This window comes from Pseudomonas sp. HP_14, from assembly GCF_055283875.1.
The window spans coordinates 1-57,671 of the sequence record NZ_JBTOQI010000002.1 but is presented as its reverse complement, the minus strand read 5'-3'; the positions used below and the strand labels follow the sequence as shown (position 1 = coordinate 57,671).

Genomic DNA, 57,671 nt, shown 5'->3' with positions numbered 1-57,671 from the left:
GTTGCTCTACATATCTGCCAGGCGAGATACAGCGTGTAGAAACCGCCTACCAAAGAAATGTAGGGCAACGCAGCCTGAGAAATAAGCGCCTCACCGGTGTAACCCAGCAGCACAAAGAGCAGCAACAACGCGCCCGCGACCCCGACAAAAAAACCTGAAGAATGCCGTGCTCGTCCAGAAAGCCCCGCGTCCAGCCCGATGAAGTTCACCGGTCCAGGGCTGTACATCACACTGAAAGCGTAGAGAAAAATTTCCATGGCTGGCCTGCATAAACCGAAAGACCGGACGCCTCGCCTGTCGCTTGCACAATGCCGTCCGGTTGAGTTTTTTCAAAGTCTACGCAGCCGGTAAACGTCTGGATTGTACGTTTGTGGGTGGATGAGCGGCGTGCGGACTGTCCCCTTCTGGTTGACAGTAAAACGCTTTCCAGCCGATTTATCCTTTATTCGAAGACCTTTAATCTGGCCTCAAGTTGAACGACGCCACTTAACACCACTACTTAATTACCTACTTCGATAAAGGATTCCACCATGACTAACGCCACTTACAACCGCCTGAACAAAGACGACGCCGTAGTTCTGCTGGTTGACCACCAGACTGGTTTGATCTCGCTGGTACAGGACTTCACCCCGAACGAGTTCAAGAACAACGTGCTGGCGCTGGCTGATGTGGCCAAGTTCTTCGAACTGCCAACCATCCTGACCACCAGCTTCGAACAAGGTCCTAACGGCCCGTTGGTACCAGAGCTGAAAGAAATGTTCCCGGACGCGCCGTACATCGCTCGCCCTGGTCAGATCAACGCTTGGGACAACGAAGATTTCGTCAAAGCGATCAAGGCCACTGGCCGCAAGCAACTGATCATTGCCGGTGTGGTGACGGATGTGTGCGTGGCCTTCCCGACGTTGTCGGCACTGGCTGAAGGGTTTGATGTGTTCGTGGTGACTGACTCGTCCGGCACCTTCAACACTGCGGTGCAGCAAGCTGCCTGGAACCGTATGACCCAAGCGGGCGCGCAGATGATGAACTGGTTCTCGGTGGCCTGTGAGCTGCAACGCGACTGGCGCAACGATATCGAAGGCTTGGGCAACCTGTTGTCCCAGCGTATCCCGAACTACCGCAACCTGATGAACAGCTACTCGGCGCTGACCGCTCGTTGATTTGAGTTGTAGTGACTGGAAAACAAAGCCCGCTTGTTAGAGCGGGCTTTTTTTGTGGCTGATTTTCCGACCGTACGCCTTTTCCCTAACACAGTGCTGTCGCGCAGCAAACATAGGACCTGTAGGAGTGAGCTTGCTCGCGATTTCGGCCTATCAGTCGGTGAATATATTGCCTGTTTTGACGTAATCGCGAGGAATGTGGGCCCGGTCACTTCTACAGAAAAATCATTTAAATTCAGTTAGTTATTCATGTTTTATGAGAGATGCCGCAGGCTGTGAAAGCAATTTCCCAGCCCCTCCGCCATCGCAGCCTGCGGCAGCTCCTACAGAGACCACGTCTGGCGCAGCAACACCTGCATTTGTACATGCAATGGGTGATACGGCGCGCGATTACCCTCGCCATCCGCATAGCCGAATACACCAGCGGGACAGTATCGACCGTCGTCCCAGCCGGGATAATCCAGAAATGGATACCAACACAGCGCCTCAACCACGACGCCCCTCTGTTGCGCGAGGGTAATCTGCTCGCTGATGTAGCTCAGCCATGGCACGCGCTCGTCACTCTCCGCGCCGGTTTCTGAAATCAGCAGCGGCCTTTGATAGCGTTGCTGTAGTTCCTTGAGCATGCCCGCCAGCGGACGAAAATGACGATCGCCCCGCAGGATCTTCGCGCCATTCAGGAACCATTGGTTATGCGGGTAGAAATTGGCGCCGATGATATCCAGATACTCTTCACGCCCGCCCAGCCCAGGCCATTGACGCCCCGCCAACATATCCCAGGTTTCGAACTGCGAAAGCCGATGACGCTCTGCGTTGTTGACCTCATCGGTCCGACTTGAAGCAGCCATGACGTTGATCAACGGCTCGCATTGCACAAACCGCGCTGCTGGCACCTGCTCACGAATGGCCACGGTAGCCGCAATACTTGCGCGCACGAGTTGATGCTTGAGCTCCTGACCTCGCCCACACATGCCTGGGTTGAAATAGCCGACCTCGCCACCCGCCCAGCTCCAGAAGGACACTTCGTTAAGGGGCGAAAAAAATGGAGCATCCACCCCTTCCTCTTTCATCAACCTGGCAACGGCACCCGCGAACCGGGCAAAACGCTCGACGAACTCCGGACGCCAGATATCCAGACCGTCGGGATAGCCGTAATGACAAAGGTCCCAAACCACCTGAATGTGATGATCCCGGGCAGCCCGCAACATCGGCAAAAAACTGCCCCAGTCGTAGTAGTACGCCTGCATTTCAATCAGATGCCAGCGCAGCCCGTCTCGTGCGCAGCCAATGCCAAGCCCCGCGAGCTGTGAATAATCTTTATCGACCCATCGGGCATGTCCCGTCGTGGCGAGCAAGTCCAGCCTCAAACCGTCCTTTCGACGCTGAGTCGCACACTCATAACCTGCCATCAGAAATGAACTGAAAAGGCGCTTGTTTTTCATCTTGCGCCCCCTGACGACAGGGCCGTCAGGCGACGCATCATCCGGCCTCCACCGCAGACGCAGACCGCCGTGTTTGCTGCTCGATACGCTGGTACAACGCCAATGCCTGGCCCACCACCTGATCCATGTTGTAGTACTTGTAAGTACCCAGCCGACCGAGGAAGGTCACGCCCGGTGTGTCGTCGGCCAACGCGCTGTAACGCTTGTACAGCTCCGCATTCTCCTGCCGCGGAATCGGGTAATACGGGTCACCTTGCGCACAGGGAAATTCATAACTGATGCTGGTCAGAGGATGCGCCTGGCCCGTCAAATGTTTGTATTCGGTAATCCGGGTATAGGGCACGCTCTGATCCGGATAATTGATCACGGCGACAGTCTGAAACTGCCTGGTCGGCAAGGTCTCGTGCTTGAACTGCAGACACCGATACGGCAATCGCCCGAAGCAGTAATCGAAATACTCATCAACGGGGCCGCAGTAGATCAACTGCTTGTAGTTGACCCGCTCACGCACCGCTGCGAAATCGGTCTCAAGCAACAGATCGATACACGGGTGATCAAGCATGTGCTCGAACATTTGCGTATAGCCGTGCAGCGGCATCCTCTGAAAAGAGTCAGTGAAGTAACGGTCATCTTTATCGGTGCGTGTGGGGATGCGCGACGTGACCGACTTGTCGAGTTCCGATGGGTCCAGTCCCCATTGCTTGCGGGTATAGCCACGGAAAAACTTTTCATAAAGCTCGCGACCAATCTGATTGATTACCACGTCTTCAGAGGTGCGAATATCGGCAACAGGCTCGGCACGATCCGCGAGAAAAACCTCTGCTTCATGTTCATCCATAGACCGGCCGTAGAGGGTGTTCAACGTCGTCAGGTTGATCGGAATCGGCAGTAGATGTTCATCGACGCGGGCAAGCACGCGATGTTCGTAAGCCCGCCACTCGGTGAACCGTGACAGGTAATCGACGATACGCTGCGCGTTGGTGTGGAAGATATGTGGCCCGTAGCGATGCACCATGACTCCGGCAGCATCGAGATGGTCATAGGCATTACCGCCAATGTGCTCGCGGCGATCGATCAACAGCACGTTTTGGCCAAGCCCCTCAGCCAGACGCTCGGCAATCACCGAACCGGCAAACCCCGCGCCGACGATCAGGTAGTCATATGCACGCTTGTTACTCGCCTGTGAAGGTCCTTTGCAGGCGCTCTCAATCGTTACCTTAGGCATTCGATGTGCTCCTTCATGACTGCGCAGGTTTTATCCCACGACATACCATCAAGCACCGCGTCAGCGCGCTCAGGGAAAGAGGCGTCTGCCCTGGATAGCAGGGCCGCGTTTATGGCGACAATAAAAGCCTGCGCTGAGTCCGCAATCGATACCACGCCTGAATCGCCATAACCGTTGACCACATCGCGAATCGCCGTCGATACCACAGGACAGCCGCCCGCCAGGTATTCAGGTGTTTTGGTAGGACTAATGAAACGTGTCGATTCGTTGATCGCAAACGGCATCAATGCCACGTCCCATCCGGACAAATAAACTGGTAACTCGTCGTAATGCTTGGCGCCCAGATAGTGAATATTGGGCTGACGCGGCAGCGTATCGGGGTCAATTTTCACCACAGGGCCGATCAATACGATCTGCCAGTCAGGCCGGAGTGTCGCCAGTTCGCTGACGAGATCAATATCAAAGCGCTCGTCAATGACGCCGAAGAAACCTAATCGCGGACGACCGATATCAGCTTGATCGGCAGGCTCGGGCAACCTGTCGCGAGCGGCCGCGAAATGTGCAATGTCGACGCTGCTGGGGACTGCATGAGCGTTTTGATGCTGACGGCGCTTGGCTTCCCAAAGGCTATGACCGCCCGTGAATACCACGTCGGCCGTGGCCATCAATTGCCGCTCCTTGACGATAAGATCTGGCGGTGCGCCCTTGAACGCCGACAGCTCATCCATGCAATCAAAGATCGTCACCTGAGCCTTGAGGTGCTCAGTAAACGCAAGGCTCATGGGCGTCAGGTACCACAACAGCAATTCACGGGAAGCCTGCCCGGCCAACCAGGCATCGAGCAACTGTCGTTGGGCATCCGTAATCTGTTGCGAATCCATACCCCACGGAAGGCGCGGAACCATGAGCGTAATCCCGCTGACCGGCCGGGATAACTCCAACTCAGGCTGATGAACGTCAGCGAAAATCGGTTCTTCGAAAAATACCACGTCGTAGTCCTTCGCCAGGCGAGACATGACGTGTTGCGGGCGCTGATAGACGAAACCCCAACGCAAATGAGAGAGGCACAACAGTAAGGGCCTCGCCAGCGCAGTTGCGGTGGAGCGGGCATCAATCCGGGCGGGTAAAAGATGATCAGGCGGCTCTAGAAGATTCATCGCGAATTCCTTTTTAAAATCGGAATCGAGACTGAAGCCCATGAGTCCTCTGGCTTCGACCGCACTCGGTTGCATTACCAAATGCGGCGGATGATCAGGTCACCCTTTTGCGCACTTCTAAAACTTGGAGGGGTGCAGTTCATCCAGCGTTCAACGGCGTTGCATGTAAAGCCGATGAACTGCACTGACCGGTCAGCAACACGCCTGGAACTCCTGCGCAATGGGAGCGCCCATACCTTCACATGCTTCGAAGTCGCCGCGCAGGCCAGAAGACGAACAAGGACATGTCCGGCAGGTTGAAGTCGCCGCTCACAGGTGATGGAACGAGGACAGCACATGATCTTGGTAACCGGCGGTGCAGGCTATATCGGCGCTCACGTGGTGCTTGAGTTAATGGATCACGGCGAAGACGTGGTGATTCTCGATAACCTCTGTAACAGCGCTCGCTCAGTGCTGAAACGGATCGCCCGAGTCAGTGGTCGACGTCCAGGCTTTGTTCTGGGCGACATCAGAAACAGTAGCGTGCTTGCCGCTCTGTTCGACGACTACGCGATTGATGCCGTCATTCATTGCGCCGGTCTCAAGGCCGTAGGTGAAAGCGTGCGTGAGCCGTTGCGCTATTACGACACCAATGTTGGCGGCAGTGTGACCCTGTGCCAGGCGATGGCCAACGCCGGTGTATTCACGCTGGTATTCAGCTCCTCGGCAACCGTCTATGGCGACTGCGCGGTGATGCCCATTGATGAATCCTGCAAGACTGGGCCGCCCTCGAATCCTTACGGGCAATCCAAATTGATGACGGAAAACATCATGAAAAGCCTGGTGATCTCCGACAGCCGCTGGTCAGTAGGCTTACTCAGGTACTTCAATCCGATTGGTGCCCATGACTCCGGGGAGTTAGGCGAAGCCCCAACCGACATCCCCAATAACCTGCTGCCCTATCTGCTGCAAGTCGCCAGCGGGCAACGTCCGGCATTGAGTATCTACGGCAACGACTATCCCACGCCTGATGGCACAGGAGTGCGTGATTACGTGCATGTCATGGACCTGGCTGAAGGGCATGTCAAAGCCCTTGAAGTACTGCGTTTGAAGCCTGGCGTTCAGATCTGGAATTTTGGCACCGGCCAGGGATATTCCGTGCTGGAAGTCGTCAAGGCGTTCGAGCGGGTCAGTGGGGTGAGCGTGCCGCTGATTTACGAACCGCGCCGCCCAGGCGATATCGCCCGCTGCTGGGCGGCCCCTGACAAGGCCTCGCTGGAGCTCGGCTGGAGCGCTAAACGCTCACTCGATTGCATGCTGACCGATGCCTGGCGCTGGCAGTGCCGCAGTCAGCCAGCGTCGATTACGACGCTGGCCAGTTAAGCAAGCGTTGCTGCACGGTTTAAACAAACACCATTGATTACAGGTCAATGCACTGGCAGGGTATGCCACTGACCAGACGCGACGTGCCCATTGCACTCGCGTTATCGCTTCGAACAATCAAGAGGTTCGTCCATGAGCAAAACACCTTATGTTCCGCCCAAGGTATGGAAAAACGAAGCGTCCGGCGGCCAGTTCGCAAGCATCAACCGGCCTGTCGCCGGGCCGACCCACGACAAGACGCTGCCCAAAGGCAAGCACCCGTTGCAGCTCTATTCGCTGGCTACGCCCAACGGCATCAAGGTCACCGTCTTGCTGGAAGAGCTACTGGCACTGGGGCACACCGACGCTGAATACGATGCCTGGCTTATCCGCATCAATGAAGGTGATCAGTTCTCCAGCGGCTTCGTCGACGTCAACCCCAACTCGAAGATTCCGGCATTGGTCGACTACAGCGCAGAACCGGCCATTCGCGTATTCGAGTCGGGTTCGATCCTGCTTTATCTCGCCGAAAAATTCGGCCGTTTCCTGCCCACCGATCCGGCTGGCCGCACTGAAACCCTGAATTGGCTGTTCTGGCAAATGGGCGCCGCGCCTTACCTTGGCGGTGGCTTCGGACACTTTTACGCCTACGCGCCAGAGAAGCTCGAATACCCGATCAACCGTTTCGCCATGGAAGCCAAACGTCAGCTGGACGTGCTGGATCGCCGCCTCAGTGAAAGCGCCTATCTGGCGGGCGACGAATACACGATTGCCGATATTGCAGTCTGGTCGTGGTACGGCCAACTGATACTGGGTGGCCTGTATTCAGCGGCTGAGTTTCTGGCGGTGCATGAGTACACCCATGTACAGCGCTGGGCGCATGAGATCGCCAAACGGCCCGCCGTCATCCGTGGCACCCGGGTCAACCGCACCTGGGGCGATGAAGCGACCCGCGTACCGGAGCGGCACGACGCTGCGGATCTGGATTGAGGAACCTGTGGGAGCAGAGCTTGCTCGCGATGCAGGCGCTGCAGTCCATCAGGCAGATCACATTGTCGTTATCGCGAGCAAGCTCTGCTCCCACAGTTGATCACCGCCCGCAGATATCGAGCAGACGACACAAATGCTGCTAATGCACCGGCCCTTTCGCGAATGAATTCGCTCCCACAGGTTTTGCGCCCGGTTCAAGCTCATGATGCTCCTGCGGGACTGTCGGGTTGGCGCTGCATGTAAACCTGTGGGAGCAGAGCTTGCTCGCGATGCAGGCGCTACAGTCCATCAGGCAGATCGCGTTGTCGTTTATCGCGAGCAAGCTCTGCTCCCACAGTTGATCACCGCCCGCAGGCATCGAGCAGACGACACAAATGCTGCTAATGCACCGGCCCTTTCGCGAATGAATTCGCTCCCACAAGATTTGTGGTTTACAGGCAGATATGGAGTCGCCCATATGAATCGTTTTTCATTTCAGGCGACTCACATCACTGCGTTTTACCTCAACCTTTCGCCGCCATCGCCGTCACTTCCACGCGCATGCCTTCAACGGCCAACGCGGCGACACCCACGGCGGCGCGCACCGGCCAGGGCTTGGCGAAGAAGCGCTTGTAGACTTCGTTGAAAGCGGCGCGATCAGCCATGTCGGTAAGGTAAATAGTCAGGTGCAAGACCCGATCCATTGAGCTGCCGGCTTTTTCCAGCGCTACTTTCAGCGCTTGCAGCGTGCACTCGCTCTGTAGCGTGATATCGCCCAATTCCAGACTGCCGTCAGCGTGAGTCGGAATCTGCGTCGAAACCAGCAGCCCGCCAAAACCAGCGACGTCAGAAGAGATGGAGTCCGAATCAGGATCAGGGATGAAAGTGATGTCGTGATTTGCCATGAGGGTCTCTTGTCGGAAGTAAAAAGGTCACTTGCGAAGCGACGTCTTTTTTTGCGAGACCAGTTTACAGGCGGCTTGAGGTAAAACGCAGCCATGAAAAAACCCGCCGAAGCGGGTCATTTTTCATCAATACCATTCCAACATCCTGTCAGTAGCCGTCCCGGCAATGGTGGTCTTCCTTTACCTCCGAAGCGCTTCCTGCGTTTCGGTTGATGGGTTTAGATTGCGCTTACCGCGGCGCTGCGTAAATGGACAATCGCCATTACGCTTTGTAAGCCTTTCGCCATTAGTGGCGGAATCAGATGACTTACACACGTCAGCCTTTGATGGAGGCTCCCCTAAGAATCCACCCGATCCCAGTAAGGCGGTGTGCCGATGGCATTTAAAAAGTAATCCCACACCACCCTGACTTTCTGAGAGCGCAGCCGATTCTCGGGCGATATCAGGTGAATCTGGCTCGGCGACGGCTCGACGCCCCCCTCCCAGTCCGGCAACAGCTGGATGAGCTGTTGTGTTTTGAAGTGCGCCTGATTGAATAGCCAAGACGGGAAAAATACGATCCCCCTGCCCGCCAGTGCTGCTTCCATCAACACCTGACCGTTATTGCTCCGCAGCGGGCCATCGACATCAATAGTCTCTACGGCGTCGTGCCCTGGACGACGAAAGTGCCAGCGCTGTATGCCGCTCACGCCTTTATAGACGAGGCAGGAATGATTGCGCAGGTCCTGCGGCGAAACAGGCTCTCCGTGTTTTTCCACATAATCGGTACTGGCGCAAAGCAGGTAGCGCTGGTCGCAGATCTTTCGCCCGATCAAACCCGAGTCCTGCAACTGCCCGACCCGGAAAATGATATCGGTGCCCTCCAGCACAGGGTCGATAAACGCATCGGTGACGTTCAACTCGACGCTCAGCCTGGGGTATTTTTCGTAGAGGCCGTTCAGGAGCTTCACGATGTGTAACTGGCCGAACGCAACCGGCGCATTGATTCGCACCAGGCCGTGGATATCACCCACCTTGCCGGTCACTTCTTCGTCAGCCGCGTCGAGCAAATCCAGTACCTCGCGAACCTGCGCGTAGTAACGCTCGCCCGCATCGGTGAGTTTCACGGCGCGAGTATTTCGATACAGCAGTTGCTGCCCCAGCTCTTTTTCCAGCGCCGCAATGAAGCGCGACACTGAAGAGGCAGGCACCTGAAAGTGCCGCGCTGTTGCGGAGAAGCTACCCGTGACGGCAACCATGGCGAAGAATCTGTGGGACTTGAGGTGCATGGAAGCCTGCTCTGATCAAAACGTAATGATGAACCGGGATGAGATCTATTGCGGGAGCGTCACCCAAAAACTACTCAGTGCCGACCTCCGCATTTAAACCACCAATTGCTAAAACAGCAATAGTCTTTTGCTTTTAGCCTCAATTGTGGCTGCTACAGCAACAACCTACCATGACGGTCACTTTCATCCGCCGAGAAAGCCCTGCGCTTGCGGGCCTCTCCTCGGGACCTGATTCCCGTCCATGGAGACTTAAATTTATGATCGACCTCTTTGACACTTACGACCTGAGCGGCCTGACGTTGAGCAACCGATTCGTCATGGCGCCAATGACCCGTTCCCGCGCGCCAAACGACATTGCCAACGAGCAGATTGCGCTGCATTACACCCAGCGCGGCACCGCTGGCCTTATCGTTTCCGAAGGCACGCCGATTTCCCGCGAAGGCCAAGGCTACCTGTTCAATCCCGGTATTTTCACCGACGAGCAAATTCAGGGATGGAAGCTTGTGACTGACTCTGTGCACAGCGTTGGCGGCAAAATGTTTGCTCAGCTCTGGCACGTTGGCCGAGTGTCCCACACCTCGATTCAGATCGATGGCAAAGCCCCGGTCAGCTCCACCAACAAGCCTGCTCAAGGTGGCAAAGCATTCGCCTACACCGAGAATGGTGAGCCAGGCTTTGTCGACACCTCCATCCCTCGGCCGCTGACCACTGATGAAGTCGGTCGAGTCGTTGAAGACTTTGCACAGGCAGCCGCAAATGCCATTGCTGCCGGTTTTGACGGTGTGGAAATCCACGGCGCAAATGGCTACTTGCTTGAGCAGTTCCTGAACCCGCTGGTTAACGATCGCACGGATCGCTACGGCGCCAGGAACCTTGATGATCGCCTGCGATTCGTGTTTGAAGTGGTCGATGCGGTAAGCGCCCGAATTGGCAAGAATCGAGTAGGCATTCGCATCTCGCCTTACGGCCAACTGTTCGATATGCCGATCTATCCCGAGATCGACGACACCTACGCAGCGCTGTGCTCAGGCATGGACGAGCGCGGTATTGCCTACGTGCACGTCATGGATCAGACGCACTTCTTCATGGCTGGTGAAAGCTCCGCCGCACAGGAAAAAGCGCTGCGTGAACTGCTTAAGGAGTGCAAAGCCAGACTGGCCAACACCGCCCTGATCATCGCCGGAGACATGACGCTGGAGCGTGCTCAGGATCTGGTTGACGCCGGTCTGATCGACCTAGCCGCATTCGGACAGCCATTTATTGGCAACCCGGACCTCGTCGCCCGACTGAAAAACGGCTGGCCGCTGACCACGCCGGATCGCGATACCTACTACGGTGGTGACGCCAAAGGCTACGTGGATTACTCGCCGTACGAACCGGCCTGAGGTAGCAAACGAAGGCTCTGTGGGAGCAGATTCATCCGGGAGGGCGATACGCCTGACAATACACATGCGTCGGCTGCAGCGGCTTCTTCCCGGATGAATCCGGTCCCACTGAATTGCGTAGATACCTGTGGGAGCGAGGCTTGCCCGCGATAAACGCGCTGAGGTCTATCTGATAAACCGCGGTGACCTTGTCGCGGGCAAGCCTCGCTCCCACAAGATTTGTGGTTTGCAGGCAGATACGGAGTCGCCTTATGAATCTTCTTTCATTTCAAGCGACTCAGATCACTGCGCTTTACCTCCCACAGGTGTGATACAAGACGCCATTGTGGAGCAAACACTCACTCCACCTTCGCCAGACCCGCTGCATCGTAGCGCTCACGGGCTTCACGAAAGCCTTCTGCATTGCCCGCCACCCACATCCACAACGGGATCATCTGCCTGAGCAGCCCGCGGCCAAGTTCGGATAACTCATAGTCGACGCGTGGCGGCACTTCGTTGTGATCTCGACGCAAAACCAGGCCGTCCCTTTCCAGTTGGCGCAAGCTGCGGGTCAACATCCGCTGCGTCACGCCATCCATACGCCTGGCGATTTGCGCGTGTCTCAATCGCCCTTCAACACCCAGCGTATGGACGATGCCGAGTGACCAGCGATTGCCGGCATGGGTCAGCACTTCTCGCTTCAAACCGTCGTCTTCTGCACTCAGCGCTTCGCACGCCGCTTGCGATTGCCTGATGATTTCTTCGTTGTTCATTCGTCCCCCAGGATCACTCGTGTGCCTACTTATGGCCGCTTCTCAATGGTGACAGGATAACAACCACTCACTTATTGAACCGCGATCCGGAGGAAATTCATGCAACTCACTACCACCGTGAAAACCGAAAATATTCTCGTACTGGGTGCTGGCGAACTGGGTACGCAGGTCCTGCGTGAACTGGCTTCGATGGCTGCTGGCCGGGAGAAAACACGCATCAGCGTGCTGTTGCGTGCCTCGGCCATTACCACTCAAGACGTCATGAAAAAACGAGCCCTGGAAGAATTTGAAAGCCTTGGCATCCGCATTGTGCAAGCCGACGTGATTAACGATACCGTCGAGAAGCTTGCCGAGTATTTCCGGCCATTTGATACGGTGATCAGTTGCGTCGGGTTCATAGCAGGCGCGGGCACCCAGTTGAAACTGACACACGCGGCACTCAAGGCTGAAGTGAAGCGCTACGTGCCTTGGCAGTTTGGCGTGGACTACGCCGTAATCGGCAAAGGCAGCCCGCAAGACCTGTTTGATGAGCAGCTTGAAGTGCGCGAGCTGTTACGGGCTCAACGCACCACCGAATGGCTCATTGTCTCAACCGGGATGTTTACCAGCTTTCTGTTTGAACCCGTGTTCGGCGTCGTCGACCTGGCCAAAAACACTGTTCATGCATTGGGCACTTGGGACACACAGGTCACCGTTACCACGCCCGAGGACATCGGTAAGCTGACAGCGAACATCATCTTTACTGAGCCACGCCTGGTTAATCAGGTGATTTTCGTCGCCGGAGACACGCTGAGCTACCGGCAGTTAGCGGACACCCTTGATGAGAAGCTTGATCGCACCCTGTCGCGGGTGCAATGGAGTGTCTCTGAACTCAACGATGAACTCGCAACTGCACCTGACGACTCGATGCGCAAATACCGGGCAGTGTTCGCTCAGGGCAAGGGCGTCGCCTGGGATAAAACCCAGACTTTCAACGCCGCGCATGGCTTTGATCTGACCACAACGGCAGACTGGATCGAGCAGAATTTACTGCCTGGCAAGCGCTCTTCTGTGTAGAACCTGCCGCAGAAGATCATGCCCGCTGACCAGCACGATTCCCGCCAGCACCAGTGCTGCCCCCAGTACAAATGAGGACTCCAGCGTTTCATCCAGCAACCACACGCCAAATACCACACCGAACAATGGCGTCATGAACGACAGCACGCCCAGACGGGAACCGAGGTAGCGGCCCAGCAACCAGAACCAGGCGAGGAAACTCAGGAACGAGACCCCGATGGTCTGATAAGCCAGGCTGCCAATCGCGACAGCAGTCAGGTGGACGCTGCTTTGTCCGCTGACCAACGCCATGAATGCGAGGATTACAAACGCACCGGCCAACTGATAGAAAAGTGTTAACGGCGCCGGGGCATCCGATAATCTTGAGCTGCGGATTGTAAGCGTGGTGCCCGCCCACAATATCGCGGCCAACAAACCCAAAGCATCACCAATACGCTGATGTACCACATCGACACCGGGCGCCGCCGGAGCATAAAAAGCCAGGACCACACCGGAAAAGGCGATCAGGATTCCAATCCATTGCAAGACAGTCAGGCGTTCGCTCGTAAAGCGAAAGTGCAGGCCGATGGCGACAAATATCGGCGCTGTGTAAAGGAAGATCACCATGTGCGCGGCCGAGGTATAGCGCAGACCTTCGCCCACCGCGAGATACTCCAGCGCAAACAACACGCCGACCATGAGGCCTGCCTGCCAGGTGCCGGGGCGTTTCATCTTCCGCCAGCGCAGCATCAACAGTACGCCGACCATCAGTGCAGCAAAACCTGAACGCAGGGCAATCTGCAGAATCGGCGCTATGTCCGGTGCTGCAACTTTGATTGCGACTTGTTGAAGGCCCCATACGATGCAAAGCACAGTCATCATCACCGCTGCCTGCCCGTCGATAGGCTTACGAATGTTCACAGCACTCGATCTCACACATGATTTTGATCGCCGCATTATGACGTTTGGTGACGGCAAAAATCTTGAAACATCTGAATAGATTTGCCTGCGGAGGATTTTTCACCGCAACCTGACGTGGGGGCTGACCGCGACAGCGGGACTGTGGTCGGTCAGGTAAACCGGGTGGTATTTATCACGGGCAAGCCTCGCTCACACACAACGGTGCAATTCCGCAGGACCACCCGGCGAGAGATCGTGCGAGCGACGCTGACTACAGCCGATCCACCCGCCCCGCATAACATCCTCTTCTGGCGTTGTGGACGTGAATGTAGCTCACCTCAGGATTGGCGAATATCTGCTCAATCACAGGTTCTATCGCGACACCCTCCACTACATCGGCCTCGATCATCATCCCTTCGGCGTCATAGCCTCTGAGCGACAACAGGCGGACGCGCATCGACTCAGGCACCTGATTGATCGCGTCGTAAGTCTGGCTCGCGCCTTCGCGTATGAAAATCGCATGGGTGGCTCGATAAGGCGTGGAGGCCGGTTGGCAAACGTGGTTCAGCAACAGCACGGTCTCTCCAACTTCCGCATCCAGCAATTCGATGCGGTCAGGGAAGCCTGGTTTCTTGTCGACGTGGTAGCGCTTCACACCGAGCGCTTTCAAGGCCTCATCAGACAAACCAAACAGCGCCTGGAAGGGTTCTGGGGATAGACCTGTGATCCGAAAGTTCATACTGAGCTCCTGTTGAGGTAGAGCCTGTATCAAAGCCACGATCCGGCAGAAGCACTACCCGGTTCTTGCTGACGAACTCGAATGACAATCAAAGCAGCCTATCGGGACTCGCAGTTTTTCCCCGCGCTTGTGTGATAATCGCCGACTCGCTCACTTTCCCCCGTACAGAGAACTGCGCATGTCCTACCGGGCACCCCAGGACCTGGCTTTAGACCTTGCACTTTCCGCACTGCTCGACACGCAGGTGCGCGACGGCCATTACGCATGCATCGATGACGCGCGCCAGGCCGCTCTGCGAATCATGCAAGTCCGCGAGGCCGGGGTTCGGGATGTGACAGCCGAGCAGGAAGACGAAACAGCGCTGCATGACTCCATGGACTTCGCCCGCCTGGCCCTGTCGGCGGTAAGCGGTGTCGGAGTCTGGACCTACGAAGTGTCCAATGACTGTTTCTACTGTGACGCGGGCATCAGTGAGTTGTACGGGATCGACCCGGTGCAGGCTGCCTCGGGTATCAAACGTCAGGACTTTCTCGCCAATGTACATGCCGACGACCTGGCGGCCCTTCGCAAAACCATGGCGGGCGGGTTGGTCAACAGCGGCGATCTCGAGCTGGAATACCGCATCATTCATCCTGACGGCTCCGTGCGCTGGGTACTCTCTCGCGGCCATACCTACTTTAATAATGCGGGGCAGGCTGTACGGCGTACGGGCGTCGGCATCGAGATGACCGTCCAGCGTTTGCTGGAGCAGCAACTGAGACAAAGCCAGAAAATGGAGGCCGTGGGCCAACTGACGGGCGGCCTGGCTCACGACTTCAACAACCTGCTCACCGGGATCATCGGAAGCCTGGAAATGATCAGGCTGCGGGTTGCCCAGAATCGCGCAGATGAAATGGATCGCTACCTCGATGCGGCACAGGGTGCCTCTCGACGGGCCGCCGCGTTGACGCATCGGTTGCTGGCCTTTTCACGCCGCCAGACGCTGGAGCCCAGCGCCACCGACGTTAACCGTCTGGTCGCAGGGATGCTTGAGCTTATTCGCAGCACCATAGGCCCCGCTATCGATGTGCAGGTCTACAACGAAGCCGACCTGTGGCTGACTCAGGTCGATCCCAACCAACTGGAAAACGCCCTGCTCAATCTCTGCATCAATGCCCGCGATGCCATGGCTTCGGGGGGCAGCCTGATCATTCGCACCGGCAACTGCGTTCTGCAAGCGAAGGCTGCCGCAGAGCACGATCTGCCGGTCGGCGAGTACCTGACCCTGAGTGTCAGCGACACCGGCAGCGGCATGAGCAGCGACGTAATTGCCCATGCGTTCGACCCGTTCTTCACCACCAAACCCATGGGCGAAGGCACAGGCCTGGGCCTGTCGATGATTTACGGTTTTGTGCGGCAATCCGGTGGCAGTGTGCAGATACAGTCGGTGATAGGCATGGGCACCACCATGACCTTGTACCTGCCGAGGTCGCGCGTAGAAACCATAACCCCAGACACGCCATTTGCTCCGCCCTCTCTGCCTGCGACCGGAAAAGGCGAAACGGTTCTGCTGATCGACGACGAACACACGGTACGCATGCTGATCCGCGAAGTGCTCGAAGACCTGGGCTACACCGCCATTGAAGCGGCCGATGGCGCCAGCGGCCTGAAAGTACTGCAATCCAGCCAGCAAATTGATCTGTTGGTCACCGATGTTGGCCTGCCCGGCGGCATCAATGGCCGACAGGTCGCGGACGCGGGACGCAGCCTGCGCCCCGGCCTCAAAGTGCTGTTCATCACCGGCTATGCGCACAACGCGCTGGGCTGGGGAGACCACCTGGAACAAGGCATGCACCTGCTGACCAAGCCGTTCTCGATGGACGAGCTGACCAGCCGCATCAAAAGCGTGATCAGCGACTGACGTTTACGCCACGCTTTACCTAACCTTTACCGAATCCAGACCTCCGTTTACATGAAATGGGTGTTTCATACGTCCATGGCGATCCCCCACATTTTCGCCAAAGGAGACACCATGTTTTCGAAGATGACCCAAGTCCTGATCCTGTCCGGTAGCCTGCTCGTTGCCGGAGCCGCTACCGCCAATGAGCGCGACGTGATCGTCCCCGTCATCGCCGGTGCAGCCGTGGGCGCGGTCCTGGCCACTGTGATCAGCAACTCAAGCCGGGACCATGACCGCCCGCGCTATCAAGAGTATCGGCCACAGCCGCGTTATCAGCCGCAATACCAGGCCGTGCGCTATGTTCCGGTGCGCCCGGTTGAGTACCGCCGCTACGATCCACCGCGCCGCGGCTACTACGATCATGGCCCCCGCCGCGATTACGACCACGGCCGTGGCTATGGTCGCTGGTAACTCCTGAGCGTGAAGAGCCGCTGACTTTTGCCAGCGGCTTTTTTTCGCCTCTGCATTCCGTCCTCGGTGGTGCCTGTGTATGATCGCCACAGGCCAATGCTGCCTGCCGCTCGCTCCCGATGGGAAAGGTGAAAGCATGTTTTCTTTTCCGAACCCTGTCGCATCTCTTGATAGTCCAGGTTTGGCAACGCGAGCACCAGAATGCCTCGACTACTGGAGGAACGATGTTTTCAATCGAACAAGCCAAGCAAATGGCCAAGCGCCTGCGCGCCGATCTGGCCACGTCCGGCCAGGACATTTCCCACTCCGCAGCACTTGAACTGGTCGCCCATCAACTGGGCCATAAAGACTGGAACACTGCGTCAGCGCTACTGCCTCAAGAAGCCGCCCAACCGGGCATCGCTTTCGAAAAACCAATCCCCATCCTGCGATCATTCGACGAAGCCAAGGCACGCGAGTTTTATCTCGACTTCCTCGGTTTCAGCGTCGAGTTCGAACACCGGTTCGAAGCAGACTTGCCGCTCTATCTGGGGATAACCCGCAACGGCCTGCAACTGCACCTTTCCGAACACCACGGCGATGCCAGCCCCGGCGCCACAGTCTTCATCCCCACGCAGAACATCGAACTACTTCGCGATGAATTACAAGCCAAACGTTATGGATTCGGGCGGCCGGATATTGTCGAGCAGGGCTGGGGTAAAGAGCTGCAGGTTTATGACCCGTTCGGCAATCGGCTGAGGTTCTGCGAGGGGTAACCCTCCGCTCAGAGTCTGAAGGCTCTGCGCCCTTGGCAGGAGCGAACTTGTTCGCGAGGCTTCGGTTCTGCAAACTCAGGAATATCGTCTCGCGAACAAGTTCGCTCCTACCGGTTTGGCGCTGAGCCCGTGGGAGCGGATTTAGCCGGGAAGGCAGTCGTTCAGGAAAGCATCTTGCCGGGGTTCATCATGCCGCTTGGGTCCAGCGCCTGTTTAAGGGTACGCATCAGTTCCAGCTCCAGCGGCGCTTTATACAGTTGCGCAGCCTCACGTTTGGCCTGACCCAGGCCGTGCTCAGCGCTGATGCTGCCTGTGAACGCCATGGTCGCCTCGTAGATGACATGCATAATCGCCTCAGCCTGCGCCTTGAACGGAGCATCCTCGGCACCAAGTGGTTTGCTGATGTTGTAATGCAGATTTCCGTCGCCCACGTGCCCGTAAGAAACGATTCGCACGCCTGGAAAAGCCGCCAACAGCTTGCGATCCGTTGCCTCAACGAACGCTGGGATACTGCTGACAGGTACGCTGATATCGTGTTTCAGGCTGGGGCCTTCATGGTTCTGCGCCTCCGAAATCCCCTCGCGCAATGCCCATAATCCAGCAACTTGCGCCTGGTTACTGGCGACCACCGCATCAAGAGCCTCACCGTGTTCGAAGGCTTCGCCGAGGCCGGTTTCCAGCATTTCTGCCAATGGTGCATCGACCAGTGTGTCGCTCAGTTCAATCAGTACGTACCAGGGATGAATCTGACCGAACAGATCACTACAGCCGGCCACATGCTGCAGAACGAAGTCCACGCTTTGCCGCGACATCAATTCGAAACCAGTCAGACGGTCGCCACACAGCGCGCGCATGCGCCCAATCAAATCAACCGCCGCCTGAGGACTGGGCAGCGCCACCCACGCCGTGGTCAGGCTGCGCACGGCGGGAAACAGTTTGAGCACCGCAGCAGTGATAATCCCTAACGTGCCTTCAGAGCCGATGAACATATGCTTGAGGTCGTAGCCAGTATTGTCTTTGCGCAGCCCGCGCAGACCGTCCCATATACGACCGTCCGGCAGAACCACTTCCAACCCCAGCGTGAGGTCGCGCATGTTGCCGTAACGCAACACAGCGGTGCCGCCAGCATTGGTAGCCAGATTGCCACCCACCGTACAGCTGCCCTCGGCGCCCAGTGATAGCGGGAACAGGCGCCCCGCTTCTGCGGCAGCTTCCTGCAAATGCTGCAGAATGACGCCCGCCTCGACCGTAATGGTTTCGTTGGCCGGATCGATAGCGCGAATCGTGTTCATGCGGGTCAGCGACAGCACCACCTCAGTGCCCGAAGCATCGGGTATCGAACCGCCACACAAACCGGTATTGCCCCCCTGCGGCACCAGCGCAACACCGGCCTCATGACATAGGCGTACAACTTCGGCGACCTCTGCGGTGCTGGCCGGACGAACCACCAAAGCAGCCAACCCCCGATAGGCGTTGCGCCAATCACTGAGATAACTGTGCATGTCTTCGGCGTTACTGATCAAACCGGCAGGACCAACGACCTGCTCAATAGCCTGCATCAGCGCTTCGTTCAGTTGGCGCATTTCACGCTCCTTGTTATTTGAGTCCAGCATTCAAGACGGCATCAGCCTAGTAGTTATCGTACAACCTGAAAACCACTAATCACCTGAATTGAACCCAATCCCTGAGCAGCCCCCGCACGGTCCTGCAGCAAACACTGTATCTGTAGGAACTGCCGAAGGCTGCGATGGCGGCGTGTCAGGATGAATGCTTCGCAGCCTTCGGCAGCTCCTGCAAAGAATTAGATAATCTGACACTTGCTGGCGATCAGTCTGTCATTAATTCGCGAGAGCCAGCCGAGACATAATCTAGAGCCAGATCGGCACAATGGACGCGACGAGCAAGCCACCCAGCAACACGGCACTCACCCCACCCGCCGCCAACGCTATCGCGTCACCGGGGCTTACGGTGGCCATTCAGCTAGCCCACTACCTGACATCCGTTCCGGGATAGAGCTCAGGAGGTGGCTGGTACTTAGGATCCTCGAAGCGACTGTTGCTGTAATGCGTTTTGGCCGTAGGCCCGTCGCCGTCGTAAGTCACATTCGGGTTAGGAGTGAGATGCCATCCGGTCCCGTCTTTGTCGCGCTCGATCAGCGAGGGGTACAACGTGCAGGTACCTCCTGAACCGGAGGTCAGCCTGAATTGATAATAACGCCCGGCCTGGGGTGTGAACTTCGTTGTGACGTAGCAAGACCGGGTGCGCGAACCCTCCCAGAACATACCCACCTTCGTTTCGATACCGGGCCGGATTCGTGTCTCAAAGTAGTCCCACGTCAGGTCTTGTCCTGCTTTGGGCATCCCTTCATCCTGCGTATGAGTGAACGGAAATGGCCCGCTGCGTATGACGCCCCCCGAACGCACACCGTTTTCGGATTGATAAATATCGGCATGCTGAGTGAAGTTGACGATGCGTATCCAGGCAGGATTGGCCTCGTTTTCAGGTGCGATGAAATAGTTTGTGTGGGGGAGAAATTGGCAGCCTGCGAACAACGGCAGGGCCAGCAAGCAGAGCGTGGAGCGAATTGACATGGAGCCTGTCCTTTGCAGAGTCGCTGTAAAGACCACAAGAACAGGGATGTATTGCGTAACGGCTGCCAAATTTCATTGAGGCCGATAGCGATACGATACGCTGGACTGCTCTTCTTTGAGCCCAGTTGCAGCCTGAAGATTAGCTGCCCTGAGAAAAAAGAAACCGGCCCAGCGTGTGTAGACCGTCACGAGCGAAGGCAAGGAACAGCAAACGCAGGCGAACAGGCAGTGTGTAGGTGTTCAAGATGGGGAGTTTGCGCCCAGAGGTCCTTAGCAGATGCTTAGAAATAAATCATAGCGTGAGAGTTGCCTGTACTCACTGTGTATTGAGTGAAGCCGGCCGCAGATGCTTGCTCTTTTCGGGTGTTCAGTAGATCTTCAGGAATTTCAATAAGTATTTTTACCTTTCCAGATGTACTCAGAGTCTTGCAGAGCGTTATGATTTTACTGGACCTATTTGAAGTAGCCCAAAATACTTTATAACTCCAGTTTTTTGCAGCTCCAGATTCAAGAAGCATATCAAATATTGCATCTTCCGCATTACCGTCATTTAGGTCGATTAGGGCACAAATGATGTTTGAATTTTTTTCAAAAATCTGGCTCATGGAGTTGCCTGCCTATTTAGGGTTTTGTAAATGGGGCTGCGTCTGGCACGCCAGAATCTACAGGTGATGATCCCGGCGTTGCGTGTGAAATCTCATAAGCCCTGGCTTCTAATTCTTTATAAAGCTTTGGATTGTCAATAACCTCTTGGACCTCCCCAGCAGGAATGAGACCACCGTCTCGCCTGACCAGATATTGAGATGCCCAATATCCAATGACCAACGGTTTTTTGAATGTTTCATCCATCGTGACTCCGCGTTCAGAACGAGAGGCTATTTTTATCGAAGCGCCGGGGAGAAGATAACCACCAAACTTGCTTTCCATGGCCGCACTGGAAATCTGTTGTCTTAGGGCTTGAAGTTGTTGTTGAGTTTTTAGACGTTTAATTAATTCAATGTCTGCCTGCAATGCCGCCAACTCAGGATCCTTGCTTATTACGTCAGACTCATCAGGTGCAGTCGGTAAGTCGCCAACATTTGAACCGGTTTTTAGTGCGACCTGAGTATTGAGATTGCTTATGAGCGCATCATAGCTGGCGGAAGAAGTACTGACGAGGTCAGGGGTGCTTGCGGGAGCACCTACATTCAGTGATCCTCCAGAGACAGCGCTGAATGTAAGTGAAACCGTCGCTCCCGTTATGCTGAACACACGAGTGATGACTCTTAACATTGGGGGAGAAGACGTCAATTTTGAGGCACGACTCAGCCAGGCTTTGTTAAGGGGCGCGCGGGCCCATGCTTGAACAATTTCATCCATTTTTTGGTTAGGTAACCCCAGGCTTGTAGCACCTTTTAGAACTACAGACCCTGTAGCGCCTTGCGCTCCAGCGGCGGACAGTGCAATGGGCACGGAAGCGAGCGGGAGCGCAAACCCCGCTGACCCACGACTGTCAACGGTGAAGCTATAGCTGGGAAATGCTGCCGCGGGAGGGTGTGCAAAAGACGGCCGGTTTTCAGACGCTGCACGTGAGTAATACTCGTTGTAGTAAGTCGTGCTGATGGGAATGTAATTGTCCCGATTGACAAGTGGCAGGAAACCTTTTTCTTTCCAGGTTTCAATTTCCGCATCAACGGATTGATGTGACAGATAAAGATCGCCGGGAAGTATGTACTCTTCCAAGGGATAAATCGGCATTACTTGTGCAGCTCGAACCGTCATACTCCAGTCTTTTGCAACCTGTTCAAGATGCTGTTGAGGCAGCTTTGATTGACACGCTGCCATCACAAGGTTGGTCGCCGCCAGAAACGCCAAGATCAACATTTTTTTGGGCATAGAGAATTCCCGAGGCGCAGAAAGTTAAGCCAGACGTTGACTGTAAACTTCTTGAAACACTCGGGACGACGGAGTGGTTTAAAAAAAGAAGACTGTTTATTCTTATAGCCAGAAAAAATAAAAATGCAAGCACCATCAATGCATCCTTAAATACTCCTCCGGCTTGAATCCTATCGCACGGTATCCAAACGCCATCGGTCTCGGAAATACCTGTGTCAAGGTGACACCCGAGTTGGAGACCGACTTCACCGACCCCGTAACGCCGGGAACTCCCGGTAAAATAGCTTTAGACAGCCTATCAACCTCATTCTCTTTTTCAGCTATTTGCTGGGCAAGCGCCTTCATGGCCTCCGTCTGAGCGTCCACAGTAGACTCATGGTTACCTTGCGGCGGAGTAACTTCACCCTTCATGATTTTTAGCTGATCGCGCAAGTCTTTGAGCTGGTCAAACCGTTCAACCAGTGCCTGGGTGTTAACTGAGAGATTCGACGCCTTAGCAGCCGAGCTCACAATGGAAATATCTATGGCATTCGCATAATAAACTTCCGTCACAACGAGCAACTCAGGCAAGGAGCGATGACCGTTCTTATCGCTGACGGTCTGAACATTCATCATTCGCGCTAAAATAACCTGCACATCTTTAACCCCTCCTGCCGTGCTGTAGCTATAACTATTTAAGGCTGACAGGAGGTAATGTAAATCAACCCTGATAACCGTGGCGCTAGGAATCGAAACCGTCATCCGATACTCATCATTTCCCACCAGACTCCCCAATAGGCCAGTCACTCCGCTCAATATATTACCGCTAATACCCGACTCGGCGAGTGATCCAAACTGAAAAGCAGGGAACGCCATGACGCGATTGACCCTAAAATCAGCACCTGTGTAGTCACTGCATTTGAAGTGTGAGTATTTTATTTCAGTTGGCTGCCATGGAGTGAATGGTTTCCCTCCGACTGACTCACCACCATTAGGTTCGTAGCCGGAAACGGGCGGAATTTCAGGTGCATTCCTGAGTGACAAATACAACTGACAAAGATCAAGCGAACCGATTCTAACAATGTACTTAGTGTAAAAAACTGCAGGCTTTTCCTCAAACCAATTAATTTTATCAGGATACGTAGGGACCAGGAGCATATTCCCTGGGTATAAACTCTCTTGCAAAGGATAGATCGCTCGAACGCCGAGGTTCTGTATACTTTCCGACCATGCTTTCAACATGGTCCCCGCTTCTGGCTTCGAAGCTCCGCGCCACCACATAATGGTCACAAACCCTGCGATCACAATCGAAAAAGATATGAGAATTTTGTAGCGCATAAAACCTCCATGGAGCACGAGGTAGCACGGAGCCAACAGTGGTATAGAGACTAGACAATATCCAAGAACCTGATTAACAAATATTGGGCTGTATCACACGTGTTACTGGAGTTAGCCCCGCGTCTCCGATAAGACTCTAAACACCGGGCCACGGACTCGCTCCACGTAGTTGGCGAAACTTCATGCGCCAGCGCTGGATAATTGTGAGCTTCACGTAAGAAAGGTAGACTCCGCCCCCTATACCTCTGGCCCTGAGGCCACACCAAGCCACCAATGGATCACTCGTACGGGCTATCACCGAGCGCGTATGGATGCAGGTAAAGCATGACCCGAAACCTCGTATCAACCGCCCTGCTGGTCGCCTTGACCGGCTGCCAGAGCCTCGGCGACATGGGTAGAAGCACTGCCGACTACATCAAGGAGGCGCGTAACAAACCGACGCCGATGGAACGCTACCTTGAAGATCAGCGCAACCCTTACAAGCCGCTTGGCACCTTCGATTTCTCGCGAGACGACAGCCAGAGCAAGGCCTGCCGTGAAGCCTCTTACGGCAGGGCTGTTGCACCCGAGATGTGGCAGATCGTGAAGGAAGGGAGCGATGCTGGTAATGCGACGTGCCGGCATGTGCTTGGCACGTTTTACGAGACTGGCAATGGCGTTGCCCAGAACATTGGCATGGCCCGGAGTCTTTATATCGAAGCAGCAAAGGACGACCCTTATGCCTATGTCGAACTCGGTCGCATGAAGCGCGACGGGATCGGCGAGCCGACTGATCCGGTTAAAGCCCGCGATGACTTCCGGTTGGCGGGGCGAGGCGGCGTGGTAGCGCTGGGTGGGATGATGGAGCAAGGCCAGGGCGGTGCTAAGGACAGTCCTGGGGCCTTGAAGCTGTACATTGAGACGACGCAGAAGTATGGCGACGCAGCGTGGCAGGCCATGCGACCACTGTTGTCGAAAGGGCTGGAACTCGACGCCGGGCAAATGCAGAAATACAACAGCTTGTGGACCGAACATTTGATTCGCCAACAGCGCGACCTGTTGTTGAGCTCTAATGTGTTCGAACATATCAAGGGATCCGGCCAGACCTTGACGGTCACCGTGGGTTACCAGTTTGAAGCTGGCCAGCCCTACCCCAAGAAGTATCTGGTCAAGAGCTGCGGCGATCCGGTGATCGACAGTCTCGTGGTGTCCGCATTGAGGGGCCTGCGCATAAACGATCCCTTTCTGGTGCCTGCGGGCAAAGAAATTCCAGCCATACAGGCACCTATAGTATTGGCACCATCTGCTGACTGATTGAAGGCGTGTGGTGCTATTGCTGACCTTCTTGGACTAGCCTGCCCTTGCCATCGACATCAAAAGTATTGCCCTTGTTCTGGTATTCAACGCATCACTGGCTGATGCGTTTCAACTCCGTGATGGCCAGAAAAATGGTCGGCCCATCAGGCGGCGTGGGCGCTCGGTAACAACCCAGTGCATTCAGATGATGGACCGCAAGAGCCGCAAGCTCCCAAGCCATGGCTTCGCCCTCAATGGAAAACGCTTCTTTATCACCCAACAAGCGCTTTGGTGCAAAGGCTCCGACATTGAGAATCCGCGCTTCGACCACTTTCCTGTTCTGTTCATCGAAGAATCCAGTATTCAGGGATGAATTAGTTCTTTATAAGAATTAAAATTTTCTGCGTGTTGTGGTTGCCAGCTTCATCAGCCAACAGAAATGTTATTTCGCACTGGCGTCCTTCCGCAGGCATGACGACTTCAAAATTCATATACTTAGCGGTTACTCTATTCGGCGTAAGTGTGCCGCCAGGGTGCTGAATAGTTGCACCAGAGGGAACCGGGAAATTCCATTTATCATCATTCACCCTAAACATTATTCCGATTTGCTCCCCGTGCGAAATCTTGTTTTTGTTAATTATTAAATCACCAATTACAGGTGTATCAGGATCCTGCGTATTGCGTGGGGGCGTCAAATTAAGTGCTGTTGGGGAAACAAAAAAATCAGGATGATTGGTGCTCAATACAAGGTCTTCAATTTGCTCCTTTATGTGATGAGACAAATGCTCGCCAACCCTTAAAATTTCTGTCTGCATGTCTTGCTGATTGCGCAATATGGCAGTTCTTAAGGTGTGCAGCTGCTGAGTCTCTTTTATTAACTCGAGTGATTGAGTGTGCAGCTCTGATGCCGACACGAGTACGGTATCAGTCTTCTTTTGAAGAAAATAAACTACTGCGCTTATGACCGCACTGGCGGCGGCACCCACGAAAAAGCTTATTAGAATCTCTGTCATTCCCATGTTGTGTGGCTCCACTTTAACAGCTTGACATTTGGTTAAGGGACAACATTTAGCCCGCCCGCAAACGAAGCGACCGGCTTGAGCGTCTGGTTAGAGTTTTGTCTACAGAAGAACCACTTTTAAACTGATGGGGCATTCAACCAGAAAAGTTTCCTGTTCAACCGCTTTTTAGCGTATTCAGCGATAGATATTTTTAACTGATTGCTCAAGTTCGTCAATGTGCTGTGCAGGTGTAAATCCCATTTCTTCCAAGTTGATATGAGCATTCAGTTGCCCAAGGCCAGCGCGGCGCTGGGTGGGTGGGTGGGTGAATTAAGCGGTGTTCGCATCTCCCGATCCTGGATGATGAATGGCCACAACGGGTTGCTTGCAGCCCTTCAGGAAAGTTCGCAATCGGGCGTAAACGGATAGCTCCGGTTCGAGCCTCATGCTCAACCATACCCCCCTATCAGCAATACGAACGTTGTAAAGTCTTCCGCGATACTAAACAGCGACTCTGCTGAAGCTATCGCGTCGAAACAAATGATAGGTCAGGGTGGTGATTTTCCTCTGAGATCGAAAGCCACAATCTCACCGCCGCCATTGCTCCCGAACACAACATATTTGGAGCTACCTGCGCATAACACCAAATCTGCCAGGGATCGAGCACAACCTCCACAGCATCAAGGACGAAGTTAAACGGGCTTACAGGCAAGGGGCCCTCGCCACCATTGCTCAAGCTCAGCAACAGGTAATACTCATCAGGAAGCATTTGTGGCACAGACGCTCGTAGCGCGTTTAACGCACTTTCAGAAGCTCCCGGGGATCGGTGCCACTCTCCCTTGATGTTCAAATCTTCAGCACTCAGTTGAGTATTACCCGTCGCGGAGCACACAGCCATTATCTCGACAGGCCGCTGCGCGTCCAGAGGTGTTTTTGCGCGCACAGGTCCAGAAGCGGACTGTAGACAACTCGCCACTCAGCCCCATACGCTGGCTAGCCTGAATCCATATCAATGAAGGGAGCATGATGCTGGTAATTGCCATTGATCGAGACAGCGTCCATGCAGGAGACGATCTGAGCAGCCATGCCAGCTCCATCGAGCTCGGTCCGACTGCAACACTGCGAGCACTGTTCGACGCCATACAAAACATGCATTACTTGCCAGGCATCAGTGGGGATAAAGCGACTTGGGTTATCTGCGCGCCAAGCAAACAAATTGGTGTTCTCGCACAGCAATGGGCGAACCCCAAACTGGTCGCCCCTATTGAAAGCCTCGTAGAGCAGGTTTTTGGAGACCTCGAACCTCGCCTTTTATTCAAATACTGGGGCCAGACAGATCCTGACTTTGTTTTCTCACTCATTGAGGCAGGAGAGCCACTGCCGACACGATATTAATTAGTTATCCGCAGATCCAGTTGGATATCCGTCCTGGATCAGTATCAGCCTTTCGTGACAAGCAGGCACCAACACCTCAACAAGCTTCGATAAACTCCCTCCCCACGCTTCACGGATGGATTCAAAATTGCGCCGGTCTTTAGTTGCTCTATGCCTTTGCGTTGCGGCATTTCTTTTTGTCACCTTCATCATCACCTTGTGGCGCAGCCCGTACAGCGTCACTGTCTTGATTGCCTCGGCCTATGAAGATGGCCTCGTAGTTGGAAAAAATCCTGGCAAAGCCATAGATTGGTATTCACGCGCGGCGGAAGAAGGTGATCCTGTTGCACAGTACAAGCTTGGCCTCATTCATTTCTATGGCCGTGGTGTCGACATTGATCGAGCCAAAGGCCTTCAGTGGGTAACTGAATCGGCCGAACGCGGGAACGCAGATGCCGAATATTTTATGGGCGTTGCAACCATCGCAGGCGTAGCGACCCAAACAGATTTTGGCAAAGCGGCAACGTGGTTCAGCAAGGCGGCAGAGCAAGGTCATGCCAAAGCTCAACAAGAGCTCGCGGCCCTTTATTTCAAAGGTAGCGGCGTTGAGAAAGACCACCAGGAAGCTTTCAAATGGGCCACCAAGGCTAGCGCGCAAGGCGATGCCGAGGCCAAAGCACTTCTGGCTACGCTTTATTTCTTTGGCAAAGGTACTCAAGTAGACGCTCAACACGCAGTGAAACTGCTCACCGAGGCGGCAAACTCAGGGAACAGCCTTGCATACGAGATGTTGGGAGCGGCCACTTTACATGGCACTGGCACTCCCAAAGACCCTTCCGCGGCATTGCAGTGGTATACCCGTGCAGCTGAGCAGGGCAGGGTTAAAGCGCAGTACGCCCTTGGCCACCTGTACAGTAGTGGCGGTGATGTCGCGTTCAATTACCCGCTGGCAAATCACTGGTTTTTGAAGGCGGCAGCACAAAGCAACGCTCACGCAATGGTTGTGCTCGCCTTTCATCTCGATAATGGCCGGGGTTTCGAACGTAACAAAGTCAAGGCATGCGGGCTGTTGCGTGTGGCGCTAAAACATGGGCTGCCGAGCGATATGGCAGACAACCTGCGCGTGCAGCTTGAGGAGGAAGAAAAAGCACTTTCGGCGCAGCAACTGGCTGAGGTATCTGCTCTGGAAACCCTTTATTCAAGCCCCGAAGGTTTAAGAGAACTACAGAATGACGTTACCCCGGTTACCTGACCTCTGGCTGCTGCCGTCTCAGGACTCTCCGCCGAGCTGCGCCAGACTGGCCGCCAGCTCATCCTTGCGGAACGGTTTATTGAGGCGCGGGATATCTGCGTCAAGCCCTTCACGCTCGGCATAGCCAGAGACCAGGAGGATCGCAACCTCAGGCCGGGATGTACGCACCACCCTGGCCAAATCGGTGCCACTCATGCCAGGCATGAGGTGATCCGTCACGATCAGGTTGAACGGCTGCCCCGCGTCCAGCAGTTGCACTGCTTCCTCGCCTGACGCGGCCTCGATGACGCGGTAGCCCAGGTCGACCAGCATGTCCGAAGTGCTTGCGCGCACAAGCTCTTCATCGTCGACCAGTAACGCGACGCCACGCACCGATTGTCGCTCTGGAGTTTCGACAGTGCGCACGGCTGCTGTCGGCACGGTCATGCTGCGTGGAAGCCAGAGCTCCACGTTTGTTCCCAGACCAGGCGAGCTCTGAATCGTCAGCGCGCCGTTCAACTGGGACGCCAGCCCATGCACCATCGAGAGACCCAGACCAGTCCCCTTCCCGACGCCCTTGGTTGAAAAGAACGGTTCTACCGCCCGAGCGAGCGTGGTCGCGTCCATCCCCGTGCCGGTGTCCGCGACAGACAGGCAGACATATTCGCCAGCCGGGAGCTTCGAACGGTGCCCCGTGCAGACAACCTCCGTTCTTGCAGATATCCGCATCGTCCCACCCTCAAGCATCGCGTCGCGCGCGTTGACAGAGAGATTGAGGAGTGCCATTTCGAGCTGGTTTGGATCCGCCATCGCTGCAGGCAGATCCTCTGTTGCATCGACGACTACCTTGATTTGCGGACCGGTAGTGCTGGCCACGAGATCGCCCATGTCGCTCACCAGCTTCGACACATCGACCGGGACGGCCTGAAGCGGTTGACGGCGCGCGAAGGCAAGCAGCCTCTGCACAAGCGTTTTAGCGCGATCGGCAGATTGCAAAGCACCGGAGATCAGCCGCTGCTCTCGCTCGCCACCTACGTTTCTTCGCTGAAGCATGTCGAGCGTGCCGACGATCGGGGTGAGCAGGTTGTTGAAGTCATGGGCTACGCCGCCGGTGAGCTGCCCCATCGCTTCCATCTTCTGACTCTGGCGCAACGCCTGCTGAACTTCTTCCCGCTCGGCGATGGCTCTGGCGATCCTTGCTTCGAGCGTGGCATTGAGTTCCCGTAACTCCTCCTCGGCGGCCTTGCGGGCGGTGACATCAACCGCAGTGCCGGTAAAACGCAGGCAGCGGCCAGCCGCATCGAACACGGCCCGTCCCTTGGCCGCCACCCAACGGACGATGCCGTCTTCCCGGCCAATCGTTCGATAGTCCACTTCGTAGAGCGCGCGGCGGTCAGGATCGACAGCCGCTTCAAAGGCCTCGATCGTTGCCTGTCGATCCTCGGGATGCACACCGTCGTAGAAGTCTTGCAACGTGACCTGCACGTCAGACGAAATGCCAAACATCGCCTTGGTTTGTGGCGGCCAGATCAGCGTGTCATGAACGAGATCAACATCCCAGAAGCCCACATCGGCGCTTTCGACAGCAAGGCGCAGTCGCTCCTCGCTCTCACGCAGGCGAGCCTCGGCACCCACCCGTTCGACATACGCCCAGCAGCGCTCGACGACTTCCCTGACCAGGGATATTTCAGAAAAAGACCAGTCTCGAGGCTGATTTTGATGAACCGCCATCATCGCCGTCAGTCGACCGTCCCTTACCAGCGGGCAACAGATGATCGCCTCGACACCGATGGTTTGAAAGGCCTCAAGCCCCCCGCCCCGGCTAATCTCTGCGCTGACGTCGCGAATGATCAAGGTGCTGCCAGCGCGCATATCATCCGCAGCCCGAGGGCCAAAAAGGTCGAGGCTATAGGTTCCGACAGAGCTCTGGACGCCGGGCGCGTTGTAGTCACTGCGAATCCAGAATCGGTCGTGATCGATATCAACATCCGCGTAGGCGCAGCGCGAGACGTTTAGCTTTCGTCCAAGCAGCTCGGTCGCGGCAAGCATCGCGTCTTCAGCTCGATGGATGCTGAAAAGCTGGCTGTCCAGCTCATCAAAAAAGCGCAGTCGTGCCGTGCTTTCTTGCAGCGCCGCTTCTGCGTGGTGCTCCGCCGTGCGGTCACGGAAGATCTTCATAAAGCCGCCGTGATTCATAGCGAGCGGCATCATCAGTCCCGAACCCCAGAAGCGCGTACCGTCCTTGCGAACGTGCCAGCGTTCGTTGACAGCCCGACCTTGCTGTCTGGCGAGTTCGAGCTCGCGCTGGAATACACGCGCGGCCTGGTCATCGTCTGTATAGAAGAGATCGCCCTCGCGGCCCACTGCCTCATCGACGGAGTAGCCGACGACACGCTGGGCACCGATGTTCCACCCCGTCACAGCGCCTTTCGCATCAAAGGTGATAATCGCAAAGTCTTCCGAACCCTCGACGATCTGGCGGTAGCGCGCCTCACTGATCTGGATCGCGGCCTTCGCTTGAGCACGGTGCACAACGAGCCCGACCGTATGGACAACAAAGTCGACGATCTCGATATCCGACGACAGCGGCTCGCGTGGCTCAGGGTGGAACATGACAAAAGTGCCGAGCACGGCGCCCTGTGCCGAACGGATCGAGATGGACCAACAGGCGTGCAGGCCATGGGCAATGGCCAACTCCCGCAGATCGGCCCAAAGCGGGTCATTCGCGATATCGGCCCCAAACACCGGCTCGTTCCTGAGGGCCGCACGGCTGCAGGAGCCAAGACTCGGGCTGATGATGCTGCCTTTGACGGCGCCGTTGAATGCGTCGGGAAGGCTCGGCCCTGCGAAATGCTGCAGTTGCTGACCCTCCTCGCTGAGGAGCAGGATGCTGCCCAGGAAACGAGACGTGGACAACGCTTCCACCTCGCGGACGATTGCATCCAGCGCGAAGTTGAGGGGTGTCTCTTCTACAGCCAGTTTCAGGATGCGGTTTTGTGCGGCCCCGAGTGCGGCGGCGCGATTGCGTGCCTGAGTAAGGCGCGCATTCTCGATGGCAATCGTCGCCAGACGCGCCAGGCTTTCCAGCCGTTTGATCGTATCGGGGTCGTGGGTACGAATGTCAGACCAGTAGGCGCCAAGTGCCGCGACCGCTACAGGCCTGCCAATAGGCACCATGACGAGGCTACGGACGAAAGTCGGCGCATAGGCGTCCTGCGGGATGCGCGGATCAAGCCGGACGTCACGGATGGCGACCGTCTCACCGTGATGCATGACCCACCCTGAAATGCAGTGGTCAGCCGGAAAAGTCTGGCCTTGCCAGAGCGGAGAGACCGCATCTTCGGCCACATAAGAACAACGACCGTCATGCTCAATGATGACTGCGACACCCTCCGCCCCGACAGCCGCACGCGCCGTGTCACGGAGCACGGCGACAACCTCGTCCACAGATCCTGCCGCAGCCAGTCGCTCACTGGCATTCAGCACATGGGACAAGCGCTCATCACCGCCAAAATCTACCGAAACAGATGGCAAACGGTTCTCCCAATGGCGCCCACAGAATCCTTATTCCACAGACGGCTTCACAATGAATGATGCCAAAGAGACATTGTATAGGGCATCTCGTATCGGCATGTTTCAATTTTAGTTTTTCGGCAATGACATCACCAGGCATCCGGCTGACGTATTTGCAGCCTCAAACCACCTCAAGTGCCGCGGCGATAGCCTTGTTGAAAGCCGGAATATCATCGGGCGTACGCGAGGTGATCAGCGTCCAGCCATTGGCCCCGCACTGCTTGACCTCGACATCAACCCAACCGGCAGCACCGGCGTTTTCCAGATCAAGCTTGACGCTCGGATAGGACGTGAGGGTCTTGCCAGTGATAACCCCAGCATTAATAAGCAACCACGGCCCATGACAAATCGCAGCGATTACCTTGCCCGCATCAGCGAACTCCTTGGCCAGACGCTGGGCGTTTTCATCCAGTCGCAGAGTATCGGCATTGACCGTACCGCCCGGAATAACCAGCGCATCAAAATCAGCCGCTTTAAGCCCGACCAGTGCAACCTGAGATTCGACCGTGCGATCTTTCTCAGTGTCCTGAACAAAAGTCTGCACAGTACCGCCGTCGCTTGAGCCATGGGTGACCGATGCACCCTGCGCCTTGAGAGCCTCCAGCGGTTTAATCAGCTCATCGCGCTCGATCCCTGTATTGGCGGTGATGAACAGTACTTTCTTGCCTGCCAGTTGATTACTCATAGTAGTCACTCGGTCCTCGTATCAAGGTAATAAAAATCAAGCATGCGGCTGATGATTCAACCCACGCGTTGAAGATGTGAGGCCAGAGCAGTTTTGAAAGTTCAGCCGGATTTATCGTGACCACGCCTGGTCTGAATGAAGACCGGAAAACAGGGGATTTCACATTTGTGTGCGAGGAATCGAACAGGCCGATTCAACAGGAAAGGCAGCGCAATGCTGCCTCTATATCAATGCCCCACAACCATTACACCAGACTGCCTGTCCCCTTCCGCAAAACCATGAACTCGCGCCCGCGATGCAATCAGCAGACTCAGCAATATCAACACCACCAAGACCCAGGGAAAAGCACTCACGCCCCATTGGCCGAGCAGAACACCGCCCAGTAGCCCACCGCCTGCGATGGCGCTGTTCCACACAACTACGTTCATGGAAAGCGCGACGTCAGCGCCCTTGCCTGCAGAGTCGGCGAGTGCGGTTTGCAACAGCGTGGCGGCGCCACCAAAGGTCAGGCCCCAGATAAAGACCCCGAGGTAAATAGCCGAGGCTGAGGCTGAAAAGAAGCCGAAGAAAACCGAAACCGCCGCGAAGGTTGCCAGGCTGGCCAATACGCTTTTTCTCAAGTGACGATCAACCAGCCGTCCCGTTACCCAGATGCCCACCAGCGCGGCGACACCAAATGCCAGCAATACCAAATCAACGTCACTCGCCAAACCGGCCTTGGCCACAAACGGCGCAACGTAGGTGTAGAGAATGTTGTGAGCCAGCATCCAGGTGAAGACGACGCCCAGCACCGAGCGCACGCCGGGCGTGAAAAACACCTCGCGCAATGCCATGCGCTGTGAGGAGGATTGGCCTGGGTAGTCCGGCACCTTGATCAGTACCCAGACGATCAACAACAGAGTCATCCCGGACATCAATCCAAATGCCATGCGCCAGCCCATGAATCCACCCAGCCAGGTGCCCAAAGGTACGCCCAGCGACAAGGCAATGGGCGTTCCCACCATGGCTACTGCCAACGCGCGGCCCTGCAATTGCGGGACAACCATGCGACGTGCGTAACCCGCAATGAGGCTCCAGGCCAGCCCCGCAGAGACACCCGCGAAAAACCTCGCGACCAGGGTCAGCCAGTAATTGGAAGACACTGCGGTGATGGAATTGAAAACCAGAAAACCGACAATCGTCAGCAGCAAGACGGTTCTGCGCCGCCAGCTTTGAGTGGCAATGGTCAGCGGGATGGCTGCCAGCAGTGACCCCAACGCATAGACCGTCACCATCTGCCCTGCAAAGGACGCGGAGACGCCCAGGCCATTGCCGATCTCGGGCAACAAACCGGCCGGCAACGTTTCAGTCACGATGCAAATGAACCCGGTCATCGCCAGTGCCAGCAATGCCCCGAAAGGAAGTTTGTCGCGCTGTATCTCATCCGTAGTCATTCGATTTCACCCACTAATATACTGATCGGTATAAATATAGACAGGCACGCTCTGGGTAGTCAACGACTTATGTATCGATTAGTATCTAAATCGCTTTTTTGATCAATTTTGAGGAAATCCGGCATGGCACAAATGGGACGTCCGCGCACGTTTGACCGTGACGTAGCAATCACTCAGGCGCTGCATTTATTTTGGAAGCATGGATACGACGCGACATCGCTCAGCCAGTTGAAGGCCAATATCGGCGGAGGCATTACCGCGCCCAGTTTTTACGCCGCGTTTGGCTCGAAACAAGCCCTGTTCAATGAGGTCATGGAGCGTTACCTCACCACCCATGGCCGTGTGACTGACAGCCTGTTTGATCCAAGCCTGCCGCCCCGAGACGCGATCGAACTCACCCTTCGCCGCTCAGCGAAAATGCAGTGTGAGCCCGATCATCCCAAAGGCTGCCTGGTGTCGTTGGGTTTGATGAGCGCCTGCACGGACGAGAGCAAAGCCATTTCGGAGCCTCTTGCACGGGCGAGGGACTTGAACCGAGCGGGGCTGGTAGCGTGTGTCGAACGCGCCATTGGTGCAGGCGAACTACCTGCGACCGTGATCCCGGAGACGCTCGCCGCCACGTTCGACAGTTTTATGCTGGGCCTGTCGACACTCGCGCGCGACGGCATTTCCCACGCAACGCTGGATGCCAGCGTCACTCAAATAATGGGCGTGTGGGACAGTTTGCGCATTACAACCGATGATCAATGATCCTGGACGTTAAACGGTAAGGCTCATGAGGCAGTAATGGTTTTGTGAGCGGCACTTCACCTGTGCATAAGCCCCCATAGTGGACCGTCTGGAAGCGCTGCTCCATCTGCCCCTACAATGGCCCCGCCCCTGACCACAGAGAATCCCGCAATGTCTGCCTCTCTGACTCGTCCCACTCCCGCCCCGTTTCTGGCCCCCGGTGAAACCGTGGTGCTATTCGACGGGGTCTGCAAGTTATGCAACGGCTGGGCGAAATTTCTGATTCGTCATGACCGTCATCAGCGAGTCAGACTCGCCACCGTGCAGTCGCCCGAAGGGCAAGCGTTGCTCGCATGGGCAGGTTTGCCACTGGACGCGTTCGACACCATGGCGGTCATCCGGGATAACCATTACTGGGTGCGCTCGGAAGCCTTCTTCGAAGTGGTTGCGAAACTGCCAGCGCCATGGCCCCTCTTGCGCCTGTTTCGGATATTCCCGCGCCCGCTGCGGGATTGGGCCTATGACCGTATCGCGTTCAACCGCTACCGCCTGTTTGGAAAATATGACGCGTGCCTAATGCCTACCCCAGACCATCAGCGACGTTTCCTCAAGGCCCAACCATGAATCGCCTGCGCCAGGTGCACTGGCTGGCCCGCGGCAGCCTGGCGTTCATGTTCGCTTACCACGGCCTGGTGCCCAAACTCATCACCCTAAGCCCCGGTGAGCGAGTACTGCTGCAAGCCCACGGCCTGGAAAACTTCACCTGGTTGCCACAAGCCGCCGGGGTAGCTGAACTGGCGATGGCTGCGCTGCTGCTCCTGGCTCCGAGAATGAACTGGCCACTGATAGTCGCCGGAGTCGTGTTGCTGGGTTTGCTGGTGGATGTGGCTGTGATGCAGCCCTTGATGCTTATGGATGCGTTTAACCCGGTGACAGTGAATGTGGCGGGGATGGCGTTGTGTGCGATTGCATGGGTGACGCGGGTGGGTAGAGAGGGTTGAGGTTGCTTGGGCGGTTTGGTGTTGATGTGAGTTTAATGATCCAGCGCCGAGCAGGAATTAATGATTTAAAGCTTTAGGCCGAAGGCAGCCCTTGGCGAAAGGCAGTAATCGGCCGATTCTGTTGAAAAAGTCGGCTTCGAATTCCACGGCAGAAAAGTACGCATCTGAGATTGAAATCCTTACTTTTGGCTGAGGCTTTCGGGCTCAGATTTCACGTAGCAGCGTGCAAAAATGGCGTTTTCCCCGGTCAATTTCCGGACAGTTTGAGCGCAGCGACTTTTTCAACACAATCAGCCAGAAGCGGACGCTCACAGACGGGGGGCTATAGACCACGAATAATTAATGGACACAGTGCTAGCGACTTCGTAACCTCTGTGCAGGCCTTGTAGCCTCTTCTCCCTGTCATGTCGTGCCTTGGCGCGACGCTAGAACCGATTAAGAGGCCATACGTGAGGACGGATCGCTATTAGACACAAACGGTGTTAAAAGCCTACCTGCTTCATCTTTTTATAGTCATTAGGAGCCGCTATGCAGTTCGACCTTCTTCAGCATGAGATAGATGCACTTAAGTTCTATCAAGAACTCATCAGCACAACACAAGATACGGAAATACAGAAAGCCGTGCTTAATCATCATGCCAGCCTATTAAAAGACTTGATTGGCTTAGAAACTGAAATGAGGAAGGCCAAACTTGCATTCGAGAACACCAAAGAAGAGAACTCAAAGACTATCGAAATTGAGCGCTTAAAAAGAAGGGATTAGCAAATTCTATAATCGCCCAGCACGCTCGCCAGCCCCTTTAAGGGCGTACAGCGGGGGGCAGACCACACTGAATAATAGTGGCCTACCCCTCCCCTTTAACCATTGGCTAGGCATTTATACCTAGAGGAATTTAATTACATTTGGGTCAATAACAATCAAGCTATAGCTTCCGCTATCTTCAACCTCGTTTTTATAGATTAGCACCTTGTACCCCTGGCTGAGCAGCAACTTTTCGAGCATAGGGTACCCGTAGTTATTTGCCTGACTCTTACGTTCCTCTAGGGTTCCCGTGGGGTCTTGGCATTCTTTTATACGTTCCCATGCCTCTTTATATTCCGGAATTTCTGGAAAGCAATCCTTCAACGCGACTGCAAGTGACTGCGCTCTATTAGATCCCCAGTCTTTACAAACCGAAAGGACTTCATTGGCAGATACGGCTATAGAACACCGGTGAATGTTATCTTGAATTTCACCGACCTTACTCTCGACGGGCCTTTTACTATCCAGCCTCTCTTTGGCAGCTTCTAAACTCCCGAAATGCGAGAAAGGGTTGAACGCATCTATTTTATCAAAAGACCCATGATACCAATCGGTTGCATTGATTATATTGTGCATATCTACATCCATGATCACATATTACCTACATTTTTTAGGGGCGGAATTTAGCCCGACAACGTGAGCAAAGCAAACAGCTAGAACCGTTAAAACCAGCAAAAAATCAGGTTCAGACCCCATTTGAAATAACGGCGGCTTGCCCCCGGCTTTATCCTTGACCTCAGTGCAGAAATTGATCATAAAACTTATTAAGTCTATTACGGCCCTGAATGACCGGCAACTACCGACCAGAAACAGTCGAAGGACGAGCGACAGTAAATGATCAGCTACGCTCTATCTATCGCCGAAACTTTTTAAGTCGGACACAGGAACTGGTGAGGGCGGGCCAACGGCCGATAGCCCGCCGTCAATCGTAACTACCCAAACACGGCTATTTCGTTTCTATTTGCGAGCTGGAGCGTCCCAACAATCGGCTTTGCGCGCACAGACATCGTATTGCCGGTCCATAGCGGCCATGCGGTCAAAATGGGCCTGCGTTGCAACTTTGAATGATGCCTCGCTGGTCATTACGTACTGTATAAGTCGATCGTTCAAACGCGCACTCCATTGTTGCGTGGTCTTTTCATCCAACGTTTCGGGTGCGGTCGACATCACCTTAAGGGTGCTGCCGTCTACCCGATCCAGCTCGTCGCTGTAAGTCTTGATGTACTGCGTGCGAGCGGCGTCATGCTGATGATTAAGGTCGAATTGAAGGGCTTCCAGGTTTTGCTTGTAAAGTTTCCAATAGCTGTCAGGTAATGTGAATCCGAGTTCCTTACGCAACCCGGCAATACGACTATCGTTACTTTGTGTTGGCTTGAGTACCGGCTTTTGCGATGAGATAACAACTGGGTCATTGGCGATAATCCGCTCGATCATCTCAGTCCGCTCAGTACTTCGGGGAATGATCTGGCCCAACGGTTCAAGCTGCACAGGTGAACTCTGTGATGCGGATCGAGGCGCTACGCAACCGGCAAACAGGATGCAGGCCGATAACGTTGTTATTCCAACAATGTTGCGAAGCATAGGCTCTCCATGAGTATTGATACCGTAGGCAAGTGCGCCAACGCGCTGCGAATCGATATCGGCTTATCTGTCAGGCACTTGAGCACTGTGCCGAAGGCCCCTGGGGCCGTCCATGGTGTCTTCGCCGCCAACGCTTACCGAGGATGGCCAAAAAACTACTGATTGCTCGTTCGTTGCCGAATGTCATAACCGGCGTTTGCACAGGGGCTGAGACAGAAAAGACACAGCAAACTGATCGCATGCATTAGCTGCATAATGTGGAGTGTCATCGCCAAAACTTCGACCAAGGACGAACTCGTTCCTCATCCATCGTTATGCTTGTCTGGCTGTAAACAGCAGTTGCGATCGCATGATCATGAGCACTGTAAGTCTCGGGCATTCATTCCCCCATCGCAGTGCGCCACATTAGTTGAGCTGCGATCACAAGGCTGTCAGGCGATCAAGCTGCTCTGCCGATGGAAATCCTAGCGTCCGATAGCGAGGCGGATAGCCAGCTTCTGTCGTCAGCAGATCGCCAAGCTCGGATTCAAGTTCGCCCCAGAGAACGGTTTTGACTGTCGGTTCCCCACCCTGACCGGGTTCAACCAACGCGATGCGATCCGTCTTGGGCAATAGGGTCGGTACATCTTTTGTCCAAGCGCTCATCGATACGGTTTTGCCGTTCTGGTCAGCCAGCTCGTAGAGATGGTACGAGGCAACAAACACATCGACGCCCGTTTCCAGATTGAGCTTATCTAGCAACTCTTTCTGATTACTGTAGCTACCCTGGAGCAGCAGATGTTCCAGCGTGGCCAGACGGCTATTGACCCCTTCATCATCAGGGTGAAACGGGACGATATCGCGCCCGTCATAGGTATAAATGTCGGTGGAGACTGCCCTGCCCCTCTCAAGCGCTTTGAAGCTAAGCTCGACCATCTGACGGATGCCTTGCTCGTCCTTGTCGCCCGTGACCATCAAGACGTCACGACTCGGGATCATGAACACCGGTCGACCTTTAACGGGTGCGCGCTGTAGAACATCTGGCAGCAAGACTCTGCTGCTGTCGTATCCGTCCACCCACTGCGCGACGTAGAGCCCAGGGATAATCTCACCAAACGCCTCGTGCGTAGCATCGCGCAAGTTCTCAATGGAGATCGCCACTGCCTCATCCATTGTTACCCCCCAATGCGCTTCAGGGCCGCTCGTAAGTGTGGCGGTGGACTCGGGGGAGTCGACGGCAAGCATAATCACACAGTCGCGGCCCAAGGACTGATAAACGACTTCGTGCGTCTTGTCGCTACCACTTCTGGCGTGCTCCAGTCGAACTTCCCCAAGCATGGCAAGATTTCGAATCACCGGACGTAATTGTGCTTTCACGTTTTCAAAGATCGTCCCGGTTCTCTGGCCAGACACCAACAGAGTCGATACGTACCCATTCAGAATTGCGGCCTTCTGGGTCTTGTCTCCATTTTGATAGTCGCGAAAGGCGTTATGAAGATTGAAGTAAGAGCCGTTGTCATGACGGATGCGAAACTCGCCAGGCTGAAAGTCCATGGCCTCGCTGAAGCCAGCCTTGCGGGCTGACTCGATAAATTTTTTGGCAAATCCTTCCTGAGTCAGAGGACGACTGAAGATTTTGTCGAGCAGGGATTGGAGCATGCACAGGATCCTTCGTGTCAGCAGGCATTTATAAACAGGCTGGGTTGGGCGCGGCGAAACTTATTCACAGTTTGAACGGCTGCTCTCTATATCGACAGATAACAGATGAAAAATAGGGTCGCACACCTGGAGCTGGATTCATGAACCCTACAACCCCGGACGGGCGTTATTTCGTTGTAAATGGACGGTTGTGGCGCTGCTCAAGCCCGCGCTTGATGAACAAGTGCGGCAGTGATTAGTGAATAGAATCAGGGCCAGATCACTATTTTTATATGTGATCCGCCCTGACTTCCGCTCTCTTTATTCTCGAAACTCATCAATGAGGCGTTCAGTTCATACTCTTCTTCTGCCCCATCCCATTTATCTAAAAATCGAACCGCTGATCAAACACCTTCTGCTCACCCACCGCCACGCTGCATTGGCGCGCTACTTCTACGGGGATCACTTTGCCCAGCAATGGCGTCAGCGCGGTGTAGAACGCTTTGTCGCACTCTGCGTCTTTGCTGAAGGCTTGGGAGTTGCCGTTGGCGTCGGCGGTAATTCGGCAGCTTTTGACCAGGTCGGCGGGCAGGTCTTTCACGGCCACAGGTTTGGAGCCTGAGCCTTGCAGTTCGATCAGTTCGTCACAACCGCCTTTGGCCTGACCTTCCTTGATGGTTTTGGTGAAGGCGACGCGTTGGTAATCCGTGCCGGTGAACAGCACCTGGTCGTTGACGGTCACGCGGTACTGTGACGGTTTGAACGCGACGGTTTTGATGCAGAACTGCGTGGCTACCGGCTTGCCGTTGACTTGAGTCGAGACCGATTTACAGCCAGGCGTGGCTTGGTTGAAGGAGGTATCAGGGGAACTGGCGCAACCGGCCAGCGACAGCACGCAGATACCGAACAATATTCTTTTCATGAGACTTCCTGTGCTCAAACAGACCACCTCCAGCAGGCGGTTCCGGCCACAGATCATATCAGCGACCTGTCCGTTGAGGGCATCTCAGGATTTAACGCAGACGCTGGCTATCACCGCTGTCCCAGAGACTCATACCGCCTCTGAATCCGCCCCAGCTCACCCGACTTGCGCAACGTCTCCAACGCCTTCGCCCAGCCAGCCACCACTTCATCTTCACTGTCGTGACTGAACGCGATGTACAACGAGGAGCGATACACCTCGACCGGTATTCGTCTTAGCGTGCCGGGCGGGATTTTCAGTTGGCGGCTGTAATAGGCCACTCCTGCGTCGGTGTCGCCGACAATCAGGTCGGTGCGTCCGGCGAGCAGCATGCGGTAGAGCTGGGCGCTCTGGGTGGCGGTTTTGTCGAGGTTAGTGAAGTTCAGGGATTGCAATGTGTCGGGCACCAGGCCTGCGTGTCGGGTGGTGACCATGGGCGCCTGACGCAGTTGTTCGAAGGTATTCAGCGGCTCGGCATCGGCCATCTGGTAGGGGTGGATGGACTCTTCCACGATGGGGCCGACCCATTTGTACAACGGCTCGCGCTCTGCGGTGCGGAACATGGAGTACATGATGGTTTTGGGGCGGGAATTCAGTGCGTAGCTGGCGCGCATGCTGGGCAGCAGCACCACCTCAAATTGATCGCCGGTCAGGGCCATGATGGCCTGAACGATTTCGGTGGTCATGCCGGTGAGCGTGTTGTTTTCCAGATAGTTGTAGGGCGCCCACTCTTCGGTGACAACCTGATACGCCCCAGCCTTGGCGGGCATGCCGAGGGACAGGCAGAGACATAGCAGAGCTGCGCTGAATATCGAATGTCTCACATGGTCTGCCTGGTGAGCGGTGCACGGCACGGGTTGGCCTGGGCGGTAAAAAGAAGCATAGACCGTAATAGGCAGCAGACCGCCTGACAGCTGCAAAGACGAGACTTGTCGCGCAGAATTTACGAAAAATGTGTGGCCGTCGCCCGAGCAACGTGTGGAGCTGACTTCGCCTAGCTCTTGCCTCGCCCAAACTGCCCCGGCGTCGCGCCCATTATTGATTTGAAAACGCGGGTCAGATGGGGCTGATCTGCAAACCCGGAAGAGATCGCCACGTCCGCCAGACCGACACCGCTTTTCAGCAGTTTGTGGGCCTTACGCACGCGTGCCTGGAGTTGGTAGACATGCGGGGTCACGCCGCACGTCTGGCGAAAAGCTCTTAGCAGCTGGAAAGCCGGTAGGCCAACGACTCTCGAAAGGTCATCGAGGGTCACTTTGTCCGATAGGTTTTCGTCGAGATAGGCACGCGCCAGAGAGATCGCCGCAGGCTCGGTGAACCGTGACTCCGGCAGTTGAATCAGGCAGGTGTGATGAGCGAGCAAACGGATGATCATCGCCGTGATTCGCGACTGGCGTTCGAGTGCAGAGCAGGCAGTTTCCGAAAGGCGATGCAGCTCCAGCAAACTGCCACTCAGTACCGGATCTTCTACCACCGGGCTGGTGAAGGTCGGCAGTGCGGTGATGCCAAAATTATCTCTGGCCACTCTGAGGAATACGTCTGGGTGAACATGCAGCGTCCGGCACAACCAGCCGCCCACATCGGGGCGCCCGCAGTGCAGTTCGTCAGGGTTGATCAGGACGAAACTGCCGCGTTTGGCGATGCCGTCCGATCGTAATGTCTGCAGAAAAACGCCACCCGCCAGCACGATTCCCAGGCTGAACTCTTCGTGAGTATGCCAAGGGTAGCGATGGTCGAAATAAGCGCCTTTCAGCAGTTCGGCGTCATACAGATCAGCCATCGTCCAGACGCTGACTGAGTTTTTTCCTGACCCGGTGTCGAAATCATCATGCATGGACATTTCCAGAAGCTGTTGCAGGCCTGCCAGCGGAACAATTGTACGCAAATATTTAACGCGCAAAGTTAAAACTTGCAGGATTCTTCAAGACTCGACGCAATCCTGATCACTAAGGTGCTCTCATTCTTATAGATCAGGAACCACATCCATGGCGCGCACGCTGGGGCAGTCATTGAATAGAGACCCGGGCGGCGAAGGACAAGCGCCTGCGGCAATCCTGTGCCAGCAGAGTTCTCCCGCTTTTTCGGTGCATCGTGCGGCACCTCCAGGCGTCAATCTGACTGATAGGCCCCTCGCCCACAACACGCACGCAGGCTCCGCAGTGGCAGCGGTGGTTCATGAGTTGCGCCAGCCCCTCGCGTCAATGCTGTGCAATATTCAGGCATCGATTCGCTGGCTGGACCGGGATGAGCCACAAGTGGCCGAAGCGTTACAAGGCCTGAGAGACTCCGCGGAACTCGCCAGGCAAATGGGCCAGATCAGTAGCGCCTTGCTCGAAACGTATTCCCAGCGCGCGAGCATGTGTTGCGACGTTCCGCTGGATTTGCTCGTGGCCGAAGTCACGGCGGGGTTTGCCGGAGAACTGCAGCAACATGACATTTCCATCCAACTCGACATTCAGCCTGGCATCAGCGTTCAGGCAGACCACACGCAACTCTATCTCGTGCTGCGTAACCTCGTGTCTAACGCCATCGATGCGATCAGCTCCCAGCCGTCAGAGCGTCGCCAGATTTGCCTCGCAGCCTATCCCATGACAGACAGGACAATGATCTGCGTGATCGACAACGGTCCGGGCATCACCGAGAGCTATCAAGCCTTCATCAGTGAACCGTTTTTCACCACCAAAGCCAACGGGATGGGCATGGGGCTTTCTATCTGCGAAACGATTCTGTCGCGTTACGACACGGCGCTTCGACACACGGTCAGCAGAACTGGCGAAACCGTTTTCATGTTCGCAATCCCCGCACCGGACCAGTGTGGAAAGTCGACGCTGCTGTCATCAAGCATGAAATAACTTTTTGAATTTAAATGCTTTTCTGTAGGAGCTCACGAGCACCGCGAGGCAGCGATGGCGTCCCGTCTAATACACCGCTATCGCTGGCCTCGTAACCTCGGTGAGCTCCTACAGGGTTCAATGTTTGCTGCGCGCTGAACGACGAGGCGCACTAGCCAGGCAATGTCAGCCTGAACACGGTCCCTGCGCTATCGCTCGTCACGCTCACCTGTCCGCCATGGGCCTGCATGATCGAGCGCACGATGGCCAGACCCAGTCCTCCCGAGTCGCCAGGCTGATTACGTGAAGGATCACAGCGATAAAACCGCTCGAACAGATGGGGCAAGTGTTCCGCGCCGATAGGCTCACCCACGTTGTGAACGTAGATGTCGATACCAGTGGCATTCAGCGTGGTGCCGACAGTCACGGCGGTCTCTGGCGTGGCGTAGCGCAAAGCATTGGCGATCAGGTTGGCGAGTGCACGGCGCAGTAACTCGGGGTCGGCAGTTAGCATGCCCTGACTGTTATTGATCAGCGTGATGCCCCGCTCCTCGGCGGTGCCTTCGAAGTAATCGCACAGTTGCGTGACCAAGGTCTGCAGGTCAACCGGCTGACGAGCGATCGAGGTTTTTGGCTGCTCGGTGCGAGCCAGAAACAGCATGCTGTCGATCATTCGCGCCAGGCGTTCGTATTCTTCCTGATTGGAAACCAGCAGGTCCTGATAATCCTCAACCGAGCGGCTGCGCCCCAATGCCTGCTGGGTCTGGCCCATCAGGTTGCTGAGCGGGGTACGCATTTCATGAGCAAGGTCCTCGCTGAAACGTGTGAGTTGCGCGAAGCCGTCTTCCAGGCGGGCAAGCATCTGGTTAAGCGCATGGCTTAACGCAGTCAACTCGCCCACGTCCTTGAACTCATGCAGGCGTAAATGCAGGTGTTGTGCGTCGATGGCAGCAGCACGGGTTGCCAGTTGTCGTACTGGGCGCAGGCCACGCTGGCTGACCATCCAGCCCAGCAGAAATGCCAGCACTGCGCCCACCAGCAAGGCTATCCAGATCTTCATGCGGTAGGCGCTGAGCATTTGTTCGCGCTCATTCACCAGCTTGCCCGCAATCAGCTTCAGAGGTCGGTCGCTGCCTGGTACATCGAACCACGCCAGTCGCAACGACTCTTCGCCCGGGCTATCACCCAGCTGTGGCGAAGGTGCTGGCGGCAAGTCGGGCACGGGCAAAGACAGCGGGTTCACATCAATGAGCAGATGCCCTGCGTCGTCGACAATCCACAGCACGTTATCGCGGTTGCCGAGCATGTTTTCGTAAAGCTGCGGACGCTTGCGCAAGGCCTCAATGCTGTCGCTGTCGGTGATGAGCGCCTGCATGCGCTGCACCCGCCCGAGCAACGCCTGGTCATCTCGCCAGGTAATTTCGCGCTGCAGGGATTGATAGAGGTAAAAACCCACTGCGCCCAACAGCAGCACGCTGACCAGGGCGAACATCGACGCCAGACGCAGACTCAGACTCAGTGTGCGTGGCAACAAGGTCATGCCTGCAGTTCCAGCAAGTAACCGATGCCGCGCACCGTGTGGATAAGTTTGGCCTGATAGGGGTCGTCTACTTTGGCGCGCAGACGACGGATTGCGACGTCGACGACGTTGGTGTCGCTGTCGAAATTCATCTGCCAGACGTGGGAGGCAATCAGTGCCCGAGAGAGGACTTCACCTTCGCGACTGAGCAACAGATGCAGCAGCGCGAACTCCTTGTTGGTCAGGCTCAGGCGCTCGCCATTGCGAGTGACTTTGCGCTTGAGCAGGTCCAGATGCAGATCGGCGATCTGGAACTGTTCAACTTCACGGGGCGGCCCGCGTCGCAGCAAAGTGCGAACCCGAGCCAGCAGCTCCGCGTAGGAGAAGGGTTTCACCAGATAATCATCGGCGCCCAGTTCCAGCCCTTTGACGCGATCTTCCACGGCATCGCGAGCAGTCAGGAACAGCACCGGCGTCTGATGTTTACGACGAATGATCTGCAGCAGTTGCCAGCCATCAAGGCCGGGCAACATGACGTCGAGGATGATCAGGTCGAATTCGCTTTCCTGAATCAGATGCAGGCCGTCCAGACCATTCAGCGCCACTTCGACCAGATAGCCGGATTCCCCCAGCCCTTTGCGCAGGTAGTCCGCCGTTTTCGCTTCGTCTTCTACAACCAGGATACGCATTGAGTCCTCCGGTACCGGTGCATAGCGTAAGCCGATCTGCTGCCTCATCTCATTACAAATACGTAATCCGCAGGCAATCAGTTTGTGCGGAAGGCTTGGGCAGTATGGCTGGCAATTGCTCAGCCGAGCCTGAACCGGAGATTTGTATGCTGATCCGAAGCGTTACCCTTTCATTACTGACATTGGCCTTGGGGTCTGGTGTCGCATTGGCCGACGTGCAGAACGTCGCTCAGCGTCCGGATGTGACCCTGAAGCTGGCCAATGATCTGCTGAATGCGACCCTGGCGGCTTGCCACGCCGAAGGCAAAACGGCCGTTGCAGCGGTAGTAGATCGCGGCGGCAATCTGGTTGCTGTGCAGCGCGATGACAACGTCGGTCCACACAACACCCTTGCCGCGCAACGTAAGGCGTTTACCGCGCTGTCGACCAAAACCCCGACGCGTCTGCTGTCGGAGCGCGCCCGCAATAATCCTGAAGCCGAGAACCTCAACACCCTCAATGAGCTGTTGCTGCTAGGCGGTGGCGTGCCTTTGAAACTGGGCGAGCAAGTCATCGGCGCCATCGGTGTCGCGGGCGCAGGCGGAGCGGAGACGGATGAAGGCTGCGCATTGAAAGGCATCAACCACGTTTTACCCAATCTCAAATAACAGGAAAACATCATATGAAACTGGTGAAGACATTGATTGCAGGCGCTGTATTGAGTGGCCTTTCTTCTATTGCGTTGGCCGCTGGCAACCCGCTGAGCGTACACGTGCTTAACCTGCAGGACGGCTTGCCCTCTTCGGAGGTCAACGTGACGCTGGAAAAACAGGAAGGCCAGGGCTGGAGCACGCTGAACAAGGGCGTAACCAACGAACAGGGGCGGATTACCGGGCTGTACCCCGAAGGCAAGGCGCTGGAGAAAGGCACGTATCGCGTTACGTTCAAGACGGGTGAATGGTTCCAGAAACACCAGACGGCAAGCTTCTTCCCGGAAGTACCGGTGATCTTCAATGTGGACGGTACCTTGCCGCACTACCACATCCCGCTGCTGATCAGCCCTTATGGGTTCTCGACGTATCGCGGGAGCTAGTAGACGCTTTGTTGGGTGATGCGTCTGCTATACCGCGTTATCGTTCATCGTCGGAATGCCGCCCAGACCAAGCTCGGCTCCTACAGGGGTACTCGGTTCTTATGTGGGAGCCGGGCTTGGTCTGGGCGGCATTCCGGCGATTCAGGCACTGCGGTTATTCAGACAGACCGCGTCATCGTTCATCGCGAGCAAGCTCGGCTCCCACAGGGGGGGCGCCGACATCTGTGGGAGCCGGGCTGGTCTGGGCGGCATTCCGACGATTCAGGCGCTGCGGTTATTCAGACAGACCGCGTTATCGTTCATCACGAGCAAGCGCTCTTACAGCGGTGTTCACGGATTAAATACAAAGTTATGACGTCAACAAAACGTCAAATTATCGTATTCGTTACACGCAGCAGTTTTCCAGCCGCCGAACGGGCGACGGTTTCCCGACACACGGTCACAACTTTTACGCTTCTCCGGGTCATATCAGAGTGCTGGCCGATTGGTTCTTGGCAGCCCTGTGAATTCAGTCCGCTACCGGAGATAAGTCCATGATTTATAACGTCCAAAATTTTGGCGCCAAAGGAGATGGTGTCACGGATGATACCGCTGCCATACAGAAGGCCATCGACGCGGCTGCCGCAGCGGGTGGCGGGCAGGTTTACATTCCACCGGGCACGTTCATTGTCAGCGGTGGCGAGGAACCTTCCGATGGCTGCCTCATGCTTAAAAGCAACGTGTACATGTATGGCGACGGGATAGGCGTTTCCAATATCAAGGTTGCGGACGGCTCGGACACGAAGATCACGGGCATCATCCGCTCGGCCTACGGCGAAGAAACCCACGATTTTGGCCTGAGCAACCTGACGCTTGATGGCAACCGGGACAACACCACCGGCAAAATCGACGGTTGGTTCAACGGTTACATTCCCGGCCAGGAAGGCTACGACTCCAACGTCACCCTGGACGGCGTCGAAATCAAGGACTGCTCCGGTTACGGCTTCGACCCGCACGAACAGACCGTCAACATGGTCATCAAGAACAGCGTGTCCCACGGCAATGGCCTGGACGGCTTTGTTGCCGACTTCCTCAGCAACAGTACATTCGAGAACAACGTCGCCTACGACAACGACCGCCACGGCTTCAACGTTGTTACCAGCACCCATGATTTCACCCTGACCAATAACGTTGCCTACAACAATGGCGGCGGCGGTATCGTCGTGCAGCGTGGCAGCGAGAACATCCCCTCCCCCAGCAACATCGTCATCACGGGTGGCGAGGTCTACGGCAATGGTGCCGAAGGCGTGCTCATCAAGTTATCCAGCGATGTAACCCTCAGTGGCGTGGATATCCATGACAACGGCAGCGCCGGGGTGCGTATCTACGGCAGCAACAATGTCGAAGTCACCGATAACACCCTCACCAACAACGCACTAAAAGGCGCGGTACCGGAAATCATCATTCAGTCCTACGACGATACGTTGGGCGTCTCCGGCAAATACTTCGACGGCAGTGACAACACGATTCAGGGCAACACCATCACCGGCAGCAACCTGTCGACCTATGGCGTGGCGGAGCGCAACGAAGACGGCACCGACCGTAACGCAATCATCGGCAACACCATTGGCCACACCAGCAAAGGCGACACGCTGGTATACGGCGATGGCAGTTACGTCAGCGCCACCGTGCCAGTGGTGACGGTTCAGGGCACTGAGGGCAATGACACCCTGATCGGTAGCAGCGCCAACGAAATCTTCTACGGCGCAGCCGGTAACGACGTAATCAATGCCGGTGCCGGCGACGACATTCTGGTCGGCGGCTCGGGCGTCGACAAGCTCACCGGGGGTGCGAGTGCCGATACGTTCCGCTTCGCGAGCCAGTCCGACAGCTACCGCAACGCGACTAGCAGCTTCGTCGACACCATTACCGATTTCGATGTCACTAAAGACAAGATCGACATCGCCGACCTCGGTTTTACCGGGTTGGGCAACGGCCGCGGGGGCACCTTGCAGGTCAGCTACAACGCCAGCAATGATCGCACCTACATCAAGGACTACGATGCTGACGCCGCAGGCAATCGCTTCGAGCTGATTTTCAACGGCAACCTCACCAGCACGCTGACGGCCGATAACTTCATCTTCAACCGAACGGTCACCGGCACCAACGGCAACGACTCGTTGCAGGGCACCGATTCGGCAGACACCCTGCTCGGCCTCGCCGGTAACGACAGCCTGGTCGGCGGCGCGGGTGATGACAAACTCAACGGCGGCGCGGGCATGGACACGCTCAGCGGCGGTGCCGGAGCGGACACATTCGTGTTCTCGGACCGGATGGACAGCTACCGCAACTACAACGCAGGCGGCGCCAACCTGGGCGATCTGATCACCGACTTTGATCGCACAGCCGACAAGATCGATGTATCGGCGCTGGGCTTTACTGGCCTGGGCGACGGCAAAAACAACACCCTTTATCTGGTGCTCAATGACGCCGGGACCAAGACCTACATCAAGTCGCTGGACGCTGATGCCAACGGTAACCGTTTCGAAATCGCGCTGGACGGCAACTACCTCGACAAGCTGACCAGCGCCAACTTCGTCTTCGCCACCACGCCAACAACCAACCATGCCCCCGTGGTCGCAACCCCGTTGCTGGATCAGAACGCGACAGAAAACACCGCCTTCAGCTATGTCGTACCCGCCACCAGCTTCACTGACCCTGACAACGACAGCCTGAGCTACACCGCGTCTCTGGCCGATGGCAGCGCCCTGCCCGACTGGCTGACCTTTGACGCCGCCAGCCGCACGCTCAGTGGCACACCGGACAGCACCGCGTCGGGCAATTATTCGGTGAAGATCACCGCGACTGACGGCAGCAACGCCACGGTCAGCGACAGTTTCACGCTGGCGGTGCAGGACGTCCCCGCCGCGCCGATCATCATCAATGGCACCCCCAACAACGACACGCTGACCGGGACAGCGGCCAACGAGCAATTGCTGGGCGGCGCGGGTAACGACACGCTCAACGGCGGCGCGGGCAACGATATTCTTATCGGCGGCGCAGGCTCAGACAAACTCACCGGGGGCGCCGGAGCGGACGTGTTCCGCTTCACCTCGAAGATGGACAGTTACCGCACCAGCACCACCAGCGCCAGTGACCAGATCCTTGATTTTGATGTGGCCGCCGACAAGATCGACGTCTCCACACTCGGCTACACCGGCCTTGGCAATGGTCTGAACGGTACGTTGCAGATGGTCTACAACGCGTCGAACAACCGCACTTATCTCAAGGACAACACGGTCGATGCCAACGGCAACCGCTTTGAGATCTCGCTGGCGGGGAATCTGGCCAACAGCCTGACGGCCAGCCATTTCGTGTTCGCCGACCAGAACATGCCAAGCAACGTTGCGCCTGTAGTGGTGATCCCGCTACTGGACCAGAACGCGACTGAAAACACCGCGTTCTCATACACGGTGACCAGCAACAGCTTTGCCGATGCCAACAAGGATCAACTCAGCTACAGCGCGACTCTCGCGGATGGCACAGCACTGCCTTCGTGGTTGAGCTTCGACGCAGTCAACCTGACCTTCAGCGGCACGCCCACCAGCACTGCGGCGGGCAATTACGACGTCTTGATCAAAGCGACTGATCCTGCGGGCGCGTCGGTCAGCGACAATTTTGCATTGGTCGTCGCGGATGCCCCTGCCAATACCATCGCGGGCACCGACAACGCCGAAACCCTGACGGGCACGGCTGGCGCGGACCTGATACTGGGCCTGGGCGGCAACGATACGATCAGGGCCAATGCCGGGGCGGATATCATTGACGGCGGCGCCGGTCGTGACTCGCTTTACGGCGGCACCGGCGCGGATACCTTCCGCTACAGCAACGTGCTCGATAGCTATCGCGACTACGACGCGGGAGGCATCACGGCCACCGACACGATCTATGACTTCACTCAGGGTGTGGACAAGATCGATGTCTCGGCTTTGGGTTTCCTGGGGTTGGGCGACGGCAGCAACGGCACGCTGTACATGACCCTCAACGAGGCTGGCGACAAAACCTACGTCAAATCCAGCGAACCCGACGCCGATGGAAATCGCTTCGAGATCGCCCTCAGCGGTAACTACCTCAACACCCTGACCGCCGACGACTTCGTTTTCGGTGAACGCGCTCAGCAGGACATCCTCTACTTGCCGACGCTCGGACAATCCAACGCGCGTTTGCTGCGCATGACCGAGGACGATGATCAGTCCGGCACGTCCATGCTGGTCAACGACCTGAGCAAATACACCACCTATGACGTGCGCAGTCAGTTCAACGATGCGGATGGCAACGGCATCGACATCGCAGTCGGTGGCAGCACCGTTAACGGTATGTCGACGCTAGGCGCTGAAGAGCTGAAGTTGTGCTGGTGGCTGACGGATACCAATGAGCCAGGCCCTGCGTTGTTGCGGGCCGTTGCGCTGCTGCAGAACCAGCTCGCCGAGCTGAAGGCCATCGATAACGTCAAGATGGGCATCATCTGGGGTCAGGGCGAAGAAGCTGCGCAGGAGATAGGCCGGGCGACTGACAAACAGGCAGCGGCTGCCGATTACAAAGCGGCAACACTGGCGGTGTTTGACTATCTGCACTCGCAGCTCGGGAGCTTCGATGTGTACATGATGGAGACTGGTCACTACGACCAGGACGCCGCCCGTGCGCGGGGTTACTCGGAGGACAAGATCGCGCAGATTGTTGAGGGTGTGGGCTATGTCCGCTCGACTCAGGAAGCCATTGCTGCCGAACGTACTGACGTAAAACTGGCCGTTGATTACACCGACTTGCCATTGCGCCACGAAGTTGACCCGCTGGTGTACCCCGATGATGTCTGGCACCTGCATGAGGAGTCGGCAGAAATCGTCGGGCAGCGTCTGGCTGACTACATCGCTGATGACTTGGGCTTCAAAGGCAATCCCAATGACAACAACAGCGTGCAGGACATCTTCGACAACGCTCATAACGAAGGCGGGATGATCTTCGGTACCGATCAGGCCGACACGCTGGTTGGCACCTCGGGCAACGACACGCTGGACGGCGACCTGGGCGCTGACACCATGACCGGCGGCGATGGTAACGACATTTATGTAGTCGACAATGCCTTCGACAGCGTCGTGGAAACCAACACCTCGCCTGCGCAGATCGACACCGTGCAGGCATCGGTCAGCTGGACACTGGGCGACAACCTGGAAAATCTGGTCCTGACCGGCGTCTCGGCTATCGACGGCACGGGTAATGCGGTGCGCAACTTCATCACCGGCAACACCGCCAACAATGTCATCGACGGCGCTGCGGGTGCAGACAGCATGAGCGGTGGCAATGGCAGTGACACTTACTACGTGGACGACACGGGCGACAACGTGATCGAAACCAACAGCGACAAAGTGTCCGGCGGCACCGACAGCGTGCACAGCAGCCTGGCGACCTACACGCTCACGGCGAACGTTGAAAACCTCTATATCGACAGCAACGCAGCGGCCAATGGTATCGGCAACGCGCTGGACAACACGCTGTTCGCAGGCGCGGGAGACAACGTACTGGACGGGCGTGACGGTAACGACACGGTGTCATTCGAGCGGGCATTGGCGGGCATCACCGCGACGTTATCGACGTCGGCACAACAGAACACCGTCGGTTCGGGATTCGATACCCTCAAGGGCATCGAAAACCTGACCGGCAGTGCCCATGCCGACACCCTCTCCGGCAACAGCAGCGCCAACGTGCTGAATGGCGGCGCGGGCAATGACACGCTGGTGGGTGGCGCAGGTAATGACCGGTTGATTGGCGGTGAAGGCACGGACAGCTTGACGGGCGGAACAGGCGCCGACACTTACGCCTTCGGCTCGCTTTCCGAGATGGGCACCGGTGCCTTGCGCGACGTCATCAGCGGCTTCAAAACCGCCGAGGGCGATCAACTGGACTTCACCGGTCTGGATGCCAACCCGCTGACCACCGGGATGGACGCCTTCAGGTTCATTGGCAACAACGCCTTCGACACTACCGACGCCACCGGCCAGCTTCGCTTCGCCGACGGCATCCTTTACGGCAGCCTGAATGCGGACGCCACTGCGGAGTTCGAGATCCAGCTGGTCGGCGTAAAAGAACTGCACGCCAGCGACTTTACGGCCTGACCAGCGCGCGGAATCCGGTGCGGCTTCTGACGTCAGGGGCTGCATCGGATCTCTGCACATTGGTCTGTAGGAGCTGCCGAAGGCTGCGAAAGCGTTTTGCCTGATACACCGCAGTTCGCAGCCTTCGGCAGCTCCTACAGGTTCAAGTGTCACTGCTCAATGGACACTATCCCTGTGGGGGCCGGGCTTGCCCGCGATAAGGTTTCGGTGATCTGTCTGTCAGACGCGGTGTCCAGATCGCGGCGGCATCAAAACAACCGCTGCACCTGTTCCAGCACACCTCGGTTCATCTGGCCGGTATGAGTGTGCAAACTCACGTAGCTCTGCAGCATGTCCAGCTTGGTATCGAGCAGGTCGCGGCGCGCCTGGAATACGCGCTGCTGGGCGTCGAGGATGTCGACAGTCGAGCGCACGCCGCCCTGAAAACCCTTCTCGGTCGAGGTCAGGGCCTTTTGATTGGATTCCACGGCGCGCTGCATGGCTTTGGTTTTGGCAAATCCGGCGACCACGCCCAGGTAATCAGTCTCGATGTCTTCGGCCAGTTGTTGGCGCTGTACGTCATAGTCCGATTGCGCGCCCGCCAGTTGAGCTTCGGCCTTGGCCACAGACGCACGGACGGAACCACCGCGATACAACGGGATGTCCAGTTGCACGCCCACGTAATAAGTGTCCTGCCTTGGATCGAGATCCTGATACTGACGCGTCTCTCGACGAGTCAACTGCGTGGTCAATGTCAGCGTCGGATAATGCCCCGCACGTTGCGTGTCGGCCTGCGCCTCAGCGACTCTCATGGCGGCAAGACGAGCCGCCAGTTCAGGGCTGGCGTCCCGGGCGATCGCCGTCCAGTAGGGCAAATCCTGTTCCGCAGGGATCGGACTGTTGGCCGCGAGCTCTTCGCGCATTGGCTGGATATCATTGATCGGCACGCTCGCCGGCCCCGACAATGCCCGCAGCGCCGCCACACGACGCGCGACGGCTTCTGCCTCCTGCGCCTCGACAAGGTCAAGCCGGGCCTGAGCTTCGTCAATATCCGTGATCGCTCCCTGCCCGGACTTGAACAGTTTTTTGCTCTGCGTGACCAACCCGCTGATCGCGGCCTTTTGCTGGGCGATCAGCTTGATCTCGTTTTCGGCCCGGGCCACATCGAAGTAGCCTTTGGCAACACGGTCGTAAAGGCTCTGACTGGCGACGTCGAATTGCTGCGTACCCAATACGCCTCGCGCCTTGCCCTCCTGATAAGCCGCCCAACGACCTTTGTCATACAACGGCTGTTGCGCCGCCAGGGTGACGTTGTTGGCCTGGTAATCGTTGCTGTTGACGTACCCGTCGTCGCTGCCGCCATCGGTACGCCCGCCGTTGCCGTAACGCGAGGTCAAAGACACCTGTGGATACAGCCCGCCGCGACCGATGGCCTCCTCCTGCTGAGACGCATCGTATGCGTGGCCAGCTGACTTCAGCGTTGGGTCATTGAGGCGTGAAGCGTCGTAGGCCTCGGTCAGGCTCAGCCCGCCATCAGCCGCCCATGCCGGACTGAGCATGACCCAACCTGCCCACAGACCTGCCAGTAAACTGGAACTGCGATAACGACGGATCATGTTCATTCCTCTTTGAACGCCGCAAGCAGACGTTCACGCAGGGGCTTCATCAAGTAATTCATCAACGTGCGCTCCCCCGTCACCACCGTGACATCGGCAAGCATCCCCGGGCGCACCAACAGCCCGGCGTTTTGCAGCGTGACCACCGTGTCGGCAGGGATCTCGACTTTGGCGGAGAAGTACGGCCGCCGGGTTTGTTCATCCAGCAACTGATCGGCAGAAACCGTGCTCACGACGCCCGTCACGGTGGGCGTATCAACCCGTTGCAACGCGGTGAAATGGACATGCACCGGCAAACCCGGACGTAATTTATTCGCCATCAGCGGCTCGAAACGCGCAGTGATTGCCATCGGCGCATCGAGCGGCACCACTTGCATCAGGCTTTGACCGGCCTGGGCGACGCCGCCCACGGTGTGGACAGTGACGTCCATGATCTGCCCGGAAACAGGCGCACGGATCGCACCGCTTTCGACTTCGAACTGCAACGCATTGATTTGATCGGCATAGCCTGCTGCTTCAGCCGAAACCTCGCTGAGCTGGGTTTCGGCATCGCGACGGAATTCCTGCCGGGTTTGCAGCAGCTTGAGTCGGCTTTCATTAATGGCCTGGCGCGTCTTGCCGACATCGCCCACCCCGGAGGCTATTTGCCCGGCTAATTGCGCCGCATTGCGTTCGGCTTCGAAGAGTTTGTTGCGAGGTACATAACCCTCACGCGCCAGGTCGCGAAGGCCCTCAAGCTCCTGTTGCTGGAACTGCATCTGCGCATCGTAGTTGCGCTTCACGCCTTCATAGCCGCGCAACTGCTGCTGCAACGACTCAATTTCGTGTTCGATGATCTGCAAGCGACTCGCCAGCTCGGCGCGGCGGGTCTGGAACAACTGAGTCTGCAAATCCATCGCCGCCTTGATTCTCGGCTCGCTGGCACGCGCCGCTAATTCAGGCGGCCACTCAATGTCCGCATTACCCAGACGCTCGGCGATCAATCGTGCTTCAACGCTGCGGTCATTGAGCAACTTGCCCTGAGTCACGTCCAGCTGCGACTGCGCCCGCAAGGTATTGAGCTGCACCAGTAACTGGCCCTGACTCACGCGATCGCCATCGCTGACCAGCAGTTTCTCAACCACCCCGCCGACCAGTGACTGGACCGCCTTGCGCTCCCCCGCCACCACCACGGTGCCGCTGCCGACCACGCCCTGATCCAGCGGCGCAAGGCACGCCCACAGGAGAAAACTGCCCAGCGCCACGCAAAGGAAAATCACCCCGTAGCGCGCCGCGCCGCCTGCGTCAGTGCTGGCGGTTGTCACCGCGCCTGCGTTGCGCACGCTGATAGCGTTGTCGCTGCGATTTGCGCCCGGATCAAGATCACGCATCTTTGGTGGCCACTCTGACAGGCGCGGTTTTATCGGGTGGCATCAATGCCTTGAGGACACGGTCTCGGGGACCAAAGGCCTGCTGGCCTCCATCCTTGAGGAGCAAAATGTGATCCACCACAGCCAGAATGCCAGGCCGGTGGGTGATCAACACAACGGTACTGCCTGCGGCCTTGAGTGCCTTGACCGCTTGAATAAGCGCCAGCTCGCCCGCCTCGTCCAGGTTGGAATTAGGTTCATCGAGCACGATCAATGCGGGGTTGCCATACAGGGCGCGGGCCAGCCCCAGACGTTGCTTCTGCCCCCCGGACAAGCCCAGCCCTCCAGGGCCCAGTGGCGTGTCGTAACCTTTGGGAAAGTGCAGGATCATCTCGTGAATACCGGCGTGGCGGCTGGCGGCGATGATTTTGTCTGCGTCCTGCTCACCGAAGCGCGCAATGTTGTCGGCAACGCTACCGTCAAACAGCTCGATATCCTGAGGCAAGTAGCCCAGATGCGGGCCCAGTGCATCGTGAGTCCACTGGCTGATTTCGGCATCGTCCAGACGTACCGAGCCGCCGAGTGCGGGCCAGACGCCTACAAGCGCTCTGGCCAGCGTGGACTTGCCGCTGGCACTGGCGCCGATCACGGCCAGCACATCGCCTTTGTTCAGGGCGAAATTGATACCACGCAGGATCGGCTGCGATGCGCCGGGCGGTCCGACGTAGAGTTGCTCCAGCCGCACAGCGCCAGTCGGCGGCGGCAATGGCATGCGCAGTCGCTCGCGAGGATGCGAGGTCAATAGCTGGCTCAAGCGCTTGTAGCTCTGGCGCCCTGAATTGAATTGCTTCCAGGACCCGATGGCAATTTCAACCGGAGCCAGCGCGCGGCCCAGCAACAACGACATGGCGATCATCATGCCCGCCGAAAGCTGGCCTTCCAGCACCAGCAGCGCGCCCAACCCCAATGCCAGCGATTGACCGGAGATACGCACGAACCGGGTGGCGGAGGTGATCCGCGCGCTGCGGTCGCTGGCATGCGCCTGAGCGGCAATGATCCGCTGCTGCAACAGGCTCCAGCGTTGGCGCAAAGGGCCGAGCATGCCCAGCGCCCTGATCACTTCAGCGTTTTGCAAGGTACTGTTGACGTAAACCGCCGAACTCACGCTCAGGCGATTGGCCTCCCCCAGACGAACCCGCGTCGCCAGTTCGCCCCACAGCGCCAGACCAATCAACACAATGGCCAGCACTAGCGTCAACAGCCCAAACCAAGGATGAATGATGAAGGCCACCAACAGAAAAATCGGCAACCAGGGCGCATCCAGCAAGGCAATCAAACCCTGCCCAGTGATCAACTGCCGAAGGGTCGCCAGATCGCTCAGGACCTGCGCCGGGTTAGCGTTGTGCTCCTCCAGGCTGCGGGCAAATGCGGCATCGAACACACGCTCGCCCAAGGCTTCATCCAGCCCCGCGCTCATGCGAATCATCACCTGGCTTCGCACCCACTCGATCAAACCACTGAACATGAACAGGCCCAACGCGATCAGCGTCAGCATGACCAGCGTGGTTTCGTTACGGCTGGTCAGGACCCGGTCATAGACCTGCATCATGTACAGCGACGGCACCAGAACCAACAGGTTGATCACGCCACTGAACAGCGCCAACGACCAGAACACCCGGCGATAGCAGAGCAACGCAGCATCAATGTCGTGACGCGGATCGAGCAGGAAACGCATAGAGTATCGACCGGAAAATAAGAGTCATTTTTTGATCGCAATCCATGCGTTCGAGTTTTAGCTGAAGTAAACCCAATCCTGTAGGAGCTGCCGAAGGCTGCGAAAGCTTTCAGCCTGACACCCCGCCATCGCAGCCATCGGCTGCTCCTATCAAAAACATAACAATCTGATTGAAATGAGGTTTCTGTAGGAGTGGGGGGGGGGGGGGGGGGGGGGGGGGGGGGGCCCAGGGAGTTAAACAACAAACACAACAGGAAGCAAACGCACACCCCACCCCGCCGGGCGGGGCGCCGGCGAACACCCCCCC

Annotated in this window: 49 protein-coding genes (1 of these 49 running past the window's edge); 19 read left to right on the top strand and 30 right to left on the bottom strand. The window is 56.5% G+C overall.

The annotated features are described in order from the left end of the window. On the bottom strand, window positions 1-257 hold the beginning of the coding sequence (locus ACYASS_RS02410; protein WP_463584943.1) for a LysE family translocator. It extends 349 nt beyond the left edge of the window; 257 of the gene's 606 nt are visible here — the first part of the coding sequence; the start codon lies at window positions 255-257; the stop codon falls past the left edge of the window. Window positions 258-530: 273 nt separating this feature from the next. Here ACYASS_RS02410 and ycaC point away from each other — a divergent pair, with 273 nt between their 5' ends. Then, on the top strand, window positions 531-1,157 hold the full coding sequence (gene ycaC / locus ACYASS_RS02405) for an isochorismate family cysteine hydrolase YcaC (RefSeq protein ID WP_043304203.1): 627 nt from the start codon (window positions 531-533) through the stop codon (window positions 1,155-1,157). 323 nt (window positions 1,158-1,480) lie between these two features. On the opposite strand, the gene ACYASS_RS02400 is transcribed toward ycaC, so the two are convergent. The 3 genes from ACYASS_RS02400 to ACYASS_RS02390 are packed head-to-tail and all read right to left on the bottom strand — an operon-like array spanning window position 1,481 to window position 4,981. After that, on the bottom strand, window positions 1,481-2,599 hold the full coding sequence (locus tag ACYASS_RS02400; protein WP_463584942.1) for a beta-glucosidase: 1,119 nt from the start codon (window positions 2,597-2,599) through the stop codon (window positions 1,481-1,483). 37 nt (window positions 2,600-2,636) lie between these two features. Then, window positions 2,637-3,824, bottom strand: coding sequence for a UDP-galactopyranose mutase (gene glf, locus ACYASS_RS02395; protein ID WP_463584941.1), 1,188 nt, complete (start codon window positions 3,822-3,824; stop codon window positions 2,637-2,639). Continuing rightward, window positions 3,812-4,981, bottom strand: coding sequence for a glycosyltransferase family 1 protein (locus ACYASS_RS02390; protein WP_463584940.1), 1,170 nt, complete (start codon window positions 4,979-4,981; stop codon window positions 3,812-3,814). Before ACYASS_RS02390 ends, glf begins: the two co-directional genes overlap by 13 nt. Window positions 4,982-5,317: 336 nt before the next feature. Between ACYASS_RS02390 and galE the strand changes: the two genes are divergently transcribed. Both galE and yghU read left to right on the top strand, forming a co-directional pair. Then, a complete protein-coding gene (galE, locus tag ACYASS_RS02385; RefSeq protein ID WP_463584939.1) occupies window positions 5,318-6,343 on the top strand; it encodes a UDP-glucose 4-epimerase GalE in 1,026 nt (341 codons plus the stop codon). A 132-nt stretch (window positions 6,344-6,475) separates the two neighbouring features. Then, window positions 6,476-7,312 carry a glutathione-dependent disulfide-bond oxidoreductase gene (gene yghU / locus ACYASS_RS02380; protein ID WP_463584938.1) on the top strand — a complete coding sequence of 279 codons (837 nt, stop codon included), beginning with the start codon at window positions 6,476-6,478 and terminating at the stop codon, window positions 7,310-7,312. 503 nt (window positions 7,313-7,815) lie between these two features. Here the strand turns inward: yghU and ACYASS_RS02375 are convergent. Together ACYASS_RS02375 and ACYASS_RS02370 are read right to left on the bottom strand one after the other, a co-directional pair. Further along, window positions 7,816-8,196 (bottom strand): RidA family protein, encoded by a 381-nt coding sequence (locus tag ACYASS_RS02375; RefSeq protein ID WP_463584937.1) that lies wholly within the window; start codon window positions 8,194-8,196, stop codon window positions 7,816-7,818. Between the two features lie 338 nt (window positions 8,197-8,534). After that, the gene (locus ACYASS_RS02370) at window positions 8,535-9,464 is read right to left on the bottom strand and encodes a LysR family transcriptional regulator (RefSeq protein WP_463584936.1); all 930 of its coding nucleotides are present in this window, start codon (window positions 9,462-9,464) and stop codon (window positions 8,535-8,537) included. 257 nt (window positions 9,465-9,721) lie between these two features. Between ACYASS_RS02370 and ACYASS_RS02365 the strand changes: the two genes are divergently transcribed. Continuing rightward, entirely contained in the window at window positions 9,722-10,849 is a 1,128-nt protein-coding gene (locus ACYASS_RS02365; protein ID WP_463584935.1) for an alkene reductase, read from the top strand. Between the two features lie 338 nt (window positions 10,850-11,187). Here the strand turns inward: ACYASS_RS02365 and ACYASS_RS02360 are convergent, their stop codons facing one another. After that, entirely contained in the window at window positions 11,188-11,601 is a 414-nt protein-coding gene (locus ACYASS_RS02360) for a winged helix-turn-helix transcriptional regulator (RefSeq protein ID WP_463584934.1), read from the bottom strand. Window positions 11,602-11,700: 99 nt separating this feature from the next. Between ACYASS_RS02360 and ACYASS_RS02355 the strand changes: the two genes are divergently transcribed. Then, window positions 11,701-12,657, top strand: coding sequence for an aromatic alcohol reductase (locus tag ACYASS_RS02355; RefSeq protein ID WP_463584933.1), 957 nt, complete (start codon window positions 11,701-11,703; stop codon window positions 12,655-12,657). Here ACYASS_RS02355 and ACYASS_RS02350 read toward each other — a convergent pair. Then, window positions 12,628-13,557: a DMT family transporter gene (locus ACYASS_RS02350; RefSeq protein ID WP_463584932.1), complete on the bottom strand. Its 930-nt coding sequence runs from the start codon at window positions 13,555-13,557 to the stop codon at window positions 12,628-12,630. The genes ACYASS_RS02355 and ACYASS_RS02350 overlap by 30 nt on opposite strands. 250 nt (window positions 13,558-13,807) lie before the next feature. Continuing rightward, on the bottom strand, window positions 13,808-14,275 hold the full coding sequence (locus ACYASS_RS02345) for a DUF1203 domain-containing protein (RefSeq protein WP_463584931.1): 468 nt from the start codon (window positions 14,273-14,275) through the stop codon (window positions 13,808-13,810). Between the two features lie 178 nt (window positions 14,276-14,453). Between ACYASS_RS02345 and ACYASS_RS02340 the strand changes: the two genes are divergently transcribed. From ACYASS_RS02340 to ACYASS_RS02330, 3 genes are all read left to right on the top strand, one after another. Next, on the top strand, window positions 14,454-16,175 hold the full coding sequence (locus ACYASS_RS02340; protein ID WP_463584930.1) for an ATP-binding protein: 1,722 nt from the start codon (window positions 14,454-14,456) through the stop codon (window positions 16,173-16,175). Window positions 16,176-16,286: 111 nt separating this feature from the next. Then, on the top strand, window positions 16,287-16,625 hold the full coding sequence (locus tag ACYASS_RS02335; RefSeq protein WP_243248052.1) for a hypothetical protein: 339 nt from the start codon (window positions 16,287-16,289) through the stop codon (window positions 16,623-16,625). 224 nt (window positions 16,626-16,849) lie between these two features. Next, the gene (locus tag ACYASS_RS02330) at window positions 16,850-17,380 is read left to right on the top strand and encodes a glyoxalase superfamily protein (RefSeq protein WP_463584929.1); all 531 of its coding nucleotides are present in this window, start codon (window positions 16,850-16,852) and stop codon (window positions 17,378-17,380) included. 161 nt (window positions 17,381-17,541) lie between these two features. Here the strand turns inward: ACYASS_RS02330 and ACYASS_RS02325 are convergent, their stop codons facing one another. The 5 genes from ACYASS_RS02325 to ACYASS_RS02305 form a co-directional block, all read right to left on the bottom strand. Next, on the bottom strand, window positions 17,542-18,963 hold the full coding sequence (locus tag ACYASS_RS02325; protein ID WP_463584928.1) for an FAD-binding oxidoreductase: 1,422 nt from the start codon (window positions 18,961-18,963) through the stop codon (window positions 17,542-17,544). A gap of 405 nt (window positions 18,964-19,368) precedes the next feature. Further along, window positions 19,369-19,971 (bottom strand): hypothetical protein, encoded by a 603-nt coding sequence (locus tag ACYASS_RS02320; protein ID WP_463584927.1) that lies wholly within the window; start codon window positions 19,969-19,971, stop codon window positions 19,369-19,371. A gap of 281 nt (window positions 19,972-20,252) precedes the next feature. Next, window positions 20,253-20,576: a hypothetical protein gene (locus tag ACYASS_RS02315; protein ID WP_463584926.1), complete on the bottom strand. Its 324-nt coding sequence runs from the start codon at window positions 20,574-20,576 to the stop codon at window positions 20,253-20,255. Between the two features lie 16 nt (window positions 20,577-20,592). Next, window positions 20,593-21,846, bottom strand: a complete 1,254-nt coding sequence (locus ACYASS_RS02310) for a hypothetical protein (RefSeq protein ID WP_463584925.1) — start codon at window positions 21,844-21,846, stop codon at window positions 20,593-20,595. A gap of 135 nt (window positions 21,847-21,981) precedes the next feature. Next, a complete protein-coding gene (locus ACYASS_RS02305; protein WP_463584924.1) occupies window positions 21,982-23,163 on the bottom strand; it encodes a hypothetical protein in 1,182 nt (393 codons plus the stop codon). Between the two features lie 324 nt (window positions 23,164-23,487). Here ACYASS_RS02305 and ACYASS_RS02300 point away from each other — a divergent pair, with 324 nt between their 5' ends. Beyond that, window positions 23,488-24,456: a tetratricopeptide repeat protein gene (locus tag ACYASS_RS02300; protein ID WP_463584923.1), complete on the top strand. Its 969-nt coding sequence runs from the start codon at window positions 23,488-23,490 to the stop codon at window positions 24,454-24,456. 94 nt (window positions 24,457-24,550) lie between these two features. On the opposite strand, the gene ACYASS_RS02295 is transcribed toward ACYASS_RS02300, so the two are convergent. Further along, window positions 24,551-24,769: a DUF6882 domain-containing protein gene (locus ACYASS_RS02295; protein WP_463584922.1), complete on the bottom strand. Its 219-nt coding sequence runs from the start codon at window positions 24,767-24,769 to the stop codon at window positions 24,551-24,553. 43 nt (window positions 24,770-24,812) lie between these two features. Continuing rightward, window positions 24,813-25,457: a hypothetical protein gene (locus ACYASS_RS02290; protein WP_463584921.1), complete on the bottom strand. Its 645-nt coding sequence runs from the start codon at window positions 25,455-25,457 to the stop codon at window positions 24,813-24,815. Window positions 25,458-26,462: 1,005 nt separating this feature from the next. Between ACYASS_RS02290 and ACYASS_RS02285 the strand changes: the two genes are divergently transcribed. Both ACYASS_RS02285 and ACYASS_RS02280 read left to right on the top strand, forming a co-directional pair. Next, window positions 26,463-26,834 carry a hypothetical protein gene (locus tag ACYASS_RS02285; RefSeq protein ID WP_463584920.1) on the top strand — a complete coding sequence of 124 codons (372 nt, stop codon included), beginning with the start codon at window positions 26,463-26,465 and terminating at the stop codon, window positions 26,832-26,834. Between the two features lie 115 nt (window positions 26,835-26,949). Further along, window positions 26,950-28,065: a tetratricopeptide repeat protein gene (locus ACYASS_RS02280; RefSeq protein WP_463584919.1), complete on the top strand. Its 1,116-nt coding sequence runs from the start codon at window positions 26,950-26,952 to the stop codon at window positions 28,063-28,065. Window positions 28,066-28,083: 18 nt separating this feature from the next. Here the strand turns inward: ACYASS_RS02280 and ACYASS_RS02275 are convergent, their stop codons facing one another. The 3 genes from ACYASS_RS02275 to ACYASS_RS02265 form a co-directional block, all read right to left on the bottom strand. Next, window positions 28,084-31,473: a PAS domain S-box protein gene (locus ACYASS_RS02275; RefSeq protein ID WP_463585047.1), complete on the bottom strand. Its 3,390-nt coding sequence runs from the start codon at window positions 31,471-31,473 to the stop codon at window positions 28,084-28,086. 265 nt (window positions 31,474-31,738) lie between these two features. Further along, window positions 31,739-32,302 (bottom strand): type 1 glutamine amidotransferase domain-containing protein, encoded by a 564-nt coding sequence (locus tag ACYASS_RS02270; RefSeq protein ID WP_463584918.1) that lies wholly within the window; start codon window positions 32,300-32,302, stop codon window positions 31,739-31,741. Between the two features lie 227 nt (window positions 32,303-32,529). Further along, window positions 32,530-33,735 (bottom strand): MFS transporter, encoded by a 1,206-nt coding sequence (locus ACYASS_RS02265; protein ID WP_463584917.1) that lies wholly within the window; start codon window positions 33,733-33,735, stop codon window positions 32,530-32,532. Window positions 33,736-33,858: 123 nt separating this feature from the next. On the opposite strand from ACYASS_RS02265, the gene ACYASS_RS02260 reads away from it, so the two are divergent. The 4 genes from ACYASS_RS02260 to ACYASS_RS02245 all read left to right on the top strand — a co-directional run bounded on the left by ACYASS_RS02260 (window position 33,859) and on the right by ACYASS_RS02245 (window position 36,227). Continuing rightward, window positions 33,859-34,485 carry a TetR/AcrR family transcriptional regulator gene (locus ACYASS_RS02260; RefSeq protein ID WP_463584916.1) on the top strand — a complete coding sequence of 209 codons (627 nt, stop codon included), beginning with the start codon at window positions 33,859-33,861 and terminating at the stop codon, window positions 34,483-34,485. 150 nt (window positions 34,486-34,635) lie between these two features. Then, window positions 34,636-35,088, top strand: coding sequence for a thiol-disulfide oxidoreductase DCC family protein (locus tag ACYASS_RS02255; protein ID WP_463584915.1), 453 nt, complete (start codon window positions 34,636-34,638; stop codon window positions 35,086-35,088). Further along, window positions 35,085-35,465, top strand: coding sequence for a DoxX-like family protein (locus ACYASS_RS02250; protein WP_463584914.1), 381 nt, complete (start codon window positions 35,085-35,087; stop codon window positions 35,463-35,465). Before ACYASS_RS02255 ends, ACYASS_RS02250 begins: the two co-directional genes overlap by 4 nt. A gap of 528 nt (window positions 35,466-35,993) precedes the next feature. Continuing rightward, window positions 35,994-36,227, top strand: coding sequence for a hypothetical protein (locus tag ACYASS_RS02245; RefSeq protein ID WP_463584913.1), 234 nt, complete (start codon window positions 35,994-35,996; stop codon window positions 36,225-36,227). 120 nt (window positions 36,228-36,347) lie between these two features. Here the strand turns inward: ACYASS_RS02245 and ACYASS_RS02240 are convergent, their stop codons facing one another. The 6 genes from ACYASS_RS02240 to ACYASS_RS02215 all read right to left on the bottom strand — a co-directional run bounded on the left by ACYASS_RS02240 (window position 36,348) and on the right by ACYASS_RS02215 (window position 42,259). Then, the gene (locus tag ACYASS_RS02240) at window positions 36,348-36,842 is read right to left on the bottom strand and encodes a hypothetical protein (RefSeq protein WP_463584912.1); all 495 of its coding nucleotides are present in this window, start codon (window positions 36,840-36,842) and stop codon (window positions 36,348-36,350) included. A 381-nt stretch (window positions 36,843-37,223) separates the two neighbouring features. Beyond that, window positions 37,224-37,847 carry a DUF2059 domain-containing protein gene (locus ACYASS_RS02235; RefSeq protein WP_463584911.1) on the bottom strand — a complete coding sequence of 208 codons (624 nt, stop codon included), beginning with the start codon at window positions 37,845-37,847 and terminating at the stop codon, window positions 37,224-37,226. Between the two features lie 420 nt (window positions 37,848-38,267). After that, window positions 38,268-39,485 (bottom strand): DUF1444 family protein, encoded by a 1,218-nt coding sequence (locus ACYASS_RS02230; RefSeq protein ID WP_463584910.1) that lies wholly within the window; start codon window positions 39,483-39,485, stop codon window positions 38,268-38,270. A 364-nt stretch (window positions 39,486-39,849) separates the two neighbouring features. Next, window positions 39,850-40,386 carry a hypothetical protein gene (locus ACYASS_RS02225; RefSeq protein ID WP_463584909.1) on the bottom strand — a complete coding sequence of 179 codons (537 nt, stop codon included), beginning with the start codon at window positions 40,384-40,386 and terminating at the stop codon, window positions 39,850-39,852. Between the two features lie 110 nt (window positions 40,387-40,496). Beyond that, on the bottom strand, window positions 40,497-41,195 hold the full coding sequence (locus ACYASS_RS02220; protein ID WP_463584908.1) for a substrate-binding periplasmic protein: 699 nt from the start codon (window positions 41,193-41,195) through the stop codon (window positions 40,497-40,499). A gap of 224 nt (window positions 41,196-41,419) precedes the next feature. Beyond that, window positions 41,420-42,259, bottom strand: coding sequence for a helix-turn-helix domain-containing protein (locus ACYASS_RS02215; RefSeq protein WP_463584907.1), 840 nt, complete (start codon window positions 42,257-42,259; stop codon window positions 41,420-41,422). A 151-nt stretch (window positions 42,260-42,410) separates the two neighbouring features. Here ACYASS_RS02215 and ACYASS_RS02210 point away from each other — a divergent pair, with 151 nt between their 5' ends. Further along, window positions 42,411-43,277: a sensor histidine kinase gene (locus ACYASS_RS02210; RefSeq protein WP_463584906.1), complete on the top strand. Its 867-nt coding sequence runs from the start codon at window positions 42,411-42,413 to the stop codon at window positions 43,275-43,277. A 151-nt stretch (window positions 43,278-43,428) separates the two neighbouring features. Here ACYASS_RS02210 and ACYASS_RS02205 read toward each other — a convergent pair whose 3' ends face one another. Beyond that, window positions 43,429-44,796 (bottom strand): heavy metal sensor histidine kinase, encoded by a 1,368-nt coding sequence (locus tag ACYASS_RS02205; RefSeq protein WP_463584905.1) that lies wholly within the window; start codon window positions 44,794-44,796, stop codon window positions 43,429-43,431. Continuing rightward, window positions 44,793-45,464, bottom strand: coding sequence for a heavy metal response regulator transcription factor (locus ACYASS_RS02200; RefSeq protein ID WP_463584904.1), 672 nt, complete (start codon window positions 45,462-45,464; stop codon window positions 44,793-44,795). The genes ACYASS_RS02205 and ACYASS_RS02200 overlap by 4 nt, the downstream gene beginning before the upstream one ends. Window positions 45,465-45,610: 146 nt before the next feature. Here ACYASS_RS02200 and ACYASS_RS02195 point away from each other — a divergent pair, with 146 nt between their 5' ends. From ACYASS_RS02195 to ACYASS_RS02185, 3 genes are all read left to right on the top strand, one after another. Then, window positions 45,611-46,111, top strand: a complete 501-nt coding sequence (locus ACYASS_RS02195) for a GlcG/HbpS family heme-binding protein (RefSeq protein WP_463584903.1) — start codon at window positions 45,611-45,613, stop codon at window positions 46,109-46,111. Between the two features lie 14 nt (window positions 46,112-46,125). Further along, window positions 46,126-46,536 carry a hydroxyisourate hydrolase gene (uraH, locus tag ACYASS_RS02190; RefSeq protein ID WP_463584902.1) on the top strand — a complete coding sequence of 137 codons (411 nt, stop codon included), beginning with the start codon at window positions 46,126-46,128 and terminating at the stop codon, window positions 46,534-46,536. A gap of 533 nt (window positions 46,537-47,069) precedes the next feature. Then, window positions 47,070-52,685 carry a putative Ig domain-containing protein gene (locus tag ACYASS_RS02185; RefSeq protein WP_463584901.1) on the top strand — a complete coding sequence of 1,872 codons (5,616 nt, stop codon included), beginning with the start codon at window positions 47,070-47,072 and terminating at the stop codon, window positions 52,683-52,685. Window positions 52,686-52,933: 248 nt separating this feature from the next. Here the strand turns inward: ACYASS_RS02185 and ACYASS_RS02180 are convergent, their stop codons facing one another. Genes ACYASS_RS02180 through ACYASS_RS02170 form a run of 3 tightly spaced genes read right to left on the bottom strand, consistent with a single transcriptional unit; the run spans window position 52,934 to window position 57,364 of the window. Further along, entirely contained in the window at window positions 52,934-54,280 is a 1,347-nt protein-coding gene (locus tag ACYASS_RS02180; RefSeq protein ID WP_463584900.1) for a TolC family outer membrane protein, read from the bottom strand. A 2-nt stretch (window positions 54,281-54,282) separates the two neighbouring features. Next, window positions 54,283-55,650, bottom strand: a complete 1,368-nt coding sequence (locus ACYASS_RS02175) for an HlyD family type I secretion periplasmic adaptor subunit (protein WP_463584899.1) — start codon at window positions 55,648-55,650, stop codon at window positions 54,283-54,285. Then, the gene (locus ACYASS_RS02170) at window positions 55,643-57,364 is read right to left on the bottom strand and encodes a type I secretion system permease/ATPase (RefSeq protein ID WP_463584898.1); all 1,722 of its coding nucleotides are present in this window, start codon (window positions 57,362-57,364) and stop codon (window positions 55,643-55,645) included. The genes ACYASS_RS02175 and ACYASS_RS02170 overlap by 8 nt, the downstream gene beginning before the upstream one ends. Between the last annotated feature and the right edge of the window lie 307 nt (window positions 57,365-57,671).

What these genes read in the sequence shown, in the direction of transcription:
- ycaC (WP_043304203.1), top strand. Translation starts at nt 531, where the DNA reads ATGACTAACGCCACTTACAACCGCCTGAACAAAGACGACGCCGTAGTT.
- ACYASS_RS02400 (WP_463584942.1), bottom strand. Translation starts at nt 2,599, where the DNA reads ATGAAAAACAAGCGCCTTTTCAGTTCATTTCTGATGGCAGGTTATGAG.
- glf (WP_463584941.1), bottom strand. Translation starts at nt 3,824, where the DNA reads ATGCCTAAGGTAACGATTGAGAGCGCCTGCAAAGGACCTTCACAGGCG.
- ACYASS_RS02390 (WP_463584940.1), bottom strand. Translation starts at nt 4,981, where the DNA reads ATGAATCTTCTAGAGCCGCCTGATCATCTTTTACCCGCCCGGATTGAT.
- galE (WP_463584939.1), top strand. Translation starts at nt 5,318, where the DNA reads ATGATCTTGGTAACCGGCGGTGCAGGCTATATCGGCGCTCACGTGGTG.
- yghU (WP_463584938.1), top strand. Translation starts at nt 6,476, where the DNA reads ATGAGCAAAACACCTTATGTTCCGCCCAAGGTATGGAAAAACGAAGCG.
- ACYASS_RS02375 (WP_463584937.1), bottom strand. Translation starts at nt 8,196, where the DNA reads ATGGCAAATCACGACATCACTTTCATCCCTGATCCTGATTCGGACTCC.
- ACYASS_RS02370 (WP_463584936.1), bottom strand. Translation starts at nt 9,464, where the DNA reads ATGCACCTCAAGTCCCACAGATTCTTCGCCATGGTTGCCGTCACGGGT.
- ACYASS_RS02365 (WP_463584935.1), top strand. Translation starts at nt 9,722, where the DNA reads ATGATCGACCTCTTTGACACTTACGACCTGAGCGGCCTGACGTTGAGC.
- ACYASS_RS02360 (WP_463584934.1), bottom strand. Translation starts at nt 11,601, where the DNA reads ATGAACAACGAAGAAATCATCAGGCAATCGCAAGCGGCGTGCGAAGCG.
- ACYASS_RS02355 (WP_463584933.1), top strand. Translation starts at nt 11,701, where the DNA reads ATGCAACTCACTACCACCGTGAAAACCGAAAATATTCTCGTACTGGGT.
- ACYASS_RS02345 (WP_463584931.1), bottom strand. Translation starts at nt 14,275, where the DNA reads ATGAACTTTCGGATCACAGGTCTATCCCCAGAACCCTTCCAGGCGCTG.
- ACYASS_RS02340 (WP_463584930.1), top strand. Translation starts at nt 14,454, where the DNA reads ATGTCCTACCGGGCACCCCAGGACCTGGCTTTAGACCTTGCACTTTCC.
- ACYASS_RS02335 (WP_243248052.1), top strand. Translation starts at nt 16,287, where the DNA reads ATGTTTTCGAAGATGACCCAAGTCCTGATCCTGTCCGGTAGCCTGCTC.
- ACYASS_RS02330 (WP_463584929.1), top strand. Translation starts at nt 16,850, where the DNA reads ATGTTTTCAATCGAACAAGCCAAGCAAATGGCCAAGCGCCTGCGCGCC.
- ACYASS_RS02325 (WP_463584928.1), bottom strand. Translation starts at nt 18,963, where the DNA reads ATGCGCCAACTGAACGAAGCGCTGATGCAGGCTATTGAGCAGGTCGTT.
- ACYASS_RS02320 (WP_463584927.1), bottom strand. Translation starts at nt 19,971, where the DNA reads ATGTCAATTCGCTCCACGCTCTGCTTGCTGGCCCTGCCGTTGTTCGCA.
- ACYASS_RS02315 (WP_463584926.1), bottom strand. Translation starts at nt 20,576, where the DNA reads ATGAGCCAGATTTTTGAAAAAAATTCAAACATCATTTGTGCCCTAATC.
- ACYASS_RS02310 (WP_463584925.1), bottom strand. Translation starts at nt 21,846, where the DNA reads ATGCCCAAAAAAATGTTGATCTTGGCGTTTCTGGCGGCGACCAACCTT.
- ACYASS_RS02305 (WP_463584924.1), bottom strand. Translation starts at nt 23,163, where the DNA reads ATGCGCTACAAAATTCTCATATCTTTTTCGATTGTGATCGCAGGGTTT.
- ACYASS_RS02300 (WP_463584923.1), top strand. Translation starts at nt 23,488, where the DNA reads ATGACCCGAAACCTCGTATCAACCGCCCTGCTGGTCGCCTTGACCGGC.
- ACYASS_RS02290 (WP_463584921.1), bottom strand. Translation starts at nt 25,457, where the DNA reads ATGGGAATGACAGAGATTCTAATAAGCTTTTTCGTGGGTGCCGCCGCC.
- ACYASS_RS02285 (WP_463584920.1), top strand. Translation starts at nt 26,463, where the DNA reads ATGATGCTGGTAATTGCCATTGATCGAGACAGCGTCCATGCAGGAGAC.
- ACYASS_RS02280 (WP_463584919.1), top strand. Translation starts at nt 26,950, where the DNA reads ATGGATTCAAAATTGCGCCGGTCTTTAGTTGCTCTATGCCTTTGCGTT.
- ACYASS_RS02270 (WP_463584918.1), bottom strand. Translation starts at nt 32,302, where the DNA reads ATGAGTAATCAACTGGCAGGCAAGAAAGTACTGTTCATCACCGCCAAT.
- ACYASS_RS02265 (WP_463584917.1), bottom strand. Translation starts at nt 33,735, where the DNA reads ATGACTACGGATGAGATACAGCGCGACAAACTTCCTTTCGGGGCATTG.
- ACYASS_RS02260 (WP_463584916.1), top strand. Translation starts at nt 33,859, where the DNA reads ATGGCACAAATGGGACGTCCGCGCACGTTTGACCGTGACGTAGCAATC.
- ACYASS_RS02255 (WP_463584915.1), top strand. Translation starts at nt 34,636, where the DNA reads ATGTCTGCCTCTCTGACTCGTCCCACTCCCGCCCCGTTTCTGGCCCCC.
- ACYASS_RS02250 (WP_463584914.1), top strand. Translation starts at nt 35,085, where the DNA reads ATGAATCGCCTGCGCCAGGTGCACTGGCTGGCCCGCGGCAGCCTGGCG.
- ACYASS_RS02245 (WP_463584913.1), top strand. Translation starts at nt 35,994, where the DNA reads ATGCAGTTCGACCTTCTTCAGCATGAGATAGATGCACTTAAGTTCTAT.
- ACYASS_RS02240 (WP_463584912.1), bottom strand. Translation starts at nt 36,842, where the DNA reads ATGCACAATATAATCAATGCAACCGATTGGTATCATGGGTCTTTTGAT.
- ACYASS_RS02235 (WP_463584911.1), bottom strand. Translation starts at nt 37,847, where the DNA reads ATGCTTCGCAACATTGTTGGAATAACAACGTTATCGGCCTGCATCCTG.
- ACYASS_RS02230 (WP_463584910.1), bottom strand. Translation starts at nt 39,485, where the DNA reads ATGCTCCAATCCCTGCTCGACAAAATCTTCAGTCGTCCTCTGACTCAG.
- ACYASS_RS02225 (WP_463584909.1), bottom strand. Translation starts at nt 40,386, where the DNA reads ATGAAAAGAATATTGTTCGGTATCTGCGTGCTGTCGCTGGCCGGTTGC.
- ACYASS_RS02220 (WP_463584908.1), bottom strand. Translation starts at nt 41,195, where the DNA reads ATGCCCGCCAAGGCTGGGGCGTATCAGGTTGTCACCGAAGAGTGGGCG.
- ACYASS_RS02215 (WP_463584907.1), bottom strand. Translation starts at nt 42,259, where the DNA reads ATGCATGATGATTTCGACACCGGGTCAGGAAAAAACTCAGTCAGCGTC.
- ACYASS_RS02210 (WP_463584906.1), top strand. Translation starts at nt 42,411, where the DNA reads ATGGCGCGCACGCTGGGGCAGTCATTGAATAGAGACCCGGGCGGCGAA.
- ACYASS_RS02205 (WP_463584905.1), bottom strand. Translation starts at nt 44,796, where the DNA reads ATGACCTTGTTGCCACGCACACTGAGTCTGAGTCTGCGTCTGGCGTCG.
- ACYASS_RS02200 (WP_463584904.1), bottom strand. Translation starts at nt 45,464, where the DNA reads ATGCGTATCCTGGTTGTAGAAGACGAAGCGAAAACGGCGGACTACCTG.
- ACYASS_RS02195 (WP_463584903.1), top strand. Translation starts at nt 45,611, where the DNA reads ATGCTGATCCGAAGCGTTACCCTTTCATTACTGACATTGGCCTTGGGG.
- uraH (WP_463584902.1), top strand. Translation starts at nt 46,126, where the DNA reads ATGAAACTGGTGAAGACATTGATTGCAGGCGCTGTATTGAGTGGCCTT.
- ACYASS_RS02185 (WP_463584901.1), top strand. Translation starts at nt 47,070, where the DNA reads ATGATTTATAACGTCCAAAATTTTGGCGCCAAAGGAGATGGTGTCACG.
- ACYASS_RS02180 (WP_463584900.1), bottom strand. Translation starts at nt 54,280, where the DNA reads ATGATCCGTCGTTATCGCAGTTCCAGTTTACTGGCAGGTCTGTGGGCA.
- ACYASS_RS02175 (WP_463584899.1), bottom strand. Translation starts at nt 55,650, where the DNA reads ATGCGTGATCTTGATCCGGGCGCAAATCGCAGCGACAACGCTATCAGC.
- ACYASS_RS02170 (WP_463584898.1), bottom strand. Translation starts at nt 57,364, where the DNA reads ATGCGTTTCCTGCTCGATCCGCGTCACGACATTGATGCTGCGTTGCTC.